At 68.4% G+C, this 57,671-nt stretch carries 37 protein-coding genes and 1 pseudogene (1 of these 38 running past the window's edge); 13 read left to right on the forward strand and 25 right to left on the reverse strand.

All coding sequences use genetic code 11. The annotated features are described in order from the left end of the window. A partial coding sequence (locus G6O54_RS10455; RefSeq protein WP_165224356.1) for an ABC transporter permease occupies nt 1-1,542 on the reverse strand: 1,542 nt, incomplete at its 3' end. A 21-nt stretch (nt 1,543-1,563) separates the two neighbouring features. Then, nucleotides 1,564-2,277, reverse strand: coding sequence for an ABC transporter ATP-binding protein (locus G6O54_RS10460; RefSeq protein WP_250846808.1), 714 nt, complete (start codon nt 2,275-2,277; stop codon nt 1,564-1,566). A 224-nt stretch (nt 2,278-2,501) separates the two neighbouring features. On the opposite strand from G6O54_RS10460, the gene G6O54_RS10465 reads away from it, so the two are divergent. Further along, nucleotides 2,502-3,914 (forward strand): sulfatase family protein, encoded by a 1,413-nt coding sequence (locus G6O54_RS10465; RefSeq protein WP_250846809.1) that lies wholly within the window; start codon nt 2,502-2,504, stop codon nt 3,912-3,914. A gap of 12 nt (nt 3,915-3,926) precedes the next feature. Here the strand turns inward: G6O54_RS10465 and G6O54_RS10470 are convergent, their stop codons facing one another. Further along, the gene (locus tag G6O54_RS10470) at nt 3,927-6,062 is read right to left on the reverse strand and encodes a right-handed parallel beta-helix repeat-containing protein (RefSeq protein WP_165224365.1); all 2,136 of its coding nucleotides are present in this window, start codon (nt 6,060-6,062) and stop codon (nt 3,927-3,929) included. A gap of 403 nt (nt 6,063-6,465) precedes the next feature. Between G6O54_RS10470 and ispE the strand changes: the two genes are divergently transcribed. The 3 genes from ispE to G6O54_RS10485 all read left to right on the forward strand — a co-directional run bounded on the left by ispE (nt 6,466) and on the right by G6O54_RS10485 (nt 9,243). Further along, a complete protein-coding gene (gene ispE, locus G6O54_RS10475; RefSeq protein ID WP_165224368.1) occupies nt 6,466-7,344 on the forward strand; it encodes a 4-(cytidine 5'-diphospho)-2-C-methyl-D-erythritol kinase in 879 nt (292 codons plus the stop codon). Between the two features lie 31 nt (nt 7,345-7,375). Then, a complete protein-coding gene (locus G6O54_RS10480; RefSeq protein ID WP_165224371.1) occupies nt 7,376-8,026 on the forward strand; it encodes a SpoVG family protein in 651 nt (216 codons plus the stop codon). A gap of 224 nt (nt 8,027-8,250) precedes the next feature. Next, the gene (locus G6O54_RS10485; protein ID WP_165224374.1) at nt 8,251-9,243 is read left to right on the forward strand and encodes an alpha/beta hydrolase; all 993 of its coding nucleotides are present in this window, start codon (nt 8,251-8,253) and stop codon (nt 9,241-9,243) included. Nucleotides 9,244-9,388: 145 nt separating this feature from the next. Here the strand turns inward: G6O54_RS10485 and purQ are convergent, their stop codons facing one another. The 6 genes from purQ to G6O54_RS10515 all read right to left on the reverse strand — a co-directional run bounded on the left by purQ (nt 9,389) and on the right by G6O54_RS10515 (nt 18,481). Then, entirely contained in the window at nt 9,389-10,162 is a 774-nt protein-coding gene (gene purQ, locus G6O54_RS10490; protein ID WP_165224377.1) for a phosphoribosylformylglycinamidine synthase I, read from the reverse strand. Between the two features lie 36 nt (nt 10,163-10,198). After that, nucleotides 10,199-11,032 (reverse strand): NYN domain-containing protein, encoded by an 834-nt coding sequence (locus G6O54_RS10495; RefSeq protein WP_165224380.1) that lies wholly within the window; start codon nt 11,030-11,032, stop codon nt 10,199-10,201. Nucleotides 11,033-11,120: 88 nt separating this feature from the next. Next, complete coding sequence (purL, locus tag G6O54_RS10500; RefSeq protein WP_165224605.1) at nt 11,121-13,991, reverse strand: phosphoribosylformylglycinamidine synthase subunit PurL; 2,871 nt, start codon at nt 13,989-13,991, stop codon at nt 11,121-11,123. A gap of 70 nt (nt 13,992-14,061) precedes the next feature. Further along, complete coding sequence (locus G6O54_RS10505) at nt 14,062-14,916, reverse strand: prephenate dehydrogenase (RefSeq protein WP_250846811.1); 855 nt, start codon at nt 14,914-14,916, stop codon at nt 14,062-14,064. 442 nt (nt 14,917-15,358) lie between these two features. Next, nucleotides 15,359-16,714: an FHA domain-containing serine/threonine-protein kinase gene (locus G6O54_RS10510; RefSeq protein WP_165224383.1), complete on the reverse strand. Its 1,356-nt coding sequence runs from the start codon at nt 16,712-16,714 to the stop codon at nt 15,359-15,361. 90 nt (nt 16,715-16,804) lie between these two features. Then, on the reverse strand, nt 16,805-18,481 hold the full coding sequence (locus G6O54_RS10515) for an AMP-binding protein (RefSeq protein ID WP_250846812.1): 1,677 nt from the start codon (nt 18,479-18,481) through the stop codon (nt 16,805-16,807). A gap of 336 nt (nt 18,482-18,817) precedes the next feature. On the opposite strand from G6O54_RS10515, the gene G6O54_RS10520 reads away from it, so the two are divergent. The 3 genes from G6O54_RS10520 to G6O54_RS10530 are packed head-to-tail and all read left to right on the forward strand — an operon-like array spanning nt 18,818 to nt 24,779. Next, nucleotides 18,818-22,009 (forward strand): PSD1 and planctomycete cytochrome C domain-containing protein, encoded by a 3,192-nt coding sequence (locus G6O54_RS10520; protein WP_165224386.1) that lies wholly within the window; start codon nt 18,818-18,820, stop codon nt 22,007-22,009. Nucleotides 22,010-22,034: 25 nt separating this feature from the next. Next, complete coding sequence (locus tag G6O54_RS10525) at nt 22,035-23,507, forward strand: DUF1501 domain-containing protein (protein WP_165224389.1); 1,473 nt, start codon at nt 22,035-22,037, stop codon at nt 23,505-23,507. Nucleotides 23,508-23,561: 54 nt separating this feature from the next. Next, on the forward strand, nt 23,562-24,779 hold the full coding sequence (locus tag G6O54_RS10530; RefSeq protein WP_165224392.1) for a glycosyltransferase WbsX family protein: 1,218 nt from the start codon (nt 23,562-23,564) through the stop codon (nt 24,777-24,779). 15 nt (nt 24,780-24,794) lie between these two features. Here the strand turns inward: G6O54_RS10530 and G6O54_RS10535 are convergent, their stop codons facing one another. Continuing rightward, nucleotides 24,795-26,135: a reverse transcriptase family protein gene (locus tag G6O54_RS10535; RefSeq protein WP_250846813.1), complete on the reverse strand. Its 1,341-nt coding sequence runs from the start codon at nt 26,133-26,135 to the stop codon at nt 24,795-24,797. Between the two features lie 445 nt (nt 26,136-26,580). Between G6O54_RS10535 and G6O54_RS10540 the strand changes: the two genes are divergently transcribed. From G6O54_RS10540 to G6O54_RS38780, 3 genes and pseudogenes are all read left to right on the forward strand, one after another. After that, nucleotides 26,581-26,991 carry a DUF3467 domain-containing protein gene (locus G6O54_RS10540; protein WP_250846814.1) on the forward strand — a complete coding sequence of 137 codons (411 nt, stop codon included), beginning with the start codon at nt 26,581-26,583 and terminating at the stop codon, nt 26,989-26,991. Between the two features lie 859 nt (nt 26,992-27,850). Further along, nucleotides 27,851-28,621 (forward strand): annotated as a pseudogene (locus tag G6O54_RS38775) (PAS domain-containing protein); the annotation flags it as partial. 39 nt (nt 28,622-28,660) lie between these two features. Continuing rightward, nucleotides 28,661-30,679 carry a PAS domain S-box protein gene (locus G6O54_RS38780; protein WP_369432134.1) on the forward strand — a complete coding sequence of 673 codons (2,019 nt, stop codon included), beginning with the start codon at nt 28,661-28,663 and terminating at the stop codon, nt 30,677-30,679. A 307-nt stretch (nt 30,680-30,986) separates the two neighbouring features. On the opposite strand, the gene G6O54_RS10555 is transcribed toward G6O54_RS38780, so the two are convergent. The 14 genes from G6O54_RS10555 to G6O54_RS10620 form a co-directional block, all read right to left on the reverse strand. Beyond that, nucleotides 30,987-31,271: a transposase gene (locus tag G6O54_RS10555; protein ID WP_165224402.1), complete on the reverse strand. Its 285-nt coding sequence runs from the start codon at nt 31,269-31,271 to the stop codon at nt 30,987-30,989. 17 nt (nt 31,272-31,288) lie between these two features. Next, nucleotides 31,289-32,008, reverse strand: a complete 720-nt coding sequence (locus G6O54_RS10560; protein WP_165224405.1) for a transposase — start codon at nt 32,006-32,008, stop codon at nt 31,289-31,291. Between the two features lie 1,326 nt (nt 32,009-33,334). Then, nucleotides 33,335-34,498, reverse strand: coding sequence for a TlpA family protein disulfide reductase (locus G6O54_RS10565; RefSeq protein ID WP_165224408.1), 1,164 nt, complete (start codon nt 34,496-34,498; stop codon nt 33,335-33,337). A gap of 318 nt (nt 34,499-34,816) precedes the next feature. Further along, nucleotides 34,817-35,932 (reverse strand): DUF1559 domain-containing protein, encoded by a 1,116-nt coding sequence (locus tag G6O54_RS10570; protein ID WP_165224615.1) that lies wholly within the window; start codon nt 35,930-35,932, stop codon nt 34,817-34,819. A 108-nt stretch (nt 35,933-36,040) separates the two neighbouring features. Next, the gene (locus G6O54_RS10575) at nt 36,041-36,328 is read right to left on the reverse strand and encodes a hypothetical protein (RefSeq protein WP_165224410.1); all 288 of its coding nucleotides are present in this window, start codon (nt 36,326-36,328) and stop codon (nt 36,041-36,043) included. Nucleotides 36,329-36,655: 327 nt separating this feature from the next. After that, the gene (locus G6O54_RS10580; RefSeq protein WP_165224412.1) at nt 36,656-37,528 is read right to left on the reverse strand and encodes a sigma-70 family RNA polymerase sigma factor; all 873 of its coding nucleotides are present in this window, start codon (nt 37,526-37,528) and stop codon (nt 36,656-36,658) included. A gap of 152 nt (nt 37,529-37,680) precedes the next feature. After that, nucleotides 37,681-40,080: a serine/threonine-protein kinase gene (locus tag G6O54_RS10585; RefSeq protein ID WP_165224414.1), complete on the reverse strand. Its 2,400-nt coding sequence runs from the start codon at nt 40,078-40,080 to the stop codon at nt 37,681-37,683. A gap of 1,114 nt (nt 40,081-41,194) precedes the next feature. After that, nucleotides 41,195-42,469 carry a hypothetical protein gene (locus G6O54_RS10590; RefSeq protein WP_165224617.1) on the reverse strand — a complete coding sequence of 425 codons (1,275 nt, stop codon included), beginning with the start codon at nt 42,467-42,469 and terminating at the stop codon, nt 41,195-41,197. 102 nt (nt 42,470-42,571) lie between these two features. After that, nucleotides 42,572-43,969, reverse strand: a complete 1,398-nt coding sequence (locus G6O54_RS10595; protein WP_250846816.1) for a BaiN/RdsA family NAD(P)/FAD-dependent oxidoreductase — start codon at nt 43,967-43,969, stop codon at nt 42,572-42,574. A 49-nt stretch (nt 43,970-44,018) separates the two neighbouring features. Continuing rightward, a complete protein-coding gene (locus G6O54_RS10600; protein ID WP_250846817.1) occupies nt 44,019-45,344 on the reverse strand; it encodes a DUF8689 domain-containing protein in 1,326 nt (441 codons plus the stop codon). 106 nt (nt 45,345-45,450) lie between these two features. Next, nucleotides 45,451-45,933 carry a tRNA (adenosine(37)-N6)-threonylcarbamoyltransferase complex ATPase subunit type 1 TsaE gene (tsaE, locus tag G6O54_RS10605; RefSeq protein ID WP_165224425.1) on the reverse strand — a complete coding sequence of 161 codons (483 nt, stop codon included), beginning with the start codon at nt 45,931-45,933 and terminating at the stop codon, nt 45,451-45,453. Further along, nucleotides 45,930-46,895: a thiamine-phosphate kinase gene (locus G6O54_RS10610; RefSeq protein ID WP_165224428.1), complete on the reverse strand. Its 966-nt coding sequence runs from the start codon at nt 46,893-46,895 to the stop codon at nt 45,930-45,932. Before G6O54_RS10610 ends, tsaE begins: the two co-directional genes overlap by 4 nt. A 36-nt stretch (nt 46,896-46,931) precedes the next feature. After that, nucleotides 46,932-48,074, reverse strand: coding sequence for a glycerate kinase family protein (locus G6O54_RS10615; protein WP_165224431.1), 1,143 nt, complete (start codon nt 48,072-48,074; stop codon nt 46,932-46,934). A 95-nt stretch (nt 48,075-48,169) separates the two neighbouring features. Next, nucleotides 48,170-48,379: a carbon storage regulator gene (locus G6O54_RS10620; protein ID WP_165224434.1), complete on the reverse strand. Its 210-nt coding sequence runs from the start codon at nt 48,377-48,379 to the stop codon at nt 48,170-48,172. Between the two features lie 366 nt (nt 48,380-48,745). Here G6O54_RS10620 and G6O54_RS10625 point away from each other — a divergent pair, with 366 nt between their 5' ends. The 3 genes from G6O54_RS10625 to G6O54_RS10635 all read left to right on the forward strand — a co-directional run bounded on the left by G6O54_RS10625 (nt 48,746) and on the right by G6O54_RS10635 (nt 55,183). Further along, entirely contained in the window at nt 48,746-51,265 is a 2,520-nt protein-coding gene (locus G6O54_RS10625; RefSeq protein ID WP_165224437.1) for a hypothetical protein, read from the forward strand. After that, on the forward strand, nt 51,262-52,290 hold the full coding sequence (gene argC, locus G6O54_RS10630) for an N-acetyl-gamma-glutamyl-phosphate reductase (RefSeq protein WP_250846818.1): 1,029 nt from the start codon (nt 51,262-51,264) through the stop codon (nt 52,288-52,290). The genes G6O54_RS10625 and argC overlap by 4 nt, the downstream gene beginning before the upstream one ends. A gap of 73 nt (nt 52,291-52,363) precedes the next feature. Then, entirely contained in the window at nt 52,364-55,183 is a 2,820-nt protein-coding gene (locus G6O54_RS10635) for a M16 family metallopeptidase (RefSeq protein WP_165224443.1), read from the forward strand. A 58-nt stretch (nt 55,184-55,241) separates the two neighbouring features. Here G6O54_RS10635 and G6O54_RS10640 read toward each other — a convergent pair whose 3' ends face one another. Next, nucleotides 55,242-57,671: the 3' portion of a beta strand repeat-containing protein gene (locus tag G6O54_RS10640; protein WP_165224446.1), read on the reverse strand. 480 nt of this gene lie beyond the right edge of the window; only the last 2,430 of its 2,910 coding nucleotides appear in the window; its start codon lies beyond the right edge, outside the window; it ends in the stop codon at nt 55,242-55,244.

Below are 57,671 nucleotides of genomic sequence, written 5' to 3' on the forward strand. Positions count from 1 at the left end.
ATCGTGTCGTAGTGCGGTGACGGGGTCGACCTTCGCGGCGTGGCGGGCCGGGTAGAGGGCTGCGACGATGGTCACGCCGACGGTGAAGAGGAGGACCAGCACGCCGATCCGGGGCGGGAAGGCGAAGATCGAGCCCGTCAGGTCGATCTTCATGTCGCGCTGGACCATCGAGCGGACCCAGGCGTCGCCCGGGAACGAGATCGACCAGGCCAGGAGGAGGCCGATCGCGCCGCCGACGAGGCCGATCAGCGCCCCCTCGAGGACGAAGACCGTCTGGAGCTGCCAGTCCGCCGCCCCGACGGCCTTCATGATGCCGATCTCGCGGCGCCGCTCCAGGACGCTCATCAGCATCGTGTTGGCGATCCCGAGGGCCGAGACGAGGAGGGCGACGCCGGCCACGCAGGTCATGCCGCCGAAGATGAGGAGGTAGGTCAGCCGCTCGCGCTCGATGAAATCGACGATCGACCGGCTGCCGAACCCGAGGGCCTCGACCTTGCCGACGACCTCCTTGACGTTCCGCGTGTCGTCGACGAAGAGGACCGCCCGGTCGATCCCCCGCTCGCGGCGGCCGGGATCGCGGAAGGCCAGGTCGATGGCCGTCCGCCGCGGCAGCACGAGGTCCGTGTCGGCCGGGAAGCCGGTCCAGGCCTGCCTCTTCTCGTCGTCGGTCATCTCGCGGAAGATCCCCACGACCCGGAAATCGTCGGCGACCTCCGCCGGCCGGACCTTCGCGGGCCCGGGCCGGAGGGCCTTCCGCAGGGCGGCGACCTCCTCGGCGGTCAGGCTCAGCCGGTCGAGCGCGCCAGGTAGCTGCCAGGCCAGTTGCCGGAGCGCCGACTGTTCGTCTCGGCCTCCCTCGCCGCGCGATCGGCCGGACAGCCCGACATAGATGCTCGGGCCCTCCTCCACCCCTCCCATCGCGATCCGGAGCGGCTTGCCGATCACCTGCTGGAGGTCCGCCTCATCGACGAGTCCGATCCGGTAGGCGAACATCTCGGCGAGGAGGATCGAGCGCTCCTCGTCGGATTCGAACGCCCGGCCGGCGATGATCCGCTTGCGGAACTCGGGGTCCTCCCCGGCGCCCGATGAGACGCTCGCAGGCTGGGGCCGGTTGCCCAGGGTGGCGACGACACCTTCCCCGACGATGGGGATCATCCTCTCGACGTGAGGGATTCGCGCGAGCGTCTCCAGGCGTTCCGGCGTCAGGCTGACCTCTTCCCGGCTCGGGCCGCCCTGGCGGCGACGCTGTGCCAGGACCTTGCGGATCCGCTCGCGACGCTCCGGAGACATCTTGCCGGCGACTTTCACGTCTTCCTCGGCCCCGGGCTCGGCCGGCTTCCAGCCGGGAGAAACCGTGATCTTGCGCGCGACGTCTCCGCGGCTCGCCTCGCGCTCGATCGTCCGCTGGACCCCCTCGTCGATCGACAGGCTCGCGGCCAGCACGAACGCACCGAAGATCACGCCCAGGGTCGTCAGGCAGGTCCGGATCTTCGAATGTCCGAATGAGGCCAGCGGGAATTTCAGCAGGTCGTACCAACGCACCGGGCGAACCTCCGACGACTCCTAGACGGCGACCTCGGGCATGATCCGGCCGTCGAGGAGCCGGACCGTCCGGTCGGTGCAGCGCGCGGCGAGCTCCTCGTCGTGCGTGACGAGGACGAGGGTGGCCCCGTGCCGTCCGACGTAATCGAGGAGCAGGGCCATGATCTGCCGCGCCGTCTGGCTGTCGAGATTGCCCGTGGGCTCGTCGGCCAGGATCACGCGGGGCTGATTCACGAGCGCCCGGGCGACGGCGACCCTCTGGTTCTCGCCGCCGCTCAGTTGACTCGGCCGGTGATCGAGCCGCGCCCCGAGCCCGACCGCTTCCAGGGCCTTCCGAGCCGCGGCCCGTCGGCTCCCCGGCGGCTGGCCGGCGAAGACCATCGGCAGCTCCACGTTCTCGACGGCCGTCCTGGTCGCGATCAGGTTGAAGGACTGGAAGACGACCCCCACGACGCCCGATCGGAACCGTGCCATCTCGCGACCCGACAGCGCGTGCAGGTCGAGCCCGCCGACGCGGAGGCCGCCGGAGGTGGGCCGGTCGAGCCCCGCCATCAGGTTGAGAAGCGTCGACTTGCCCGATCCCGACTTGCCGAGCAGGGCCACCCGCTCCCCCGGCTGCACCTCGATCGAGACCCCGCGCAGGGCCTCGACCCGGCTGTGCTCGATCCCGTAGACCTTCCGCAGGTCGTCCGCCCGGATCGCCGGCCCATCCCGTCCCACGCGATCCGATGCCATCGCGGCCCCGCCCTCGACGCTGTCAGCGACTCCTCGACGGTCGATCATCTTACACATGTCGCTCGCCCGCTGCCAGGTCCGACCAGCCGCGGGTCGCGGACCGCTCGCGAGCACCGATCGGCGGCCGCCGAGCCGATCGAGGGCGGGCCGCCGCCCGGTTGCAACGCCCCGTCATGGCCGTCAAGATGAGCGGACGACCCAGCGTCTATACCGGAGGATTCGCGGTGAAGAGGTTCCTTCTCACTCTGCTGTTGTTGTCAACGTTTGCGGGTCGGCCCGCGTCCGCCGCGGACCGGCCGAACGTCCTCTGGCTGATCGGGGAGGACCTCGGGCCGGAGCTGGGCTGTTACGGGACGTCCCTGGCGCGGACTCCCAACCTCGATCGGCTGGCGGCCGAGGGCGTCCGATTCACGCGGGCCTACTCGACCGCGCCGGTTTGCTCGGCCAGCCGCTCGGCGTTCATGACGGGCATGTACCAGACGACGATCGGGGCCCACAATCACCGGTCGCATCGCGACGACGGCTATCGCCTGCCGAACGGCGTTCGGGTGCTGACGGACTGGCTCCGCGACGCCGGCTACTTCACGGCGAATGTCGTCACGCTGCCGCCGGGCCTCGGCTTCAAGGGGACGGGCAAGACGGACTGGAATTTCACCCACGAGGGGAAGTCGTTCGATTCCGATCGATGGGCCGACCTGAAGACGCACCAGCCGTTCTACGCCCAGGTGAACTTCCAGGAGACGCACCGGCCCTATCATGCCGCGGCCCGGACCGATCCGGCTGCGGTCTCCATTCCGCCCTATTACCCGGACCATCCGGTCACGCGAACGGACATGGCGAAGTACCTCGACGCCGCCGCCGAGCTCGACCGCAAGGTGGGGGCGATCCTGACGCAGCTCGAGGCGGACGGGCTGGCGGAGAGCACGATCGTCGTCTTCCTCGGCGACCACGGCCAGTCACACGTGCGGGGGAAGCAGTTCTGCTACGAGGAAGGGCTGCACATCCCCCTGATCGTCCGCTGGCCGAAAGGGCTGAAGGCCCCCTCCGGATACCGCCCCGGTACGGTCGATGACCGGCTCGTCGAGTCGATTGACCTCGCGCCCACGACCCTGGACATCGCCGGCGCGGGCAAGCCGGCGGCGATGCAGGGGCGGATCCTCTTCGGCGATCACGCCGACTCGCCGCGGACCTACGCCTTCGGCGCCCGGGATCGCTGCGACGAGACGGTCTTCCGCTTCCGGACCGTCCGCGATGGACGTTACCGCTACATCCGCAATTTCACGCCCGACCGCCCGTTCCTCCAGGCGAATGCCTACAAGGAGCGGAGCTACCCGGTCTGGAACCTGCTCAAGGAGCTGGACGCCCAGGGGAAGCTGACGCCCGTACAGAAGGTGCTGACCGCCCCCACGATGCCGGCGGAGGAGCTTTACGACCTGGACGCCGACCCGCACGAGATCCACAACCTGGCCGGATCCGAGGTGTCCGCCCACCGCGAGGCCCTGGCCCGCCTGCGAGGCGTCCTCGAACGCTGGATCGAGGAGACGAACGACCAGGGCCGCACCTTCGAGCCGGCGGACGTCGCCGCGGCCCACGGGGCGACGAGGCCGGCCACGAAGGGACGGGCAAAGGCCCGATAGCGTGGAAGTCGGTCAACGACTCCTTGGTCCGGCCTTCGAAACGTCGAACGGGACGAACCCGGCCAGGGCTTCGCTCGAGCTCGCGGTCAGGCCGAAGGCGTCGTGGCCGGGATCGGTGAGATGCGGGTCGGCGATCTTCGAATCCCGGTCCTGACCGGCTTTCCGCCATTCGTCCCAGGTACGCTGGTCGAACCGGATCGCGGGGTCGGACGTGCGCCAGTAGGTGTTGCCCTCGAAGCTGGCCTGGATCTTCTTCCAGTCGCCGGAGAGGAGCGGGCCCTTGTCCCAGTAGACGATGTTGTGTTCGAACCGGAAGCTCTGATGATCCTCCACCCTCGACCGCTGGATCTGGGCATCGCGGCCGAAGGCGAGGATGTTGTTGCGGAAGGTGTTCTCCTTGCCGTAGTGCTGGTGGAAGCCCCCGTGAGTCGTCCGGTAGACCAGGTTCTTCTCCGCCAGGATGTGGGTGGTCCCCTCGTCGAAGTAGATGCCCCAGCCGCCGTAAACGCGAGCGGCGATGTCGTGGAAGACGTTCTGGCGGATCACGGTCCCCTCATGGTTGCCCAGGGTGTAGATCCCGGCCATGTCGCTGAGGATCGGGGTTTCGGCGTCTGACTTCTTGCCGATGTGGTGGACGTGGTTGAATTCCACCAGGTTCTTGGCGGCGTTGGCCGGGCCGTAGCCCCAGGTCCAGCCGATCGAGATCCCCGTGTAGAGGAAGCCGTGGATGTCGTTGTGGGCGATCACGTTCCCGGGCGACTGGCCGATCCAGACGGCGACGCAGCTCGGAAAGAGGTATCCGCCGTCGCAAATCACGCAATCGGTCACGACGTTGCCGGAGGCCTGACGGGGAGCCTCGGGGCGAATCGAGGTCTCCCCGAGCTTGATGCCACCGGCCCCCAGGTCGGTCAGCGTGCATCGCGAGATCGTGTTCCCCTGGCAGCCCTCGGCGAGCTCGATCCCGTAGGTGCCCGCCTGCGTGATCGTGCAGCCCACGAACGAGCAGGACCGGGCACCCCGGCCGGCGACGAGGCCCGGCACGCCGATGGCCGCCTGGCCGAAGCCTGAGGCCGATGCGTCGGGCTTGAGGTTCCAGCCGATGGCCGCCTCTTCCGCGGTCGGGTGGTTGAGCTGCGCGTGATCGAAGAACCACTCGCCGTGCGCGAAGGTGATCCCGCGGAAGTTCACGTGCTCGACATAGGCCCCCTCGCCGGGGCGGCCGGCCAGGCGGAGGACCTGGGCGAGGCGGGGTATGACGACCGTCGCGACGTTCGGATCGACGCCCGAGGTCGGGATCAGGGTGACGGTCCGATTGTTGGGGTCGTATTGGTATTCGCCCGGCTCCGTGAGGTGCACCGGGACGTTCTCGATCCAGTAGCGGTCCCCCTTTTCCGGGAGGAACACGGTGCGCTTCTCGAAGCGGACGACCCGCTTCGATTCGTCGACGGCCTTGATCGGCAGGTGCGATTCGACCCAGCGGTTGGCCAGGATGGCCTCGCCGGAAGTCAGCCCGGGCCAGCCCTTCAGGTCGCTGCCTTCGAAGGCGAACTCGTTGACGCCGCGGGACCAGTTGTCGTGCTTCTCGCCGTCGCTCAGGCCCGCGACCTGGAGGGTGCCGGACTTGGGCCAGCGAGCCCGGCGCATCCGGACGCCGTTCACCCAGAGCTCACGAACCGCGGCGTAGGGAGCCCCCGGGACGACCTCTCCGGGAAGCCGCACGGTCCATGCATCCCGGCCGTTGATCTTGGTACGGGTCCAGCCGCTAAGGACCGTCCCGCCGCTCAGGACGGGGGATTCACCGCGGTAGGCGGCCCAGGTTATCGGCTTTTCCTGGGTTCCGGAATCCTCGGGAAGGAGGGTGAGGGGATCGCTCAGGAAGTAGGTGCCGCTCCGGATCTCGATCCGGATGCCTTCTCCGGCGAGGCCAGCCTTTCGAAGCTCTCTCGCCAGCTCGAGTGCACGCCGGGGCGAGGCCACGGGGCCGTCCCGGCCGTCGGGCGAGGGGGTGGGACGGCGGCCGGTCCAGGCGTTGTTGCCGTCCGTCGAGACGTAGACGATCGCGGGGGCGCCGCGGGCCGCCGTGGTGATGGGGGCGGAGGCGAGCGAGGCGAGCGACAGGATCAGCACGAGGCCGGGGATTCGGATCATCGGTGTGATACCTCGGTAGGCGGAAATCCCGGCTGGTGGCCCGGGAGGTGGGAGGGACGCCGGTCGGGGGCGGGATGGCCGAACTGCCTGGCATTACAGCACCGCCGCCGCCTGCGGGCAAGCATCTATCCGCTTTCGATCTGGCGTCGGACCGGCCCGAAAAACGGGCGAGTTTCGGCTTGCACGATGGCCATGATCCGTGTCGGAGAAGCCTCCAAATGGGCCATTGAAAGAAATACAAGGTCAAGGCGTCGCGAACCCTTGGGTGATTTCGACTTTAGTAAATTTTCGCTATTGCAGGGATCCGGGGTCCGGGATAGAAACCACCGCGGAATGGCACTGGCACCCGGGTCTGAAGACAGGGTCAACAAGCCTGACGATTGGGATCCGGGGCGAGTGATTCATGATTGTGCGACTCATCGACGGCGGCGTGGAAGTCCTCGCCCCGGCGAAGTTAAACCTGTTCCTCGAGGTCCTGTCGCGCAGGCCCGATGGCTACCACGAGATCGAGTCGTTGATGGTCAGCGTGAATCTGCATGACACCCTGATCGTCCGCGAGGAGGACTCCGACGCGGTCATCCTGGAGTGCGACGACCCGAGGCTGCCGACCGGCGGCGAGAACCTGGTCGTGAAGGCAGCCCAGCGGCTCAAGGCCGCGACCGGTTGTCGTCGCGGCGCCTCAATCACCCTGAAGAAGGTGATCCCCGCGCAGGCGGGCCTTGGCGGCGGCTCGAGCGATGCGGCGGCGACCCTGGTGGCCCTGGACCGGATCTGGGGCCTGGGGACGTCCGAGGCCCGCATGGACGCCATCGCCGGCGAGATCGGCAGCGACGTGCCCTTCTTCCTGCACGCCCCGTCGGCGGTCTGCCGAGGCCGGGGGGAGCGGGTCGAGGCCGTGCCCGTCCGGCATCCGCTTCATTTCGTCCTGGTCGCGCCGGAAGTCGGCGTGAGCACGGCCGAGGTGTACCGGAAGCTCGAGACCGACCACACGCCCCGGCCCATCGGCCCGGTGCTGGAGGCGTTGGACGAGGGGGATCCCGGACCCCTGGGACGGAGCCTCTTCAATCGGCTCCAGCACGTCGCCGAGGATGTCCGGCCCGAGCTGGCTCGGGTGCGGGACGCCCTGGCTGAGATCGTCCCCCCCTTCGAAGGATCGTTGATGAGTGGCAGCGGCTCGGCCTATTTCGGGCTCTGCCGCGACGCCGATGCGGCGGGACGCGCCGCGGATCTTCTCGAACCACTCGGACTAGGATGGGTCCGGGTCGTGACTTGCGGCCCCTGAGCAGAGAAGCCCTCGTAAAGGAGTACTGGCTGTGGAGATCACCGAAGTTCGCATCAAGCTCATGGAAGACAACTCGGGCAGCAACGAACGCCTGCAGGCATTCTGCAGCATCACGTTTGACGACATGTTCGTCATTCGCGATCTCAAGATCATCGAGGGGGCCAAGGGCTTCTTCGTCGCCATGCCGTCACGCAAGCTGACCGATCGCTGCCACAACTGCGGCACCAAGAACCACCTCCGGAGCCGCTTCTGCAACCAGTGCGGATGCCGCCTGGACGAGAACCGCGCCCTCCGGGACGCGGACGGCCGGGCCAAGCTCCACGCCGACATCGCCCACCCGATCAACTCGATGTGCCGGGAGAAGATCCAGGCCGCCGTGCTCGCCTCCTACGCCGAGGAGCTCGAGCGGGCCAAGATGCCGGGCTACATCTCCCGCTACGACGACTACGAGGCGGACGATTACGACTCGCCGTACGAGACCCACGCCGGGACCGGCCACGGCGTCGCCAGCGAGCCGCCGCTCCGTCGCGGCCCGCTCCGCGGCCATACCCAGCACGCCCGGGGCAACCAGTCGGTCCTCCGCGGGCCGCACGTCAGCCCCCGCCGCGAGAACCCCGGCGAGGAGGTCTCCTCCGAGTATCATCGCCGCGGCGAGTCCGCCAACTTCGGCAACGGAATCTGAGCGGATCGATCCCCGATCGAAGTCGACGAACCTCAACTCCTCCTCCCGGCCTCGGATCGAGATCCCCCCGGTCCAGGTCGGGGACATCGCCGCCGGTCTTCACGCCCAGCCGGCCCGCGCCCCGCGGCTCCTCCCGCGAGGCACGGGCCGGCCTTGTGCGCGCCCCCGGGCCCGATAGAATGCCATGATGAGTCTCGATCGAGCCCGAGCCGCGAGTCACTCGCATGCGTTCGCTCACCCAGGTCGATCCCGTTGAGGACACCTCCGGCGCCGAGTCGCCGTCGCCCGCCGCCGCCCGCGACGTCCATCCGGCCGGGCACCGCTCGAGGATACGCCGGCTGGTCATCCGCGGGTTGCGTCTGCTCGGGCTGGTCATCCTGGGGATGTACGCCGTGCTCTTCCAGTTCCAGGAACGATTGATCTTCCCGGGCTCCGACACCCAGGGCAAGCCGGAGGCCCGGGTGGACGCCCGGCCCGGGACGGAGTTGCTGACCCTCAAGAGCAAGAGCGGGGAACGCGTGGTCGCGCTCTTCGGCCCCGCGCTGTTGCCCGGGGGCCGGCCCGATCCGGGCGCCGCGGCCCGGCCGGCACTGGTCTTCTTCTACGGGAATGCCATGTGCCTGGCCTATTCGGACGGCGAGTTCGAGCGATTCCGCCGCCTCGGCCTGAATGTGGTGATCCCGGATTACCTGGGCTTCGGGATGAGCGGCGGCAAGCCGTCGGAGTCCGGCTGCCGCCAGGCGGCCGACGCGGCGCTCGATGCGCTCAACGCCCGGGGATTCCCGGACTCCCGGATCGTGGTGGGCGGCTGGTCGCTGGGCGGGGCCGTCGCGATCGACGCGACGGCGAGGCGGCCCCTGGCCGGGGTCTTCGCCTTCAGCACGTTCACCAGCATGCGCGACATGGCCCGGACCATCATCCCCCGGCCCCTCCCCGTCCCCGGGCTCCTCCTGCGGCACAAGTTCGACAGCCTGAAGAAGATGCCCGGGCTGGAATGCCCGGTCCTGCTGGGGCACGGCCGGCTCGATCCGCTCGCCCCGTTCTGGATGCACGAGGCGCTCGCCAAGGCCGCGGCCAGGCCCGTCGACACGCTCGTGATCGAGGGCGCGGGACACAACGACTTCTTCGAGGGGGGCGGCCCCAGGATCAACGCGGCCGTCTCGAAGTTCCTCGGCGAGGTCTTCCCGGCTCGGGATGAACGGCGAGAATCCCCATAGTGCTCTGTCAACACTCAGATTTGGGTTGCAGGACAGACAGGAATGTCTGTCCCCCGGGTTTCGAGCCAGGTGTGTTTCCGATTACGGAGGACGGGCATTCCTGCCCGTCTTGCCGCTAACCCGAAAATCAGGCTGTGACAAAGCACTACTTCAGGGCCGCCACCGCGCTCCGGAAGATCCGCAGCCCCTGCCCGTCCTCGGGTAGCGGGCCGGCGTGGCGGGTCCAGCGCGGGTGATCGATCGCGCGGACATGCCGCTCGGGATGCGGCATCAGGCCGAAGACCCGTCCCGTGGTGTCGCAGACGGCGGCGGCGGCCAGGGACGATCCGTTGGGATTGGCGGGGTAGTCCTGGGTCGGCGTGCCGCGCTCGTCCGCATACTTCAGGACGATCTGGCCGCGGTCGTCGAGCGCGGCGGCCGACGCCTCGTCGGCCGTCAGGAACTTGCCCTCGCCGTGGGCGACCGGGAGCTCGATCGGATCGTCGAAATCGACGAACGGGGAGAGGCCCGGCCGCGGGACCAGGCGGATCCAGCGGGCTTCGAAGCGGCCCGAGTCGTTGTTCGTCAGCGTCGCCCGGCCGCCGTCCGCGCCGGGCAGCAGCCCGCATCGCACCAGGACCTGGAAGCCGTTGCAGATGCCCGCGATCAGCCCGCCCCGGTCGCGGAATCCCTGGAGCGCGTCCCCGAGCGCGTGATTCAGACGCGTCGCCAGGATCCGGCCGGCTCCCAGGTCGTCGCCGTAGGAGAAGCCCCCGGGGATCGTCAGGGCCTGGAACCGTCCCAGGCCCCGGGGCTCCTCGAAGAGGCGGTTGACGTGCCAGGTCTCGACCTCGGCGCCGGCGAGTTGCCAGGCGGCGATGGTCTCTTCGTCACAGTTCGTCCCGGGGGCCCTCAGGACGATCACGCGGGGAGTGCTCATGCGAGTTCCGATCCCGTTACGATCCGGTGGACATTCTCAGTAATTGGACTCGCCGCCGCCGTAGCCCTGGCCGTGGAAGTCGGGCTCGGCGCGGTAGGCGAGGTTGCGGCGGAGCAGCTCGGCCTCGTAGACCTGGACCACGAAGTCGGCCGCGATCTTGAGCCGCGACGAGGCCCCCTTGGCCGGGAAGTCGGCCGCCGACCCGCGGCGGAACTCGGCGACGCCGACGTGCTTGGCCCGGCTCTTGACGTAGTTGATGCCGGGGATGCCGTCGGCATCGCCGGAGATCAAGAGCGCGATGTCGTAGGTGTCCTGCAGGGCCACCATGTCGACGGCCAGGCTCGTGTCGAGCCCCTTCTCATTGACGGTGTGATGGAGCAGGTCCACCTTCCAGTGCCCCTCCTGGCGGATCTCCACGAAGTCGGTCGCCGACTGGACGCCGTGGTAGAACCGCTTCTTCCGCTCGAGGGCGCGCTTCTTGTTGTCGTACCATTCGCGGGTCTCGGCGAAGCAGGCCGACCAGGCCTCCTCGATCCGCCGTTCCGAGGGCAGCTCCGGCGCCCGCCGGCTGACGTCCTCGATGTAAGCGTCGCGGAGCCTCGGGTTCATCTCGAACCGGGCCCGCAGCCGGGCCTCGGCCTTGGGGTCGGAGAGGTCCCATTCGTCCATCTTGCCGACGACGTACCAGTAGATCCGCGAGTGCTGGGCCGTCGGCCACCGCGCCCCGTCGGCGAACGTCCGGCCCCAGTACTGCACGCTCTGCTCGAAGACGTGCCGATAGAAGGCTCCGTAGTCGTCCACCCGCAGGTTCAGGTGCTTCAGCACCCCATCCAGGTTGGAGCCGTCCACGAACGTGACAAATCTTGACATTGATTTACCTTTATATGTATTTAGGATGTCGTTTTGAATTCGATCCTCCGGCGTCGGGGCGGGACCGCGGGCTCGGCGAGAGGAGCCGTCACCACCTCAGGGTCCGCTGCCAGGCGTCCTTGAGGTCCGGGACGGCGGCGGCGACGACGGGGCGGTGGTCGAGCCCCGAGATCGTCAGCGTGGGGACCCCGCCCGCCGCGGCCTCGCGGACCTCGCCGATCTTCCCCATCGGCAGGGCGCCGATCACGTCCGCGAGCGTGGCGTAGTGCCGCGGCTGGACCTCGAGCAAGAACCGGCCGGGGGACTCGGAGAACAGGAGGATTGGGTCGATCGCCGCGGCATCGTCGCAGGGGACGTCGCGGAGCGAGGCCTCGACCCCGAGGCCGCTCGCGATGGCCATCTCCGCCAGGGCGACCGCCAGCCCCCCCTCGCTGAGGTCGTGGCAGCTCCGGACGAGGCCACGGCTGATGGCGATGTGGACCGCCCGGAAGAGGGCGGATCCGAGCTCCGCGTCCACCCGGGGGGCGGAGCCCCCCTCGATGCCGCGGACGTGGCCCCAGAGCGAGCCCCCCATCTCGTCGCGGGTCGTCCCGACGATCACCAGCAGGTTCCCCGGTTCCTTCAGGTCCATCGTCACGCACCGCCGGACGTCCGGCACCTGGCCGATCGCGCTGATCAGGAGCGTGGGGGGGATGGCCAGGCTCTTCCCCTCGTGGGAATACTCGTTGTTCAGGCTGTCCTTCCCCGAGATGAACGGGGTCTTGTAGGCCAGGGCCAGGTCGTGGCAAGCCTGCGCGGCCAGGACGAGCGAGCCGAGCGTCTCGGGGCGATCGGTGCTCCCCCAGCAGAAGTTGTCGAGGAGGGCGATCCGCCGCGGATCGGCGCCCACGGCCACGCAGTTGCGGATGGCCTCGTCGATGACGCAGGCGGCCATGGCGTAGGGATCCAGGCGGCCGTAGCGGGGATTGATCCCGCAAGAGATCGCGAGCCCCCGGTATGAATCCCGGACCGGCAGGACGACCGACGCGTCGCCCGGCCCGTCGTCGAGCACCCCGACCAGCGGCTTGATGACCGTCCGGCCCTGGACCTCGTGGTCGTACTGGCGGACGATCCACTCCTTGCTGCAGACGTCCCAGTGTCCCAGCAGGGCCAGCAGGTCCGCGCCGTAATCGATCCGCTCGGGCCATTCCACGGGGCGGGGCGGCGGCGCGGTGAATCTCGCGGAGCGGACGACGGCGGGGCGGCCGTCGTGGAGGAACTCCATCGACAGGTCGGCGACGACCTCGCCGTGGTAGCGGAGCGTCAGCCGCCCCGTCGGCGCGAACTCGCCGAGGTCGGTCGCCTCGACGTGCTCCGACCGGCAGAGAGCCTCGAGCTCCGGCCATCGGTCTGGCGGCACGGCCAGGACCATCCGCTCCTGGGCCTCGGAGATCCAGATCTCGGTATAGGAGAGGCCCTGGTACTTCAGGGGGGCCCGATCCAGGTCGACGACGGCCCCGAGCTTCTCGCCCATCTCGCCCACGGCCGAGCTGAAGCCGCCGGCGCCGCAGTCGGTGATGGCGTGGAAGAGGCCGCGGTCGCGCGCCTGCAGGATCACGTCCTGGACCATCTTCTCCGTGATCGCGTTGCCGATCTGGACCGCGCCGCCGGAGATCGACTCGCTCTCGCTGGTCAGCTCGAGCGAGCTGAAGGTGGCGCCGTGGATCCCGTCCCGGCCCGTCTTGCCGCCGATCGCGACGATCCGGTCGCCGGGCTCCACCGACTTGAACGCCATGCCGCGGGGGATGACGCCGACGGTCCCGCAGAAGACCAGGGGGTTGGCGAGATAGCCGGGGTCCACCGCCAGGGCCCCGTTGACCGTGGGGATGCCCATCCGGTTGCCGTAGTCGCGGACCCCCGCGACAACGCCCTTGAGCACGCGGCGCGGGTGCAGGACGCCCGCCGGCAGGCGCTCCGCGGGCATGTCCGGAGGGGCCACGCAGAAGACGTCCGTGTTGCAGATCGGCCGGGAGCCGAGCCCGGTGCCGAGCGCGTCGCGGATCACCCCCCCGATCCCGGTGTTCGATCCGCCGTAGGGGTCGATGGCCGAGGGATGGTTGTGGGTCTCCACCTTGAAGCAGACGTCGACCTCGTCGTCGAACCGGACGACCCCCGCGTTGTCGGAGAAGACGCTCACCAACCAGTCGAGGTTCAGCTCCTGGGTGGCGGCGAAGATCGTCTGCTTGAGCAGGTTGTCGATCGTCCGGCCCTCGAACTCGATCCGGCCCTTGAGCGTCTTGTGAGAGCAGTGCTCGCTCCAGGTCTGCGCCAGGGTCTCGAGCTCGCAATCGGTGGGGTCGCGGCCGAGGCCGGCGAAGTGGGCCTGGATCGACTTCATCTCGGCGAGGCTCAGCGAGAGCTGGCCCGCGCGGCTCGCCTCCACCAGGCCGCGGTCGTCCATGGCGCGGATCGGGACGATGATGCGGCGGAGCTCGTACGAGTGCCCCTGTCCCAGCCGGTCGAACGGCAGGGGGCCGATCACGACCTGCTCGACGGCCTCATTGGCGAGGAGGCGATCGACGAGGCGGCCCCGGAGGTCCTCCGGCCCGTCGATGAGGTACGAGCGGATCGTCCGGATCTCGGATGCGGCGTAGCCCAGGTCGCGGAGCAGCTCGAGGGCACTCTCCGCCTCCGGGTCGGTGACGCCCGGCCTCGGCAGGACGTGGACGATCTTCTCCGAGGTCGGGCTGCCGTCGCCGTCGGGGTGGATCCGGAACGACTCGACGACCGGGTCCACCAGGACCTCGCGCGCGGCCCGTTCCACGTCCTCGCGGCCGAGGGGGCCTTCGATCAGGAAGCCGCGGCTGACGGCGATGTCCCATAATCCCGGGATGCCCGAGTCGGCGGCTTCGTGGGCCAGTCTTCGTCCGGCGAGGTCGTCGCGGCCGGGGGAGGGGCGGATTTCTAGGTGCCAGAGCATGGATCGCCAGGTAGTTCGAGGGAACAAGGGAATGAATTCGTCGTGGGCCGGTCGTGAAGTCGGGCTGCGGTCATTCGTCGCGTTCGCGGGGCGCCTGCCGGTCGTCGTAGAGGTCGCGAAGCTGCCTCGCTTCGTCCCACCATTTCCGGATCGCCTCGGCGTCATCCGTCATGACCGCATACTTGAGCGCCGCGACGCGATCCTGGAAGGACGAGAGCGCTTTCAACAACGGGCCTCGGTTGTCGCGGAAGATCGCCGTCCAGAGCCCCGTGTCGGCCGCGGCGACGCGCGTCCCGTCGCGAAAGGCCCCGGCCGCGAGCAGTTGCCATGCGGGCGGGACCGAGAGGGAGAGGGCCGCGGCCAGCGCGTGGGGGAGGTGGCTCGTGTAGGCGAGGACCTCGTCGTGCTCCGCGGGGCTCATCTCGACCACGTTGGCACCCAGCTTCGACCAGAAGTCGCGGGCTCGTTCCAGGGGCTCCGGGCGCGTCCGAGGGGTGGGAGTGAGCACGCAGGCGCGGCCCCGAAACAGCGTCGGGCGGGCGAAGGCCGCACCGGATCGCTCCGACCCGGCGATGGGGTGGGCTCCGACGAACGGGCCGCAGCCGACGGGATCGGCCTCGACCGATTCCACGATCTTCCGCTTGGTGCTGCCGGCATCCATGATCAGGGCCCCGCCGGGCGCGATCGCGGCGGCCCGGCAAACGTCCCGCGGGATCCGGTCAACGGGCGTGCAGACGACGACAACCTCGGCGTCGCGGACCCCCTCGTCCAGGTCGGTCGTCGCCTGGTCGATCGCTCCTCGCTCCTGGGCCTGACGGAGCGTCTGCAGGCTCCGTCCCACCCCGACGACGCGGGCGGCCAGCCGCTCGGAGCGTAGCGCCATGCCGATCGAACCGCCGATCAGCCCGACGCCGAGGATCGCCACCGTCCCGAATTGCTCCAACGGATCTGCCCTCAAATCCGGTTTCGCACGAGGTTTGACGTGCCGGCGGATGCTCGCGCCCGACGACTCGACCGATCCTATATTAACACGTTCTTCGACCTGCCGACGAGCCCCGTTGGCCGATTGGCCGACGGGATTGTCGCAATACGCAATGGCGGACGTTGACAGCCTTTGCTCCGACGCAGACCCTCCGGGTGGCCGTGGTGGAACACCACGGGACCGCCTCGGCCTTGGTGAAGAGCCAGTCCACCCACTCGGCCTGCCCCCCGTGGTGTTCCACCACGGCCACCCAGTGCCATCTGACAATCTCTCCGCGTCCTAAACCCCTGCCGTTTGCGACAATCCCTGGCCGACGGAGCCCCCGCTCGCAACGGCGCCGGCACTTGCGGGGGAGTGCTTCGGGCGGGCTCCGTGCGATCGAGCCTCAGGGTCGCGGCGTCGACCGCGGCCTGAGGGCCCGCCACATGTCCAGGGCGGAGCCCCAGCGGTCGCGAGGGCGCTTCTCCAGCGCCTTCAGGATCACCGACTCGAGCCACTTCGGGGCGTCGGGACGGAAGGCCCGGAGCGGCACGGCGGGGTGCTCCAGGATCATCTCGTAGGAATCCGAGCGATCCGGATTGAACCCGAGGTAGGGGTACTGGAGCGTCAGCAGGTAGAAGAGCGTGGCCCCGACCCCGTACAGGTCCGCCGGCTCGCGGACCTCTCCGAACTGGCGGATGTGCTCCGGCGACAGGAATCCGATCGTGCCGCCGATCTCCCCCTGCCTGGTCAGGTTTACCAGGACATTGCTGTCGATCAGGCTCTTGGCCAGGCCGAAGTCGGTCAGCTTGAGGCGAGGACGCCGCGCGGGGCCCATGATCAGCAGGTTGGACGGCTTGATGTCGCGGTGGACGTACCCCCTCGAATGGGCGTAGTGGAGCGCGGAGAGGAGCAGCTCGCCGATCCGGATCCCGCTCTCGATCGGCAGGGGCTCGCCCAGGCTCCTGACCCAGGCCGCGGCGTTCTTCCCGTCCACGTACTCCATCACGAGCTGGAGCTGGCCCTCGACCTGGAAGAGCTCGTAGAACTCCACGATGCACGGATGATTCGTGCCGCCCGGCGTGAGCATGTCGTGGAGGGCCTGGATCTCGCGGCGGAAGTACTCCATGGCCTTCTCGCCGCCGGGGCCGCCGGCGGAAGCGCTCATGGTCTTGATCGCCACCCGTCGGTTGCGAGAGACGTGCCTGGCCCGATAGACCTGCCCCATGCCGCCCTCGCCGATCAGCTCCTCGATCAGGTAGTCCGGGCTGGTCTCCGGGAACTGCCGGCGGCGCAATTCGCAACGGTCGCAGATCCAGACGTTCGGGGAGATCTGGACGACCTCGGGGATCGATTCCGAGCTCAGGCTCCCGTGGCGGATGATCTCCCCGTCGGCGGGCGGCAGGATCCGCGCCCCGCAGCCGGCGCAGCGGTGGTGGAAGCCGGAGCCGGCCTCGTCCTCGGACTCCTCGAAGTGGACCCGGAAGTGGCTGTCGCCGGCCGAGATCGTGTCCCCCTCGCGGAGCAGCAGCCGCTCCACGCGGAGGCCGTTCACCTTGGTCCCGTTGGTGCTCCCCATGTCCGCGATGTGGCAGCTCGGCGGGACGTTCTCGATCGCGAAATGCTCGCGCGAGAGGGCCAGGTCCTTGATCATCGGCAGCGCGGCGCGGGACGACCTGCCGACGACGAACCGCCCGGCCTCGTCGATGCGGAAGTCGTGCCCCTTGTGCGGGCCGGAGATGACCTGAAGGACGATGTCCATCCTGCGCTTCCCTCCGGCTACCGTTCCCCCCCGCCGGCCGTGTGAGGGCGATGGCCGGCCCCGGGCGCCGGCGGGGCAGGCCCCAGGACCTCAATGTTGATAGCAGCTCTCCATCGCCAGCTCCTTGAGCCGGCGAAGGTCCACCTTGCCGGTCCCGGTGATCGGCAGCTCGCTCACCTGGATGAAGTCCCGTACCGAGGGGATCCAGAGGCGCGGCATGTGGCTGGCGGTCAGGGCCTTGTGGATCTCGTCGGGGGTCTTCTCGAGCGGGGTGTGGATGACGCAGAGCCGCTCGCCATGCTTCGGATCCGGCACCGAGGTCACCGCGACGTGAGACTCGTCGACCCCGGCGACGTCGAGGATGGCGCCTTCCACCAGCAGGTGGGGGACCATCTCCCCGGCGATCTTGGCGAAGCGGCTGAGCCGATCGGTGATCCTGAGGAACCCGTCGGGATCGAGGAAGCCGATGTCGCCGGTGACGTACCATCCGTCCTTGATCACCCGTGCCGTCTCGTCGGGCCGACCGAGATAACCCGCCATGACCTGCGGCCCCTTCACCGCGATGACCCCTTCCGCGCCGGCGGGGAGGTCCTCTCCGGAGTCCGGATCGATGGTCTTGATCTGCGTGCCGGGCACGGGGAGGCCGACCGTCCCCGGGCGGTTCCCGTGGACCTTCCTGCCATCCGCCAGGACCACTTCGTCCGGCACGTTGACCGCCACCACCGGAGACAGCTCGGTCGTGCCGTATCCTTCCATGGGCTCGATGTCCAGCCAGCCGCTGAGGTCCCGGTAGAGCTCCGGCTTGAGCTTCTCCGCACCCAGGATCAGGTGGGTCAGCGTCCTGAACTGCTCGGCACGGCAGCTCTTCTGGAAGAGCCGGGTGAACGAGGGGGTGCCGGCCAGGAGCGTTACCTTGTGTTGCTCGCAGAGCGAGCCGATCGTCTTCGCGTCCAGCGGATTGCTGTGGTAGACGACCTTCTTCCCGAGGCAGAGCGCGATCCAGATCGTCACCGTGAAGCCGAAGGAATGGAAGAACGGCAGGATCCCCAGCAGGACCTCATCCGGGGCCAGCCGCACCTGCTGATCCACCTGCATCACGTTGCTCAGGACGTTGCGATGGGTGAGCAGCACCCCCTTGGGGTCGCCCGTCGACCCGGACGTGAAGATGACCGTGGCCGTCGCGTCCAGGTCGGGGCGAGACAGTCCCGGCAGGAGGCGCGGCGGGACGACGCGGCGGAGCAGGTGGGCGGTGGCCGCGCCGGCGATCTTGTCGGTCCTCGAGATCCGCCGCGGGATCTCCTCGAGTGCCAGGAGCTCCGCCTTCGGCTGGACGTGGAACCGGTCCAGCACCTTGGGAGAGGTGATGACGTGGCGGATGCCGCACTGGCGGATCGACGCATCGATCATCGACTGGCCGGCCGTGAAGTTCAGGTTGACCGGGATCTTGCCTTGCAGGACCAGCGCGAGATTGACGACCGCCGCCGGGACCATGGGAGGGAGCAAGATCCCGACATAGGGCTCGGGCCCGAGGGTCCGCGAGAGATGACGCCCGAGGACGCACGACCGGACGAGCGTCTCGCCGAACGAGAGGCTGGCCCCGGTGCCGTCGCAGAGGGCCGGCGAGGACCAGTGTCGCCGCACGGCGGCCACGAATGCATGCCCCAAGGACCGCCATTCATCGGGGAGCGGCGTGAGGGGGCGAAATCCGGGGGACTCCGGGCCGGGCCGCGTGCCGAGCGCGCCCGCGCCGTTTGCGGTCATGCTCATCCCAGGCTGGGCTCCGCTCGCAGGGACGGTACGAAGAGGTATGAGACTTTACGCTTCAAAACATCCGAAGCGTGGCCGGTTCGCTCGCGCCAGGTCGAAGCCCCAAAACGGGTTCGGACAGGATTGGCGATCCGGCATTAGGATACGAAGGAATGACGATCGACACAACGCGGTCTCCCCGGGTTCCCGAAAAGAGCGCGCGGTCCGGCCTCGCATTGGCTCGGCCTGCCGTGGATAATGAACTATGCCGAGCCTCGCCCCCTGCCTGTTTCCGGGTCCCGTCACCGGAACTCGAATCATCCACCCCGACCCTGAACCCCGGAGTGGCTCGAACTGATGCTCGTCGAGCGAACCCCTCTCAGCGTGCCTCGCGGTCGGACGATCTCGTGGCGGGCACTGCACGCCGCGGCCCTGGCCGCGACCCTTCCACTCGGCCTGGTTGCCGGCCGATGCCGGGCCGGCGAGCCCGCCCCCGGGCCCGCACGGCCTCAAGCCGTCCGGTTCAACCGCGACATCCGGCCGATCCTCTCGGACCGCTGCTTCCAGTGTCATGGCCCGGACGCCTCGCAACGGAAAGGCGATCTCCGGCTCGACATCCCCCAGGCGGCGACTTCCCCCGGGGCGACCGGCGCCGCGGCGATCGTCCCGGGAAAGCCGGACGAAAGCGAGCTGCTTCGGCGGGTCGTCTCGCATGACCTCGAGGAGGTGATGCCCCCGGCCAAGCTCAAGAAGGGCCTGAGCCCGGACCAGGTCCGCACGCTCCGGACCTGGATCGAAGACGGCGCCCGCTACGAGGGCCACTGGGCGTTCCTCCCGCCGGAACGCCCCCCGGTCCCGCCCGTCCGGAACGCCTCCTGGGTGCGGAACCCGATCGACGCGTTCGTCCTCGCGAGGCTGGAGAAGGAAGGGCTCTCCCCCTCACCCGAGGCGGACCGGATCACCCTGGCCCGCCGGCTCTCGCTCGATCTCCTCGGCCTGCCGCCGGGCGTCCCCGAGGTCGAGGCGTTCGCGGCCGACCGGGATCGGGACGCCTATTCGCGGCTCGTGGAGAAGGACCTGGCCTCTCCCCATTTCGGCGAGCGCTGGGCGCGGCTCTGGCTGGACGCCGCGCGGTATGCGGACTCGGACGGATACGAGAAGGACAAGCCCCGGACCGTGCACTTCTACCGGGACTGGGTCATCGACGCCTTCAACCGCGACCTCCCCTATGATCGCTTCATCATCGACCAGGTCGCGGGCGACCTCCTCCCCAACCGCACCCAGGACGAGCTCGTCGCCACCGGCTTCCTCCGGAACTCGATGATCAATGAGGAAGGGGGGATCGACCCCGAGCAATTCCGGATGGAGGCGATGTTCGACCGGATGGACGCACTGGGGAAGGGGGTCCTCGGGCTGACGATCGCGTGCGCCCAGTGCCACAGCCACAAGTACGACCCGCTGACCCAGGAGGACTATTACCGCCTCTTCGCCTTCCTCAACAGCACCAACGAGTCGAACGTCGCCGTGTATACCCCGGCCGAGCAGATGAAACGGGCCGAGGTCCACCGCCGGATCGGCGAGATCGAGGCGCGGCTCCGCCACGAGAATCCCGACTGGCCCGAGCGGATGCGCGCGTGGGAAGCCGCCGCGAAGCCGGAGCCGATCCCCTGGAAGGTCGTCCGCACCGAGGTCGACCAGAACAACGGCAGCGGCCAGAAGCACTACCTCCTGGAAGACGGCTCGATCCTCGCCCAGGGCTATGCCCCGACGATCCACGTCGCGCGGTTCACGGCACTCGAGCCGGTGCAGACCGTCGCCGCCGTCCAGCTCGAGCTCCTCAACGACCCGGCCCTGCCGCTGAACGGCCCCGGACGGTCGACGACCGGCGGCCTCGCCCTGACCGAGTTCCAGCTCGAGGCCGCGGCGGCGGACCATCACGACCGGCCCGTCGCGGTGAAGGTCGCCTCGGCCACCGCCGACGTGAATCCGCCCGAAACCGTGCTGGCCCCGATCTTCGACGACCGGAGCAAGCGACGGCGTGTCACCGGCCCGATCGGCTTCGCGATCGACGGCAAGGAAGAGACCGCCTGGAGCATCGACGCCGGCCCCGGCCGCCGGAACGTCCCGCGGAAGGCGGTCTTCGTCCTCGAGAAGCCGATCTCGTACCCCAAGGGAGCGATCCTGACCTTCAAGCTGGTCCAGAAGCACGGCGGCTGGAACAGCGACGACAACCAGAACAACAACCTCGGCCGCTTCCGGCTCTCCGTGACCGACCGACCCGGTGCCGTTGCCGATCCGCTGCCGCGGCCGGTCCGCGAGATCCTCGCGATCCCCGAATCGCGACGGACCCCGGCGCAGGTGGACACCGTCTTCCGCCACTGGCGGACGACGGTCCCGGCGTGGAAGGCCGCGAACGATCAAATCGAGGCCGCCTGGCGCGATCATCCCGAGGGGTCATCCCAGCTCGTCCTCGAGACGCGAGCGAAGCCCCGCGAGACCCATGTCCTCCAGCGCGGCGATTTCCTCAAGCCCGCGAAGGCGGTCGGGGCGGGCGTGCCCGCGTTCCTCAACCCCATGCCCGCCGGCCAGCCGGCGGACCGCCTGGGCCTGGCCCGCTGGCTCGTGGATCGACGGGCACCGACGACGGCCCGCGCCATCGTCAACCGGATCTGGCAGGCCTATTTCGGCACCGGGATCGTGGCGACCAGCGAGGACCTGGGCTCACAGTGCGAGGCGCCCTCGCATCCCGACCTGCTGGACTGGCTGGCCGTCGAGCTGATGGACTCCGGCTGGAGCCTCCGGCACATCCACCGCCTGATCGTGAGCTCCTCCACCTACCGCCAGTCGTCGCGGGTCACGCCCGAATTGCTGGCGAAGGACTCGTACAATCGGCTCCTCGCCCGCGGCGCGAGGTTCCGCGTGGAGGCCGAGCTGGTCCGCGACGTCACGCTGGCCGCGAGCGGCCTGCTCGATCCTCGGATCGGGGGCGAGAGCGTCTTCCCCACCGCGCCGGCATTCCTCTTCTCACCCCCCGCGAGCTACGGGCCCAAGTCCTGGCCGGAGGCGACCGGGCCGGACCGGTTTCGCCGCGCCCTCTACACGTTCCGCTATCGGAGCGTCCCGTACCCGATGCTCCAGAACTTCGACGCCCCCAACGGCGATTTCTCGTGCGTCCGGCGGACCCGATCGAACACGCCCCTCCAGGCCCTGACGCTCCTGAATGAGCCGATCTCGCTCGAAGCCGCCCGGGCCCTCGCCGCCAGGACCCTCGCGGAGGGCGGGGCCTGCGATGCCGACCGGCTCGACTTCGCGTTCCGCCGCTGCCTGTCCCGGCCCCCGGCCGCGGACGAGGCCCGGGCGCTCCTGTCCCTGCTGAAGCGCCAGGGGGACCGATTCGCCCGCGGCGAGGGGAACGCCTCGGACGTCGCCGGCGTCTCGGGTGCCTCGACCGCGAAGTCGGCGACGGGCTCGAAGCCGACGGAGCTGGCGAGCTGGACCGTCGTCGCCCGCGTGCTCCTCAACCTCGACGAGACGATCACCAGGGAATAATCAGCCGCCCCGGAGGCCTCCGCCGATGAATTGCCAGGATCATCTCTACCGAGCGGCCGGCGACCCCCGGGCGATCTCTCGCCGCTGGTTCCTCGGCCAGTGCGGGATCGGGCTCGGCTCGATGGCCCTCGCCCAGCTCCTGGGCCAGGATGGTTACGCCAGCGGCGGGACCGAGACCGAGGCCGTGCCCGCCACGCCCTCGCTCGGGACGAACCCGCTGGCCCCGCGAGCCCCGCACTTCGCCCCCAAGGCGAAACGCGTGATCTTCCTCTTCATGGCGGGAGGGCCCAGCCACCTGGAGCTCTTCGACAACAAGCCGCAACTCGCGAAGTTCGACGGCAAGCTCCCGCCCGCCGACCTCCTGAAGGGCTATCGCGCCGCGTTCATCAACCCCGACGCCCGGCTGCTCGGCCCGAAATTCCCGTTCGCCCGCCACGGCCAGAGCGGGACCGAGCTCTCGAGCCTGCTCCCCCACCTGGCCACGGTCGTGGACGACATCGCCGTGATCAAGGGGATGTCGACCGACGCGTTCAACCACGCCCCCGGCCAGATCATGATGAGCACCGGCTCGATGATCTTCGGCCGACCGAGCTTCGGCGCCTGGACCTGCTACGGGCTCGGCAGCGAGTCCAATGACCTCCCCGGCTTCGTCGTCTTCAGCACCGGCAAGAAGGGCCCTAGCGGCGGCAACTCCAACTGGGGGAGCGGGTTCCTGCCCACGGTTTACCAGGGGGTCCAGTTCCGCAACGGCGGCGAGCCGGTCCTCTACCTGACGAACCCGAAGGGGATCGACGAGGACATCCAGCGCGACTCGCTGGACGTCGTCCGCCAGCTCAACGAGTCCCGCCTGAAGCAGATCGGCGACCCCGAAATCGCCACCCGGATCCACTCGTACGAGACGGCCTTCCGCATGCAGATCTCGGCGCCGGAGGTGGTGGACATCGGCCGCGAACCGGCGCATATCCTCGAGATGTACGGCGCGAAGCCGGGGAAGCCCTCGTTCGCCGGGACCTGCCTCCTCGCCCGGCGGCTGCTCGAGCGGGGCGTCCGGTTCGTCGAGATCTTCCACGAAGCCTGGGACCAGCACGGGGCCCTCGTCAGCGACCTGAAGCACAACTGCGAGGATACCGACCAGGCCTGCGCCGCGCTCGTCAAGGACCTGAAGCAGCGGGGAATGCTCGAGGATACCCTCGTCGTCTGGGGGGGCGAGTTCGGCCGCACGCCGATGGTGCAGGGGGGTGCCGACGGTCGCGACCATCATCCGAACGCGTTCACCATGTGGTGTGCCGGCGGCGGCATCAAGCCGGGCATCTCCTACGGGGAGAGCGACGACCTGGGCTTCTCCGTGGCGAAGGATAAGGTCCACGTCCACGACCTGCACGCGACGCTGCTCCACCTCCTCGGCTTCGATCACACCCGGCTGACCTACCGCTTCCAGGGGCGGGATTTCCGCCTGACGGACGTGCACGGGAACGTGGTGAAGGGGCTGATCGCCTGAACGATCCGCTGATCGGAGATTCCCGCGTCGACGCGGACCGGGGGGAGGAATTCCATGAACCGCTGCAACGTGGCCTTTCTGGTGATACTCGCCTGCTGGTTCGGTCGGGGCGTCGCCGCCCGGGGTGAGGATCCCAGGCCGCGGCCGGTCACGGTGGCCAGCTACTACTTCGGGAATTACCATCCGGGCGATCCGCGAAACGTCCGGGAGAAGGGCGAGACGTGGTCGGAGTGGGATCTGGTCAAGGCCGCAAGGCCTCGCTTCCCGGGCCATCACCAGCCGAACGTCCCCCTCTGGGGCTACGAGGATGAGTCCGACCCGAAGGTGATGGCCCGTAAGATCGACGCCGCCGCCGACCACGGCATCGACGCGTTCCTCTTCGACTGGTACCACTACGACGACGGCCCGTTTCTGGACCGGCCGATCGACCGCGGGTTCCTCAAGGCTCCCAATGTCGGCCGCCTCAAGTTCGCCCTCATGTGGGCGAACCACGACTGGCTCGACATCTTCCCGTACAGGCTGAACAGCCCTCAGAGGCTCGTCTACCCGGGCAAGGTGACTCCCGCGACGTTCGACCGGATCGCGGATCACGTGATCCGGGACTATTTCCTCCATCCCTCCTACTGGCGGATCGAGGGGAAGCCGTACTTCTCGTTCTATGAGCTGACCAAGCTGCTGGAGAGCTTCGGGTCGGTCGAGGCGACGCGATCCGCGCTCGACCGGTTCCGGGCGAAGGCCGTGGCCGCGGGGTTGCCGGGGCTCCATCTCAACGCCGTGGTCTGGGGCCAGCCGATCCTGCCGGCCGAGAAGACCCCGGCCGACCCGGCGAAGCTCGTCCGCGACCTCGGCTTCGACTCGGTCACGTCCTACGTCTGGATCCACCACGTCCCGCTGAACGAGCAGCAGACCGACTACAACAAGGTCCGTGACGGCTACCTCTCCTACTGGGATCGCGCCCGCTCGACGTTCGGCGTCCCGTACTTCCCCAACGTCTCCATGGGCTGGGATTCCAGCCCGCGGGCCCGCCAGGAAGATCCCTTCGGCAACACCGGTTACCCGTTCACGAACACGATCGCCGGCAACACGCCCGGGCGCTTCCGCGAGGCCCTCGCGGAGACGAAGCGGCGGCTCCTCGCCCAGGAGAAGGGACCGCGCGTCGTGACCATCAATTGCTGGAACGAATGGACCGAGGGATCCTACCTGGAGCCGGATACCGTCCATGGCATGGCCTATCTCGACGCCGTTCGCGACGTCTTCGGGTCGCGACCGTGACGGCGATCAACGAGCTCACCACGCGATGCGATCGAACGTTCGTTTCAGCCTCGCGCCTCGTTGCGGATGAATCCCGGAGACGTATGCAATCCGTCCCAGCAGGTGGGCCCGAAAGTCGCTGACCCCGGCACGATTCTGGCCCTCCGGCCCGTGGCGGGCACAGTTATGGAGGATGGCCTTGAGGGCGTCGTAGTCCTCGCGCGGGATGTTGGGACGCACGTTGAGCATGATTCCCGCGGCCCGCTGGCGGACGCCCCGGCGCATGATCCGCGTCTTGCGATGGCGGACGGCAAAGCCCTCCTCCAGGGTGATCGCGGCGACATGGATCGAGAACCGGCGGACCGACCGCGCGAAGGCGTCATCGCCCGAGAAGACCAGGTCGTCGGCATAGCGCGTGTAGCGGGCCCCCGCCGCCCTCGCCAGGGCATCGAGCCTGACGTCCAGGTGATGGGCCGCCAGGTTGGCCAGCGCGGGAGAGCTCGGAGCACCCTGGGGCAGGTGAGGCTCGGCGAGGAGCCTCCTCGAATGCCAACCCGTGGCCCGGTCTGCCCCGTCCCCGTCTTCCAGGTGGCGGGGCACGACGTTCGTGCAGAGACCGGCGAGGAGTCGTGCCACGTCCTCCGGGTAGCCGGCCGTCATGAAGATCGCCTCGACACGCGCGGACGTGATCGACGGGAAGAAGTCCGCGAGGTCCATCCTGAGGACGATGTGTCGCCCGGCGTGTCCGGCGACGAAGCTCGACACCGACCGGCCGGGCCGGAAGCCGTGAGCGGCATCATGTGGCGGGATCCTGGCGACGATCTCGTCGAGCAGTCGTCGCTGGATGGCCTTCAGCCTCGGCTTCGGCGACTCGACGAGCCGCGAGCCTCCGGACGGCTTGGCGACGACCCGATAGCGATAGTTCCTGAGCGGCTCGCGGCGTGCCTTCTTCTCGCGGCCCTGGCAGTCCGCGAGCCCTTCGAGTTGGGTGATCGTGACGCCGCAGAACGCGGCCAGCTCCGCCGGGGTCGTGATCGCCGGGACGAGCCATGAAGCGGGCTCGCCGGGAGCCGGACGCATCACCGGGCTGAGCTCCGCGCGGAGCGGCACCCGGGCCTTGCCGATGGCCTTGAGGAATTGAGGGTCGGCGAGCAGATGATCGGCGATCCACCGCGCTCGCAAGGCCGCCGGCGAGGGGAAGGCGACGAGCAGCCGCCGCGCCACGGCGTCCAGCCACCTTCCCTTGCGGCCGATGGCCGTCCGGCCTCGGCCGACGAGCTCCGGGTGTTCCCATGGCCCGGCCAGGAAGGCACGGGCCAGGACCAGGGCGAATCGGCGGTGGGGATGCCTGGAAGACGACAGCGGCGGACGCTCCAACCAGTCTCGTCCGGCGTGAGGTGCTCTACGACGGAGGCGTAGCTGGCCTCACGCGCCGAAATGCCCAACTCACCAACGTCTCGCGGGGTAACCCCGGAGCGACGAAGAGACCGCCTCGCGACGATCCATCCGCCCGCTTGGACACGTCCGCCGCCGCGTGGACGCACGTTCAATTCACGTTAGCCGAGCCACGGCGCGTGGTCAACCCCGAGGTGAGCGTGCCGTGGGAGCAACCCAACGCCCGGGGCCACCACCCTCCTTCGCGGGTCCGGGACCGATCCCTGGGCGATGCCGTCCCGGATCTCCACCCTTGTTCCAGGACCATGCGCGAGGTCTGATACGGCGCGAATGAGGTAGGTCCGATCGGCGCGGAATCTCCGCGGGCAAGACCTCTCCGCGGATGAGCGTCCATCCCTTGAACGGGCTCAGGATTGAGGATTCCTCGATGAAGTCCATCTTGAATTACGCTTGCGCCACCGCGACAGGAGCGGTGCTGGCCGCGCTTGCTCTTCACCCGATGTCGGGATCGAAGCCCACCGTCGCCCAGCCGACGCCCGCCCCGCCGGTCGCGGCGACTTCGGGGATCGTCAAGGTCGACGATGCGAATGTCGACGCGATCTATGCCAACTTCGCGAGGGTCACCGCGACCCCGGAGGAGGTCATGCTCGACTTTGCCATGAATCCCCAGCCCTTCGCCGAGGGGGAGCAGTCCGTGAAGGCCTCGCGGCGCCTGGCCATGAATCTCTATACGGCCAAGCGACTGGTTACCGCACTCCAGATCACGGTGGACAAGCACGAGAAAATCTTCGGGCCGATCGAGCTCGACGTTCGCAAGCGCGCCCGCGAGAGTCGATGAGCCGATCAGGGACGAAATGACCGCGATTCCGTTCACTGGACGCCTGACGCCCGACGCGGCGGTGTGGGGTCGCTTCCCTGATGGACAAAGATGTTTCCATGTGACCCATAGAGAATGACAGGTGTGGCCCGCCCGGTCCGGCCGCTACCCGGCCACATGTGTCCTCCCCGATCGCGGCACCCGCGAGCTGCGTTCGCCGTCCGGCTCGTGAGCTCGTCCCGAAAGCTGCATGGCGGTCTTGACCCATGGTCGACGCACACTAACATATTAATGCGGTAATGACTTTCATGAGCAACTTCTCGTTCCAACCGTAGCCCCTGCGCTTCATAATGCACCCGCTTTGGGTGTCTGGCCTTTGATGCCTCTTGCCTCGTAGCGGGGGAAGCTGCCGAAGTCGACCTTGGGTGCCTCGCCTTCTTCGCGGTGGCCTTCATCGATGTGCTTGGGAGGCCGTGCGAGCGACCCCGCTACAAATCTACGCGAGCATGATCGGTCAGCGCCCAAGCCGCTTCGGCGGTGGCCCTCGGAACCGGCGATGCGGCCGGGTCGATGATACCAATCAGCGTGAGGATGTCTCCCTCAACCCCCACACGTATCGCGTGAAGCGCATTGGTAAATCTCAGCCTCGCCGCACCGCGGACCGGTCCGGGGAGGCTTTCCTCGTGATCCTCTCCGAGCCAGGGGGACGGAACGAGTTCACTGTCCCGGACATACGCATGAAGAAAAATCCTTAATGGAAGACTTTGACAAGGCAGGCCGGGCAGCACGAGTTATGATGAGATGAGCGGAAGAGAGCCCCCATTTCAGGACGTCATGTCCCTGGGACACACCCAGCCAAAATATGTTGGTATGCCTCGTGATGGATGACCTGCGCGCAGTCTACGCCGAGAATCTTGCCCTGCGAGCCCGTTGCACGACGTTAAGGGCCGTCGTCGACGCCATCCCCGATGCGGTGTTCGTCAAGGACCTTCATGGCGGCTACACGATGATCAACGCGGCCGGCGCCCGCCTGCTCGGCAGGTCGGTCGACGAGGTCGTCGGCGTGGAGGACGCGCGCCTGTTCGCGCCCGAAAGCGCGCGGCAGATCGCCGAGATCGACCGGCGGGTCATCGCGGCAAGAGAGGCCCTGACCTACGAGGAAACCGTCGAGGTCCAATTGGACTCGCGGTCCTATCTCACGACCAAGGCTCCTTTTTTCGACGAACAAGGCCGCGTGGCGGGGGTGATCGGCATCGCCCGCGACGTCACGGCGGAGAAGAAGCTCCAGGCCGATCGACACCGGCTGCTGGACCGGCTTCGGCTCCACATCGACCGGCTCCCGCTGGCCTACCTGGTGTTCGACGCCGACCGTCGCGTGCTGGAATGGAACCCCGCCGCCGAGAGGATCTTCGGCTACTCCAGGGACGAGGTGCTGGGGCGCGACGGCTTCGAGCTGATCGCGCCGCTGCCCCTGAACGACGCCCTGCAGTAGACCTTCCAGCGACTCTGGGCCGGCGACATGGACGCGCACAGCGTGAACGAGAACCTGACGAAGAGCCGGAAGACAATCGTCTGTGAATGGACGAATACGCCCCTGACGGACGCCGAGGGGCGGTTCGCGGGGCTGATCGCGCTGGCGCAGGATATCACCGAGCGGAAGCGAGCCGAGGAAGTGCTCGCCCAGGACGCCATGGTACTGGCCAACGTCCGGGATTCCGTCCAGGTGACCAGCATGGAGGGGGTCGTCACGTACTGGAACGATGGCTCCACTCGCCTCTTCGGCTGGCGTGCCGACGAGATGCTGGGGCGGCACATCACCGACCGGGTGCCGGAGGAGGGACGACCCGCGATGCGCGCGGTGATCCGGGCGATCGCCGAGGGGGGGGTATTCTCCGGCGAGTGGGAGGACTATCGCAAGGACGGGTCGCGCGTGTGGATCGACGCGCGAGTGACCCGCTTCACCAATGCGGGCGGCGTCCCGGGCGGTCTCATCGGCCTCGCCCACGACATCAGCGACCGCAAGCGTGCCGAGGAAGCGCTCCGGCAAAGCGACGAGCGATTCCGGCGCTACTTCGAGCTGGGCCTGGTCGGCATGGCCATCACCTCGCCGACCAGGAGGATGCTCGAGGTCAACGACGAGATCTGCCGGATCCTCGGTTACACGCGCGAGGAACTGCTCCGGAAGACCTGGGCCGAGCTGACCCACCCAGACGACCTGGCTGCCGATGCCGGGCTGTTTTCGACGGTCCTCTCCGGCGCCAGGGATGGTTACACGCTGGACAAGCGATTCGTCCGCAAGGACGGGCAGGTGATCGACACGACCATCTCGGTGAAATGCCAGCGCGACCGGGACGGGTCGGTTCAACACTTCGTGGCCCTCTTGCAGGATGTCACGGATCGCAAGCGGGCGGAGGCGGAGATCCGCAAGCTGAACGCCGACCTCGAGCGGAGGGTCGCGGAACGAACGACCGAGCTTGAGAACATGGCGGCGACGCTGCAGGAGCAGTCCGACAACCTCGCCCGGGCGAACGCCGAACTCACTCGCGGCGCGCGGCTCAAGGACGAATTCCTGGCCAACATGAGCCACGAGCTGAGGACCCCGCTCACGGGCATCCTGGGCCTGAGCGAGGGGCTGACCGAGGGCGTCTACGGACCGCTCAACGAGCTACAGATTCAGTCCCTGCTCGATATCCAGGAGAGCGGCCATCACCTGCTGTCGCTGATCAACGACATCCTCGACGTGGCCAAGGTCGAGGCCGGGATGGTCAGGCTGGAGCCCGGGCTGGTGGACCTCCAGGCACTCTGCCGCGGCGCCATCAGCCTGATCAAGGAGGCTGCTCACAAGAAGTCGATCGCCGTTCGCGTCCATGTCGACGACTCGGTCCGCAGCCTGATTGCCGACGAACGCCGGCTCAAGCAGGTCCTGGTGAACCTGCTCTCGAACGCCGTCAAGTTCACGGACCCGGGGGGGGAGGTGGGGCTGGACGTCAAGGGCGACCGGGCCGGCCGCAAGGTGGGCTTCACGGTCTGGGACACCGGCATCGGAATCAGCGCCGAGGATCTGAAGAGCCTGTTCAAACCCTTCGTCCAGATCGACGCGGGGCTCTCCCGGCACCAGGGCGGGACCGGGCTGGGGTTGGTCCTGGTCGAGAGCCTGATCGAGCTCCACGGCGGAAGCCTGCACACCGACAGCGAAGTGGGTCAGGGGACCCGATTCACGGCGTTCCTCCCGTGGGATCCCCTCGACGTCGAGCAGATCTCGGCCGCCCCCTCGACGCCCGGCGACGCTCCCGAAGCCGCGCCGGTCGCCTCCCCGACCCGGCGGCCTCAGATCCTGATCGTCGACGATGAACGGCTCGGCCCCGGAGCGATCAAGGACTTCCTCGAGTTCAAGGGCTATGCCGTGGAGCTCGCGTTCGATGCCGCCAGCGGCATCGCCCGCGCGCAGGCGCTTTCGCCCGTCCTGATCCTGATGGACATCCAGATGCCCGCGATGGACGGCCTGGAGGCCATCCGGCGGATCCGGCATATGACCGGCCTGAAGACGGTCCCGATCCTGGCCACGACGGCGCTGGCGATGCCCGGCGATCGCGAGCGGGTGCTCGCGGCCGGGGCCACCGACTACGTCAGCAAACCGGTGAATTTGGTCGACCTCCTGCGGCGGATCCAGGAGATCCTGGCCCGAGCACCCGGCCACCGTCGTCCTTGACCACTCGGCGAACGACGGGAACCCCTGACCCGGCCCGATGTCTTCCCTCCCTGCAACTGCGGGCTCGCTGTATTCCTGTTTCCGGTGGCCCCGGGACGCCGCGTCCCCGGTCGCAGAACACGTGTGATCGCGGTCTCCGACCGACAACATCCTCACCAGGCCTCCTGAGCCCGGGGACGGGCATTCCTGCCTGCCCGGTCTGAACCGGGTCAGGCCGGAAGGCGTGCAAGGCCCCCGGAGTCGGATCAGGTCCCTTGGGCCTGGAACCACTCCATCGGGCTCGATCAGGAGGCGCCGCGCCACCGCCTCAGCCGTCGAGTTTCTTCTTCACCCAGGCCAGCTCCATCTGGAGCCGGCCGATCTGCTCGTAGAGCTCGGCCTGGAGCTTGTCGGGGTCCGGTCGGTCGGACGCCGACACGGGCTCGAAGAGCCCTTCCAGGCCGTCCAGGAGCTGCTTCTTCCACAGTCTGATCTGCACCGGGTGGACCTGATGCTCCTTCGCCAGGTCGCTGACCGTCTTCTGCTGCTTGGCCGCCTCCAGGGCCACCTTGCTCTTGAACGCCGCCGAGTACCGCTTGCGGACCTGTCCCATGTCGTGCCCTCGATGAGTCACCCTCCAGGAGAACCTACCGAGTGGGCAGGCAAAAAGCCATTTTCGGATTGCTTCGGCGGACGTCCACGAGGTCGGAAGGTCGATTCCAGGCCGAGACGGGCCGCCACCTGGGTCTGCCATGAATCTGATCCAAACGGCCGGCCCCGACGGATGCTGCGGAGGATCGCCTCCTCTTCCTTGGTGCCGAGTGGCCGGTTGACCCTGGCCTTCCAATCGCGAGGCCGATCGATGGGCCAGGCCGTCAGCGAGGGTCGTTCGTCGTCTCCCTTGGCGCGCACCGCCGCCAGACTGCCCCACTTCCACTCCTCGGCACGCTCGACCAGGCCGGCCCGCAGGGCGTTCCGCTCGACGTAGCGGCAGACGGTGAGGAAATGCCCGTCGGACTGGACCGGGAAGGACTTGAAGCGCCCCTGATACAGGTGACCGGTGCCGACGGTGCGGTGGTGAGCGTGCCAGCGTTGGGTGTGAGTCATCGTCAGCCACCGCATGAAGTCGGATAGATCGCCTGCTTCGCGGGGCCAGACCAGGAGGTGGAAGTGGTCGGGCATCAGGCAGTACGCCAGGAGCCGCATCTGATATCGTGCGAGGGCCTGTACGAGGACTCGCTCGAACGCGGCATAATCGTCGTCGCATTCAAAGATGCCCAACCGCGCGTTGGCGCGATTCAGCGCGTGGTAGATCAGCCCGCCTTCAGCCGCTCGAGGTGGTCTTGGCATGGCTTCATGGTAGGACGACGCGAGACGGATGTCAATAAGGCTCCTGACCCCTTATCGCCATCTCCTTGGCATGGCTTCATGGTAGGACGACGCGAGACGGATGTCAATAAGGCTCCTGACCCCTTATCGCCATCTCATGGTAGGACGACGCGAGACGGATGTCAATAAGGCTCCTGACCCCTTATCGCCCTCAATAAGGCTCCTGACCCCTTATCGCCCTTCGCCCTCAATAAGGCTCCTGACCCCTTATCGCCCTCTGACCCCTTATCGCCCTTCTGACCCCTTATCGCCCTTGACCGCTTATCGCCCTTCTGTCGCCCTCAATAAGGCTCCTGACCCCTTATCGCCCTCTGACCCCTTATCGCCCTCAATAAGGCTCCTGACCCCTTATTGCCCTTCTGCAATAAGGCTCCTGACCCCTTATCGCCCTTCTAAGGCTCCTGACCCCTTATCGCCCTTCTCTGACCCCTTATCGCCCTTCTGACCCCTTATCGCCCTTCTGACCCCTTATCGCCCTTGTGACCCCTTATCGCCCTTGACCCCTCATCGCCCTCTGACCCCTTATCGCCCTCCTGACCCCTTATCGCCCTCCCGGATTGGACGATGTCGCAGCCATGTCATCCTCCCTTTCCGAGACTTCTCGCTCAACCCGACAGGAGGAGGTGACGCTCATCCCCTCCCGGGTGGCTGTGGCGTATGCGAAGCGACGCCACGGGATCGCAATGGCTCGCGCACGAGGCACCAGCTCGAGATCCGGCCCGCGCGATCCCGTGGCGTCGCTTTCAGCTCCGCCACAGCCACCCATGCCACTCGACCATCCCTGTCGGGTTCGGCGAGAAGTCTCCCCTTTCCTGGGGAGCCGATGCCGGCGAGGCCACCAGCCGGCTGAGGGGGGGCGGGCGTCACGGCGACGGGGCTCGTCAGCCGGTCGAGCCCCTCATCGGCGACACCGGCGGAGGGAGCCGGGTTCTCGGGGAGATCAAGGGGAGATCAGAGGGAAGATCAGCAGATGAGTGGCCACGAGGAGATCAATGGCCACGGAGGTGGCCTTCGATGACTTCCCTTTTGGCCTTCGAGATGCTCCTCTCTCCGGTGTGAGTTAGCCAGACTACCCACTGTGGGTATCTGGCCTTCGATGCATCCCCAGGCATGGGCGAGGTTTCCCGGCCGGTTCTGAATGAGGACCGACAGGACGTACCGGCTCAATTCCGCCCCATTCCCGAGAGCGGAGGTGCCATCGATGTCGCGATGACGTCGGAGATCATGCCCGCTGCCACAAATCGAGGGGGGGCATCGACCACTCGTCCGTCTCGTCTGAGTCTCACGTTAACGCGCGGCGGACCTGCTCGGCTCGGCTTCCTTCAGGAGTTCGTTGACGGCCTTCTCCAGTTCCTCGCCGCGTTTATCGATGTCCCGGATGACTCCCTTGGCATCGAGCACGTAGATCGTCGGGAATCTGGTGATATTCCAGTCCTCGAAAAACTTCGCGGCCGGGCCGCCGGGGAACCAGTGTGCCCAGGGCATCGGCTCCTTGGCGAGGAAGTCGGTGAGGGTCTTCAGCTCGTCGTCGGCGCTGATGCTGACCAGTTGGAACGGCTTCCCCTTGAGCCGCCCGACCATCTCGCGCTCGTGGGGGATCATGGCTTTGCAGGGGCCGCACCAGGTCGCCCAGATGTCGAGGACGACCACCTTCCCCTTCAGGTCGCCGAGCTTGACCGTCTTCCCCTCCACGTTCTTCGTGACCAGCTCGGGCGCGGCTGCGCCCACGGAAATCTCGGTGTAGTATTCGGAATACTGGTCGCGGAGGGTCTTCTTCAGGGCCGGGATCTCGCTCGCCAGCTCGACGAACCAGTCGGTCTGCTTCTTGAAGCTCGGCGAGCTCTTGTAGAGTTTCTCGAAAGCCTCCTTGGCTTCCGGCCGATGATTCATCTCGATCCATTTGACCGCCATCTCCCGCTGACCCAGCATCTGCTTGAGGGTCGAAGCCTGGATCGAGCGGTCGGGGTTGCGGTGGACGACGTCGTCGAGCAGCTTGCGGGCTTCGTCGTCGTTGAGGCCGACCACCAGTTTCACCAGCTTCTTGATCTCAGGCCTCGTGGCATAGTGCTCGCGGAGGATCTTCACGGCCTTGAGAGTCGACGGCAACAGCTCTCTCAAACCGAAGCCGCTCTGGATCGCCATCTCGATCGCCCCGAGGGCATCGGGACCTTCGGGAGCCTTCTCCGCGATCTCGACGAATTTCGGCGAGAACTCGATGCCCGGCCATGGCTTGTCGAACTTAAATGCCTCGAGCGCGGCATCGCCTTTCTCCTTGGCCGCCTGATAACTGGCATCCCTTTCCTTGTAGAAAGCCTGCACGGCGTCGTTGTAAGCCTTGTTGAGTGCGGCGAGCGAGGTGTCGCCCGGGGAGGTCGTCGGTCTGGCCTCATCGGCGCGCGCGGGGGTGGCTACCACGGCCAGGACGGCCAGGATCATCAGCGGTCGTGTCATGGCGGTTGGACCTCAGGAGTGGCGGAACACAGGCTTCGTAGTGGACCATCGCAGTTGAAAAGGAGGCCCCGGGTGCCAGGGGTTGTATTCAGCCCGTGGCACCCGGAGACGTCGGAAGACTCGGATTGCAGCCGCACTCGTCTCGTAGGCTGGGGCGTGGCCCAGCTCTCCCGCGCGATTCGCCGGGCCACGACCCTTCTTCTCTCCGGATCACGGGGAGTCGGTGGCTGGGCCGGGTGAGGGGCCTTGTGGCAGCCGAGAGAGCCGAATTCAGGATCCTCCCTCCACCCCTTACCGCGTACCTTGAATCGAAGACCCTCAATACCGATCGGCGCTGATCACCTCGCCGCCGGCCCGGGTCGAGAGGGCCTGCCAGACCCCCACCTGGGCGGCGGCGGTCAGGCCGACCGTGCGGCCGCTGGAGGCCGTCGCGCCGTTCACGATGTTGTAGAAGGCGGGGTTGCAGCCGCCGGCAGTCCAATCGTCCGAGACCTTCCATGAGCTGACCGAGTTCTTGATGAACCTGACCGATCCGTCGCAGAAGGACACGTTCACGCCGCCCGGGTGCATGCTCGAGGCGATCATGGTGTTGGTGGCGTTAGTCCCCATCGGATTCAGTTGAGCTCCGACGGCATTGGGAGGAAACATGGCATCGAAATTCAGAGTCATATCGCCGATGGCCCAGGGCGCGATGCTGCTGAGAAGGAGTGAATAACTCGGGTTCGACGTCGGGATCTTCGCCCCCGTGTATTCGCTCATCAGCATCGTGTTGCTGGTGCCGTCGGTGATGCTCGCCAGGGTGATGTTCTGGGCCACTTCGGTCACGGCGCCATACGCGTTGTTGGGTGAAAATCGAGCGAACATCCCCCCCGAGCCGCGGTAGCTCGTGCCGCGAAATTCCGGGAACCCCGGCAACTGGGTGAACCCCCACCAGTCGGCGTAGGGAAAACCCGGATAGAGCTCATAGGCGAGCACGATGGGAGCCTGGGCGGTGGGGTCGGACGGGCAGATCAAGGCATTGACCGCCACCGTGAAAACGGTGACGTTGGCCGGATCGGTGGTTGTTGCCCGTTGCAGACTGAAAGAGTCCCAGGCCCCCGCACTGAAATTGATCGTGTCGTAGAGCGCCGTCTGTTCGTAGAAGGGGAGTGTCTTGGCGAAGACACCGAAGTCATAGTAATTGAGAAACGACTTCGCGGTGGTCAAAGGGAGCATCTGCGCAGGCAGCACCGAGTGGGCACTCTCGTAGTTCATGCAGCCCAAGGCGAGTTGCTTGAGGTTGTTGGTGCATTGGATGCGGCGGGCGGCTTCGCGGGCCGACTGCACGGCGGGGAGGAGCAGGGCGATCAGGACGGCGATGATTGCGATGACGACGAGCAGTTCGATCAGCGTGAAGCCGCGAGCCCGGTTGCGGTCTGATGGCGTTGGGGACATGGTTCGATCCTCGGTTCTAGGGATGAGATGATGCGATCAGACGGAAGGACAACGGGAGAGGGCTTCGGGGGCCTCGGGACCCGGATCCGGAGGTCGTGCCGGCGGGGCTCAGGGCTTGATGTTGGTGGACCTTGGGCGCCTGGCCTTGGACGTCTTCGTGGCAGGGACGTCCAGTCCCAGGCGTTTCGCGTTGACCATGGCCCGCAGCTCGGCGGGGTTCCTGGCCGATTTCTTGAGCTCGAGGAGGTCGGATTCGCTCAGGGGCGGTGGTCCGGGCGGGAAGCTGGCCGCCGAGTTGTCGCCGCAGCCGGTGCACGCCGCGGCCGCAAACGACCCGATCGTCAGGAGCGTGGGTGTCGCGAGGATCCGCAATGATCGACGTGATGCCTGGAACATGGGGGCCTCCGGCGTCGGATGATCGGGGTTCGTTTCGTCGTCGGGTCGGCCCGCCCGGGAGAGGAAGCCGGCTCGGGGCGTCGGCGGGCGGTGGGATGCGGATGAGTCAGGTACGAGGCAAGGGGCGACGAAGTCGCTCGGTTTCAACGCAATCGGGCCGCGTCGCCGACCCGGGACACCCCTTCCTCGGGTCGATGGGGGATTGGGTCACGAGTGGTTGGACTCGTGAGCGATCCACACCGTCCCGTTCCCATGGCCTCGGTCGCCTCGGGCTCCGGATTGAGTGGGGCTTCGATCCGACGGGGCCGAGCCGATGAGGTTCATAGATCATGGCGGAGCGACACCGGGTCGTTGGGGGGGGGTGGCCGTCCTCGCATCCTTGCCTCCGGCGGCCGTGGCCGAGGAAGACGAGGTCGCGGGTGGGGGGGACGATTCGGAGGAGAGCCTCGGCGAGTTCCGGCCCTCGGGCGATGGACTCCTCGACCATGACTCGCTCGCCGGCGTGGAGGCGGCCGGAGATCTCCTCGGTGAGCTCGCCGAGCCTGCGCCCGGCCGAGGGGTCGAGTCCGTCGGTCGGCCGTTCGATCGTGGCTCGGCCTCCAGCCGCGCCCGCATCCGCGCGAGGGCGCGGATCAGCCGGGTCTTCACGCCGGCCTCGGTGAGCCCGAGCGCCCCGGCGATCTCGGCGACCGACTGCTGCTCCAGGTGCCGCATCACGAGCACCTCGCGGTCCCGATCCGGCAGGGCGTCGAGGGCCTCGAGCACCCGCTCGGCCCGCTCCTGGCGCATCAGGCGGTCGCTCGGGCTGGTGTCCCGGGCGACGAGGCTCATCCCGAGGGCGATCGCCGAATCCTCGGCGAGCAGGGCCGACGGCGCCTCGCGGGCGACGCTCCGGCGCTGGGCGTGGAGGTGCCTGCGGTGGGCGTCGATGATCCTCTCCGTCGCGATCTGGCGGAGCCAGCCGGGGAACGGCAGGGGGCGATCGAGGAGGTAGGCGTCGAGCCGATCGGCCGCCTCGGCGAGGGTCTCCTGGACGACGTCGGACGCGTCGACCCGCGGGCCCAGCCGGCGGTCGAGCCGGACCGCGACCATCCGCCTGAGGCTTTCGCGGAAGTGCTCCAGCAATTCCCTCCGCGCGGCCTCGTCGCCGAGGCTGGCGAGGTTCAGGAGCCGGTCGGTGGCGGGGGCCTGGTCGGTCATGGCGACGAATCCTCTCTACGGCTTACCCCGCAGGACGGACAGACGCGGTTTCACCCGGGCCGCAAGATTTTCGAGGCCGCCCGCGCGGGTCGGGATACAGGCCGGGTCACGAGCCGGCCCCGGCCGGCTCGGGGACGCTCCTGGTCGGTCGATCACCTCGCCATCACCCTGGTTGCGCCGAGGGCGTCAAGACGACCCGCGGTTTCTCGGGTCTGGACATGTTGATCGCCCAACTTCAGGCGCTGGGCCTCGAGGGTCGGCCGGAGGAGGCGTTCCGCCTCGTCGAGCCGGCCCCGGGCCGTGAGGATCTCCCCGAGCTTGCTGGACCAGTAGAGGGTCCAGAGGTTGTCCCCCCCGAGCGACGCCCGCCCGCGTTCGACGCTCCCGCGGATCAGGCGCTCGGCCTCCTCGAGGCGGCCAAGCCCGGCGGCCACGAAGCCGAGATTGCAGCGAGTCGTGAGGAGCGTGAGGTGGTCGTCCGGCAGCGTATCGCGTTCGATTCGCTCGGTCTCGCGGAAGAGCGGCTCGGCCTCTCGGAGCTTGCCGCGGCGGACAAGGGTGACCCCCAGGTTGTTCATCGCCGTGAGGATCTTCTTCTGATCGGGCTTCGCCGCCCGGCTTCGCCTCGCGAGGAGCTCCCGCTCGAGCGACTCGGCCTCTTCCAGCTTTCCGAGTGCCCCGCAGACGGCGCCAAGGTATTCCAGGGTGTTGAGAGTCACCTCCTCGTCGGGCTCGAACCGCTCTCGGCACGACGCCAGGGCCGCCCGCAGGATGGTCTCGGCCTCGGCATTGCGGTCGAGGTGGCCAAGGAGGTGGCTGCGCTCGATCCTCGCCTCGATCGCCTCTCGCGTGTTCGTCTCGTTCCCGAGGAGGGCGACCGCGGCGCGATAATGCTCCTCGCTCCGGGCGTACTCGACCAGGCCGTGGTAGGCCTTGCCGATGGCCATGCGGATGTGAGCCTCGGTCTCGGGCTGGCCGTAGAGCGAGTCGCCGACCTCCGCCGAGGCGCGATCGAGGACCTCGAGGAGCGTGACTTTCTTGACGTCCGGATTCGTCTCGGGCTCGGCCTGGCTGAGGAGCTTGTCGACGAGGAAGCGATTGATGGCCTCGGCCCGCGCGGCCTGGCGGCGGCTCTCCTGCCGCTGGACCATGGCCTCGCGCCAGTTCCAGGCGATCCCGACGAGCCCGGCGATCGCGGTGATCGCCAGCGACGCGGCGAGCCCGGCCAGCGCCGGCTTCCGCCTGCTCCACCGCCAGAGCCGCACCGGCGGCCCCACCGGCCGCGCAGCGATCGGCCGGCCGTCGAGGAGCCGGACCAGGTCGTCGGCCAGGTGGCGGGCCGTCTCGTAGCGGGCGGACGGGTCCTTCGACAGGCACTTGGCCACGATCGTCGCCAGGTCGACGGGCACCGCCGGGTTGAGCCGGCGCACCGGGGCGGGCTCCTCCTCCGCAATCCGATGGAGGATCTCCTGCTTGTCCTCGCCGGCCACGGCCGGTCGGAGCGTCAGCAGCTCGTGGAGGGTGGCACCGAGCGCGTAGATGTCCGTACGGCGATCCACGAGCGACCGCTTGCCGAGCGCCTGCTCGGGGCTCATGTATCGGAGGGTCCCGGGGAGATCCCCGGTGAGGGTGAGCCCGGCGTCCCCCTGGACGTCGGCCATGCCGAAGTCGGCGACCCAGAGGTGCCCGTCGTCGTCGAGGAGGAGGTTGGCCGGCTTGACGTCGCGGTGGACGACCCCTTGCTCGTGTGCGTAGGCGAGGGCCCCGGCGGCCTCCGCCGCGAGCCGGGCCGCCGTGCGGATGTAGGCCGGGCTGCGGATCGCGGCGAGCCCCGGGAGGGCCGGCGACGGCTCCCGGGCCGGCTCCCGACCCGCTTGGGGGAAGCTCCCCGCGAGCAGCCCGGAGGCGAGCGGGCCCGGGGTCTTCGGGGGCCCCGAACCGTCCGCCCGCACCGGGCCCCCCGGCAGGTCGCGGATCTCGGAGAGCAGCTCGGCGAGGCTCCGGCCCTCGATGAATTGCATCGCGTAATAGGGGATACCGCCGACCGTGCCGACCGCGTAGACCGGCACGATCCCCGGGTGCCGGAGCAGGCCGGCGACCTGGGCCTCGAGCTGGAACCGCTTCAGCGCCTGCGGGTCGAGCGCCGCCGCCGGGGTGAGGACCTTGAGCGCGACCCGGCGCCCGATCGGCGACTGCCGGGCCTCGTAGACGACCCCCATGCCCCCCCTGCCGACCTCGCGGTCGATCGTGAATTCCCCGAACCGCCGGGTGCCGTCGGGCCCGGGCTGCCCGGGCAGGAACGCGTCATTGATGGCCCGGCCGGTCATCGCCACGCTGAGCAGCGACGGGAGGAGCTGCCGGATCGGACCGGCCAGCTCCGGGTGCTCGGCGGCGACCGCCTCGGGGTCGACCGATTCGCCGGCCTGGATCCGCTCCGTCAGCTCTTCGAACAGGTCGCCGAGCGCCGGGTCGAGGTCGGCCTGACCGGCCGATGCGCCGGCTCCATCCGCCACATCCCCCGCCGGGCTCGCTGCCGTGTGGTCGTCCCTCATGGATGTGGCCTTGGTCGCAGACTGGGCCCCCGGCTGGCCCGTCGATGAGGGGCCCGGCCCGGGTCGGCCGCCAGCTCGTCACTGATATCCATTCTCCCCTCCCACCCGACATGATTGCAACACTCGAACACGGCCCCCTCGGATCGATATACTCGAAGCCGGCCTCTTGGACGGGCCACGCTCGAAAGGTCGCGCCCTCTCGGCCAGGCTGACGGACAACCCGGCGGGTATGTCGTCCCCGGGCCGGCGCAGTCGGCGTTGATGCTCCGTGGCCAGCTCTGAGCGACTTTTGCTGATTGGCCGCCTCCAGGGCCACTTTGGTCTTGAACGCCGCCGAGCGCCTCGGCGCGATAGTCCGAGCGTGCCGAGGGCCTGCTCCAGGGACGTCTCCTCCTCATCATCGAGCACCCCGGCCGTGAACGCCCGGCATTCGGACCCGCGGCCGGAGAGCAACTCCAGCAACTCCCGCGTGGCGATCGCCGCTCGGCTGGAGGGGTCGAGGAGGCCATGGATCGACGCGAAGCGGAGTTGCATCGGGGAGATGCCCGTCCGGGCTTGCCGACGGCCGCCGCGCGATTGTAGGGGCACGCGCGCCGATTTTCTCCATTTTTGTGAAACTCGGATCGGGCTCGCCGGGACTGTATTGAGTAGGGAGGGATTCTTGCGCGCCCTGCGTGTGGGAACCCTACGAGAGGTCTTTGGAAATTCGGTGGCAGTTGCGGAAGGCACAGGCGCCGGCCCGCGCGGAGGACGCGGGCCGGCCGGGGCGAAGAAGCAACCGGGGTGCCGGTCGGAGCATGCCGAGTTCATGACCCGACCACCAGGAGCCTGGATCAGGGACGTGGACGGTCCGTCAGATCCGGGCAGCCTCTCGTGTGCCGGGTTCCTCGAAGTCGGGCTCGAAGGAAGTCACGAAAGGCCTCGGAAATGAGGCGAAATCGGCCAGCAAAGCCAATCTTGAAAACGAATCTAAGTAGCCTAGTGCCATTGACTTGCGTTGTTCCCGAGAGGAAGGTTGTGCGACGAACAAAGCCAATTTGCGATGGGCAGGATGAGGTCGGTTCTGTGCGTCGGACGAGCAGGGGCTCGGGACCGCGGTGGGCTTGCACGGGCCTCAATGGTCGGGTCGGGGCGACTTCTCGACGAGGCCGAGGGACTGCTCGATGAGGATCTCGCCGGTCATCTCGCCGAGCGAGGTTCGGGAGACGTACTCGTAGCGGGGGAAGCTGCCGAAGTCGACCTTGGTGAGGATGTAGCCGAAGGCGTCGTTCGTGAGGCCGAAGAGGAGATTGTGCGTCCCCTTCATCTTCCGTTTCAGGTAGAAGCCGATGTTGGGGAGGGCCTCGCCGGGGATGGTCAGGATCTGGGCGTCGCCCAGGTTCACGAGGTTGATCCGCGTGGTGACCGTGTGGTCCTCGCCGTGAGGGTACTTGAGCGGCGAAAGGGTCACGACGGCCCACATACCGGCCGACTCCACGGGGAACCTGACGTCGAGCGCCCCGCAGTAGAGAGTCGGGTCCTTCTGCACCGGGGCATCGGTCAGGAGCCGGAGGGCCTCACTCCCCATCAGGTGGCCGATCCGGATGCATTCCTCCCAGGCGCGGGCGTCGTTCCAGTAGCCACGAGTCGCGTCGCTGGGGCGATCGAGCTGGCGGTTGTCGGCGGTCACCATGCCCCCCTGGGCGCCATTCATGAACACGGTCAGGCCGCCGGCCTTTTCGTCCAGGTACTCGTAGAGCGGGCCGATCAGGTCGGGGCTACAGACGCCGATGTCGTTGCCGAGGACTTCCGGGTGGATGGCGTAGTTCACCAGGGTGGCGATCGTCTTTCCCTGGGGACTGACGGCCTGGATCACGCTCATCCGCCGGTCGTACAGATCCGGGGCATAGTAGTTGTAGGCGATCCGGCCCTTCGCCTCGCCGGTCGCGACCTTGATCGAGGCCGGCTCCAGGCGGCCGATGGCCTCGTTGATGGCCTCGGCCGCCCTGGCGGCGACGAGGTCCATGTAGGCGAGGTCACCCGTGTGGCCCCCCTTGCCGTCGGGGAAGGCGTAGCAGTCCGGGGCGCTGTGGGTGTGGGTGGAACCGATCAGGATGTTCGCGGCCGGGATCCGCGCGACCTTCGCCCGGACCCGATCGCCCAGGACCGAGGGGAAGCCGAGGAGGTCCAGCGAGACCACGGCCACCGAGACGTCCCCCTTGCGGAAGACGATCGCACGGGCCTGAAGCTCGCCGCGCTTCTCTTTCGCGGGGTTCGGTATGCCCATCCCTCCCGAGACGGGCAGCAACGGATCGGGCGTGATCCGGCGTGCCGCGGCCCCGACCTCGAGGCCCGCGCGGGCGCTGTTCGAAGTGAGACCGACCGCGAGCAGTCCGGAGAGGGTGATCATCAAGAATCGACGTCGAGGGATCATTGTCGCGACCTCGCGGGAGAGGGACCGGTCAGGGCCTGATAGGATGGCGCGAGCCAGGATAAGGGATCGTCCGATGGTTCACAAACGGAGACCTTGTGAATTGGCTGCCGACTCGCCGGCGAGCCACCCCGTGCTCCAGGCGGCCTGGAAGTTGTAGCCTCCGATGAGGCCGTCGAGATCGAGGACCTCGCCCGCGAAGTAGAGGCCCGGCACGAGGCGACTCTGAAGCGTCCGGGGGTCCACCTCGTCGAGCCGGACCCCGCCGGTGGTGACCTCGGCCTTCTCGAAGCCGAGCGTGCCGGCCACCCGCAGGGGATGCCCCTTCAGGGCCTGGACGAGCCGCGAGCGCTCGGCCCGCGAGAGCTCGGGGCCGGTCCGGGTCCTCGGGATCTCGGCCGCCTCGACGAGGCACTCCGCCAGCCGCTGGGGAAGCATGGCGGAGATGAGTGAGGTGACGGACGCCTTGCCCTGTCGGCATGCGGCCTGGAGCCTCGCGTCGAGTACTTCGCGTGGTTGATCCGGGAAGAGGTCCAGGCGCAGGTCGAGGGGTTCCACGCCCTCGTGATGGGCCACGGCCCGGCTGATGTCGAGGATCGCCGGGCCGCTCAGGCCGAAGTGGGCGAACAGGATCGCCTCGCGCCGCTCCTGAAGGAGCTTGCCGCCCGGAAGGTGGATCGACGCCACGACGTCCTGGAGGCTGAGGCCCCGCAGCGACGCGACCCACTCCGGCTCGACGCGGATCGGCACGAGGGCGGGCCGGAGCGCGACCAGGCCGTGGCCGAGCGACGCGGCCAGGCGGTATCCGTCGCCTCGCGTGCCGCAGCCGGGGTAGGATTGCCCGCCCATCGCCACGATCACCCGCCGGGCCGCGATCGTGGCGTCGGTCAGATCGATCCGAAATCCGCCGGCCTCGCCATCGATCGGTCGAATCGACTCGACCGACGCGTGGCCGCGGAGGGCGGCTCCGCTGCGTTCCAGGCGCCTCGAGAGGGCATCGAGGACATCGGTGGCGCGGTCGCTCGCCGGGAAGATCTTGCCGTTCCCCTCCACCTTGGTGGAGACCCCCTCGGATTCGAAGAGGCGGACGGTCTGATCGACGTCGAAGCGTCGCAGGGCCGGGCCGAGGAACGGCCCGCCGGGCCCGAACGCGTCCTGGATTGCGCGTGTCCCGCGGCACTGGGCCGGGTCGTAGCCGGGATCCACGGGGCCCGAGACGACGTCCATGCGGCGGAGGCCGCGGGCGTTGGTGATGTTGCAGCGGGTGCCGCCGGACATGAGGATCTTCACGCCGGCGCGGCGGTTCCGCTCCAGGACGATCACCCTGGAGCCGACCTCCGCCGCGCGGATCGCCGCCATCAGCCCGGCGGCACCGCCCCCGAGCACCGCGACGTCGGCATCGAATTCCCCCTCGCCGGCTTCCAACGGTCCCGAGCCCTCCACCACGCCCCATTTCGCGGCCACGCGGACGTCCATCATAGCGGAAGTCGCGGCGGGCGGCATGGTCGCGGACGGGCGGCGGCGGTCCTCACATCACCGTGAAGTAGTTCTTCACGGCGAAGTCGAAGTACTCCGGCTTCATCACGAGGGGCAGGTCGTTGTAAATACAGTAATTCCGGACCTGGAGCAGCAGGTCCCGCGGCTGGCAGCAGCGGAACGGGCGCTTGGTCCGTTTGTAGTGATAGTTGATCAGATGATCGACCGATTCCGGGATGACCTCGTCGAAGCCGAGCTTGACGGCGAAGATGTCGATCATCTGGCGGAATTCCTGCTCGGTCGGGTCGGTGGCGTGGATCTTGTACGGGATCCGCCGGAGGAAGGCCTCGTCCACGAGCTGCCGCGGCTCGAGGTTGGTCGAGAAGATGATGAGCTGGTCGAACGGGACGCGGACCTTCTTGCCGTTGGCCAGGCTGAGGAAGTCGTACCGCTTTTCCAGGGGGACGATCCAGCGGTTGAGGAGCTCGACCGGCTGCATCCGCTGGCGGCCGAAGTCGTCGATGAGGAAGCTGCCGAGGTTGCTCTTGAGCTGGAGCGGGGCCTCGCTCACCTTCGAGACCGGGTCGAAGCGGATCTCGAGGTCCTCCATCCGGAGCTCGCCGCCGGCCACGATGGTGGGCCGCTTGATGTGGATCCAGCGGCGGTCGTAGTCGGTGGCGTCGAGCAGGCCGCCGAAGGTCTGGCGGGGCATCTCCTCGTGGTTGGCCGGGTCGAAGAGCTTGACGAGCTGGCCCTCGATGCAGAGGACCCGCGGGATCCAGACGCTGGTGCCGAAGCAGAGGGTGATCCGCTCCGCGATGCTCGTCTTGCCGTTGCCCGGGAAGCCGTAGAGGAACAGGCCGCGGCCCGAGTTGATCGCCGGGCCGAGCATCCCGAACGTCTGCTCCGAGATGAGCAGATCCTCGAACGCCCGGCGGAGGTCGTCCTCCTTCGGGTGCTCGTTGGCGATCGTCTGGGCGGCCACCGAGTCCAGGTAGTCGTCGAAGGGCACCGGCGCGGTGCCGACGTACGAGCATTCTTCCAGGTAGCTCCGGGCCCTGGCCCTGCCCAGGTCGGTCAGGGAGTAGATGAAATCCCCGGCCGTGACGCTGTTGGTGTAGGTGAGGATCTGGGCGTTCTTGAGCTGCCGCAGGTATTCCGGGAACGGCCCGAAGGGGAGCCCGAGCTCGGTCGCGACCCGACGGCCGGAGGACTGGCCCGTGTTGAAGAGGAACTTGAGGACCAGCGACTCGAGGAGCGCGGGCTCGAGCCGGGCCTCCTCGAAGGTCGAGATGCCCCGGGGGTAGTACGCCTCGGCCCCGTCGTGTGCCTGGCGATCCGAGATTGGCGAGAGCACCGAAGGGGTTGCCAGGCGCACGTCGCGGCTCCTTTGTCCAGTCGTGCCGTGGGCTCCCGCGCCCGGGCGGCCTCCGCGTCCGGAAGGCGGGGAGTCGCTGCAAACCTAGGTCGCGATCGGGCCGCGGTCAAGGACCCCCGAAGGCGTCGAGCCGCCCCGAATCGCCGGGCGGGACCTCGAGCACGAGATGTCGCCGGTCCCCTTCGCGGGGCTCAATGCGAATCGTCCACGACCGGTCCGGGAGGAGCCCGGGGAAACGATCGGCCCACTCGACCAGGCAGACGCCCCCGGCATCCCAGTAGTCGGCCGGGCCCAGGTCCTCGAACGCCTCTCGGGAGTTCAGCCGGTAGACGTCGAAATGGTAGACCGGAATTCGCCCCTCGTATTCATGGATCAGGACGAAGGTCGGGCTGGCGATCGCGGCCGGATCCGCGCCGAGCTCCTCGGCCACGGCCCGGGCCAGCTGCGTCTTGCCGGCCCCGAGAGGGCCGATCAGGCCGATGACGGTCCCGGGCTCGACGATCCCGGCCAGGGCCTCGCCGAAAGCCCGCGTGTCCTGCTCGGAGGCCAGCTCGACTTCTAGGCCTGAAACCGTCCGATTTACCTTCATGTTTCGGAGACCCTAAGATGATCGAATCCCGACGGCTTGATGGGAACGACGGTCCCGTCGGGATTCCGCGCTCGCAGGCCGGGCTCCGCGGTGACCTCGCCCACGACGTGCAGGGCGGGGATTCCCGGCCGCCCGATTTGCCGCATGGCCTCCTCGCGGTCGACCACCAGGCAGAGCTCGAAGTCCTCGCCGTCGCTCAGGGCGTGGAGGATCGCGCTCGTGCCGTCGCTAGCGGCGAGGTCGCGGGCATCCTCGTGGATCGGTATCCGATCGAGATCGAGGACGGCGCCGAGGCCGCCGCTCTCCTCCAGGATGTGGCCCAGGTCGGAAGAGAGGCCGTCCGAAAGATCGATCATCGCGCGGATGTTGAAATTAGCGTGCAGCTCCAGGGCCTCCCGGACCCTGGGCTCGGGCCGCAGGTGGCGGCCGCGGTAGAGGCTGCCGCCGAGCGGCCCGGTGACCGCGACGAGATCGCCCGGGCGGGCTCCCGACCTGCGGACGGCCCCCCGCGCGGTCGTCTCCCCGAGCAAGGCCACGTTGATGACGAGGGGCCCGTCCCAGGCGTTGGTGTCGCCCCCGATCAGCTCCACGTCGAACCGGTCCGCCATCCGGCGAAGGCCGGCGTGGAGGCGCTGGGCCAGCGCTACGGCGCCGGCCCTGGGCAGGGCCACGGAGACGACCGCGGCCCGGGGGATCCCCGCCATGGCCGCGATGTCGGAGACGTTCACCCCCATGGCCTTGTAGCCGACGGCCTCCGGGTCGTCGGCCTCGAGGCGGAAATGGCGGCCGTCCATGAGCATGTCGGTCGTGACCAGGAGCTGGGCCCCGGGCGTCGGCTCGAGGATCGCGCAGTCGTCGCCGATGCCGAGGATCGCGCCGCGAGCCCCGCGCAAGGGCTGCCGGTGATCGCGGATCCAGCGGATCAGTTCGAACTCGCCGGCGGGCGTTGGGTCGGGCGGCATGGAGGGGGTTCTCTCGGAAGCGATCCTCGGTGTCCTCTACGGTCGGTCCCGCCCCGCCCTGAAGATGCGGATGGCCTGCTCCGTCGCCCGTTCGAGGAGCTCCCCGCCGCGGCGGACGGCCTCGTCGAGCGAGATCGGGCCCGGGCAGATGCTGAGATAGGCGGAGATCCCCTCGTCGAGGACGGCCTCGGCCCCCTCGCCGATGGTCCCCGCCAGGGCGATCGCGGGGATGCCCATCTCGCGGGCCAGGCTCGAGACCCCCACCGCGGTCTTGCCGAAGGCGCTCTGAGCGTCCAGGGCCCCCTCGCCCGTGAGGCAGAGGTCCGCGCCCTGGAGCCGGTCGCGGAGCCGGACGGCCTCGATCACGAGGTCCACCCCGCGCTGCAGCCGGCCGCCGGCGAAGGCGACGAGGCCGCCGCCGAGTCCCCCCGCGGCCCCCGCGCCCGGGATCTCGCGGATGTCCACGTTCAGGTCGCGGGCGACGACGTCGGCGAGACGCGAGAGGTTGCGATCGAGCCGCTCCACCATCTCCGGCGTCGCCCCCTTCTGGGGGCCGTAGACGGCGGAGGCGCCGCGCGGGCCGCAAAGGGGGTTCGTCACGTCGCAGGCCACGAGGATCTCCACGCCGTCGGCGATCGGAGACGCATCAGGAGCCTCGATGCGGTCGAGTCGGCCGAGGTCGCCGCCGCCGGGCGCGAGTTCCTCGCCATCGGAATCCAGGAGGCGGAAGCCCAACGCCTGGCCGAGGCCGGCCCCCCCGTCGTTCGTCGCGCTGCCGCCGATCCCCAGGATGATGCGAGTCGCCCCCTGGCTGATGGCGTGCCGGATCAGCTCGCCCGTGCCGCGGGTGGACGACCTCGTCGGATCGCGGCGAGCCATCGGGACGAGGGACAGCCCGGACGCCGCGGCCATCTCGAGCACGGCGGTGCGTCCGTGGCCGAGGATTCCATAGACAGCCCTGACCGGCTCGCCGAGCGGGCCGGCGACGGTGGCCTGGCGAGTCCGGCCGGCGGTCGCCGCGACCAGGGCCGTGACGGTCCCCTCGCCGCCGTCGGCCATCGGCACTCGATCGATCGTCGCGTCCGGATTGACGGCGGCGACGCCCCGCGCCATGGCCTCCGCCGCCTCGGGCGCGGAGAGGCTCCCCTTGAACTTGTCGGGCGCGATGACGAGCCGCATCGGACGGACCTCGGCCTGGCTGGGGCGTGGGAAGGCGTGGAGGAGGATCGAGCCACACCGTTGCCAGCATACCGAAGGGTCGGAAGGGTGCTCAATCAGGCAAGGGAGTCGGAGGGCGTTTCCTCGGCGGAGCCGGCGGCGAAGGACTCGGGGACCTCGAAGGCGATCTCCAGCCGCTTCACGGGGACTTCATCCGGGGCCTCGATGCCGATGCGCACGTTGTTGCCGTCGATCTTGACGACCGTGATCCGGACTTCCTCACCGAGGTTCAGGGCCTGCCCCAGCTTCCTGCTGAGTACGAGCATGACTCACTCCCTAGTCGAGGCCAGGTCGAGGCGTGATGGAACTTGCGACCGACGATCGCATCGAACGACTGAAGGGTCAGCTCCTGAAGCAGATTTCATGCCGAGTCCGGGCGGGGAATACGGCTCCCAATGCCACGGGAACCAGCAACTCCGGACTCGAGGGTGAATCCTCGAAATCGGCGCGATCGGGCGAAACGACCGGCGCGATGCGATCGAGTCGACGAATCGTGTAAGATCTGTCGGAAGAATTGTAAAGTTTGCTCCCGCTTCGACCGAACCGCCCGCGATGACGAGGGGAGCGGTTCGGGACGATCCTTGCCTCCGTGGAAGTCGCCGACCTTGACCGACTCCGAGATTCCTTCCGGAATGGGCCGCCCGCCGATCTCCCCACGCTGGCGATGGGTCGTCCTGTTGACCGCGGCGTTGCTGGCCTGGCTCTGGCCGATCGGCATCGGCGGCAAGATGCCGGTCGGCGGGGACGTGACGCGGTTCTTCATGGGGCTGATGGACGTCCTCTCCCGATCGCTGAGGGCGGGGCGGCTGCCGATCTGGAATGACCTCTGGGGCGATGGCTTTCCCGGCGTCGGCGAGAGCCAGATGGGCGTGTTCTATCCGCCCCACCTGATCCTCTACGGACTGCTGACGACCGAGGGTGCGTACGTCACGAGCCTGGTCCTGCACACGATCTGGGGCGGCCTTGGCGCCTGGTGGGCGGCGAGGAAGTTCGGCGTATCGGCCTCCGGCGCGGTGCTGGCCGCGATCGCGTTCTCCGCCTCGGGTTTCTTCGTGATCCACATGACCCACCAGTGGGGCTACACCGTCGGGTCCTGGATGCCCTGGGCCTGGGGAATCGCCTGGGTTGTCCTCGATCCGTCGGAGCGGAGACCTGGACGATTGGCGTTGTTGCTGGCCGCGGTGCTGGCGCTCCAGACGCTGCCGGGACACTTCCAGCTCGCCTTCATCACGCAGGTCGGCGTCGCGATCCTGGCGGTTTGCGGGGCGGTGGAATGGAGGGGGCAGGGGCTGCGGCGGGGGTTCTTGCTCATGCTCGCCCTGGCCTTGGCCGTGCCCCTGGCGGCGGTCCAGCTCTGGCCCACGGCGAGGCTGGCGAGCCTGGCGGCCACCCAGCGCAACTTCGACTACCTCTCGGCGTTCGCCGCGACGCCTTTTCATCTCGTGAACTTCGTCGCGCCGGGGCTGTTCCACCATTCGGCCTTCTGGAGGCCGCTGGTCTGGGATCCGCTGCATACGTCCCCGGAGGAGATGCTCGCGTACGTCGGGCTGGTTCCGGCTTTCCTGGCGGTGCTTGCGGTCGTCCGCGAGGCGAGGCGGGATGCGGCCGTCCGGGCGCTCGCGGTGCTGGCCGCGGTCACGCTGATCCTGAGTATGGGAGCTTGCGTGCCGGGATTTCGGCTGCTGATCGAGGTGCCCGGGTTCTCCTTCTTCCGAGCCCCCGCGCGCTGGACGCTGGCGACGTCCCTGGCGATGGCGATCCTGGCCGGCATGGGGCTGGACCGTTGCCGCGAGTGGGCCCACCTGCCGCGAGCGCTCGCGGTCCTCGCGGCGATCAGCGTGCTCTGGATCGTCGCGGTCCTCGGGCTGATCGAGCTCGCCCTGCTCGCCGGCCGCGCCGGGAAGGACACCTGGCTCTCGTCCTCATTCGAGCGAGCCTTCCGGGCCCGTCCATGGACCGACGACCCGGATTTCCAGACGGTGATCGGCCTCGCCCGATGGGTGGGCGGCGATCGGCCGAGCCCGGGGCAGGGGGGATCCGGGCTCGTGCCGAGGTGCTTCGAGGAGGCTCGTGGTGACATCTACGTCCGCGAGCTCGCGGGGCCGACGGTCTTGCTCCTTGCCATCCTGCTGGTCGCCCGCCTCGGCGCGACACCGCCACTCCGCGACCGCCGCGGCTTCCTTCCCGTCGCGCTCGGATTCCTCGCCTTCGCGGACCTGATGATCCTGGGGATCAGCATGAAGGTGCCGGTCGGTCCGCTCCGACCGGCGGCCGAGCTGAGCCCCGTCATGAAGGAGCTTGGTGCAATGCCAAGGGGCTCGCGGATCGTCGACACGGCGGGCAATTTCTCGATGCGAGCGGGTCTCTCTCCTGTCACGGCCTATCGGACGCTCGACATCCCCACGCTGCCGGCCCTTGCGCAGCTCGCGAGCGGCCCGCTCCAGGCTGGACCCCTCGGCGACGCCGTGAGGCGGGCCGGCCGAGCGGAGGGGGTCGACGTCCGACTGATCTCACCGATGGAAATGGAGACGGAGCGTCGAACGTCCCAGGCGGCCGGTACGGCTGGAAATCCCAGGATACGCCCGATCGCGGATCCGGCGCTCGCCGCCTGGCTCTACGGGCCGCCCCCGCCGGGATCTCGCGGCGATGCCGCCGTGAGCTTCGGCATCCTGCCGGCGGCGGGCGAGTCCGCGAGGGCCTGGTTCCTCCCCTTGACCGCGGCCCCCAGCCCGGCGATCCTGGACCACTGGTCGGGGGAGCTCGGGCCGCTCCTCGGTCTCCTCGATCGAGCCCAACCCCTGCGGCGGCGATCCCCGGCGCCGGAACGGTCGGAGGTCGAGGTCGAGGTGAAGGAGGACGGATGGATCGTCCTCTCGGTCCTGGCCGATCCGCAGTGGAAGGCGACCTGGGTCGACGGTTCCGGGAGGAGGCGGCCGGCGGAGATCCTGCCGACGTTTCGATGGCTCCCTGCCGTCGGCGGCTGGCAGAGGGTCCGAGCCCCCGAACCCGGCCGCTGGACGCTTCATCTAGAATACGAGTCGAGGGACGTCTGGATCGGTGCCGCGGTCTCGGCCGTCGCCTGGCTGGCATGGGGAGCACTGTGGCTCCGCGACGCGGCCCGCACGCGGCGCGAGACGAGGAGGAGCGAGTGAGCAGTCGAATCGGCGTGGCCATCGTCGGGGCCTCCGGATATGCGGCCCGCGAGCTGATCCGGATCCTCCTGAATCACCCGGACGTGGCGATCACCGCGGCGACCTCGCGGCAGGACGAGGCGCCTCGGCTGGACGCGCTCCACCCCAGCCTGACGCGGCGGATCGACCTTGCCTGCGAGCCGTTCGACGCGGCCAGGATCGCGGACAAGGCCGAGTTCGCGTTCCTGGCGCTCCCCCACACCGCGAGCATGGCGGCCGTCCCGGGCCTGCGCCAGCGAGGGGTCAAGGTGATCGACCTGAGCGCGGATTACCGGCTCACCGATCCCCAGGTGTACGCCGACTGGTACGGTCACGAACACGTCGATGCCCGGGGGCTGGACGAGGCGGTCTACGGCCTGCCCGAGCTCTTCCGCAGGCGGATCCCGGGCGCCTCTCTGATCGCCAACCCGGGCTGCTACTCGTCGACCAGCATCCTCGGGCTGGCCCCCCTGATCGCCGGGGACCTGATCGAGCGCTCCGGCATCATCATCGACGCCAAGAGCGGGGTCAGCGGAGGGGGCCGGGCCCCGAAGCCGAACTTCCACTTCCCGGAATGTAACGAGAACTTCTCCGCCTACGGCGTCGGCCGGCATCGGCACACGCCCGAGATCGACCAGGTGCTGACGACGGTGGCGGCCGGCAAGGGGGATCCCGTCGAGGTCATCTTCACGCCCCACCTGGTCCCCATGGATCGAGGGATCCTCGCCACGATCTACGCCCAGCCGCGGAAGCCGGTCGCCGAGCACGACCTGCTGGACCTCTATCGCGCGTTCTACGCCGAGAGCCCGTTCGTCCGGGTCGTCACCCACCTGCCGGCGACCAAGGACTCCTCTTTCACCAACTTCTGCGACATCACCGTACGCGTGGTCCGGGGTCGGATCCTTGCCCTCGCCTGCCTGGACAACCTGATCAAGGGGGCCGCGGGGGTCGCGGTGCAGAACCTGAACCTGATCCTCGGATGCCCGGAAACGACCGCACTCCACTGATCGCGCAACCCGGCGGGATGGATCTGTCCGACGTGACCTCGACACGCGACTGCCTCGTAGTCAGGAAGCCAAGATGAGAATCGCCGTCCCCGTCCTCGCGCTCGCGCATGTGATCGCCCTCGTGGGCTCGCCCGCCGGCGCCGCGGAGACCGAACGCATGGGCCCGAAGCTCCCGCTGGAAGCCTACGAACTGCCCAACGGCCTCAAGGTCGTCCTCCATCGCGACGCAAGCGTCCCGCGCGTCGTCGTCACGGTCGCCTATCACGTCGGGGCCCGGAACGAGCGGGCGGGGAGGACCGGCTTCGCCCACTTCTTCGAGCACATGATGTTCCGGGGGACGAAGAACGTCCCCAACTATGACATCCCGCTCCAGGAGACCGGGGCGCAGTCCAATGCGTTCACGACCGAGGACTTCACGGTCTATCACGAGACCGTCTCCTCCGAGTTCCTCGAGCGGGCCCTCTACCTCGAGGCGGAACGGCTGGCCTTCCTCCCCGCCGCCCTCGACCAGGCGAAGTTCGACACCGAGCGCGAGGTCGTCAAGAACGAGCGCAGGCAGAGCGTGGACAACGTCCCCTATGGCCAGGTCGAGGAGGCCATCCTCAAGAATGTGTTCCCCAAGGGGCACCCCTACTCGTGGTCGGTGATCGGGTCGATGAAGGACCTGGACAGGGCCTCGCTCGACGACCTCCGCGCCTTCTTCGCGGAGTTCTACCATCCCGCCAATGCCACGATCTGCCTGGCCGGGGACTTCGACCCGGAGCAGGCGAAGGCCCTGATCAAGACCTATTTCAGCCCCCTGGCGTCGGGCCCTCGGCCCGCGGTCGCGAAGCCGAGGCCGGCACCGCCGGCCTCCGCGTCGATCGAGATGGCCGACAAGGTTGAACTGCCGAGGATCTACTGGTCCTGGCCGACCGTGGATGAGGACCACCCCGATTCCGCCCCGCTCAGTCTCCTTGCCGCCGTCCTGGCCTCGGGCGAGACGTCTCGCCTTTACAAGTCGCTGGTGAGGGACACGAGGCTGGCCACGGACGTGGATGCGACCGACTCCTCCAAGGAAGTCGGCGGCTATTTCACCCTGGAGGCGACCGCGGCGGAGGGCAAGTCCATCGAGGAGATCGAGGCGGTCTTCCGTCGCGAGCTTGCCCGATTGAAAACGGAGGCCCCATCGCCCCGGGAGCTGGAACGCATCAAGGCGGGCGCGGAGACGGCGACCTATGCCGGGCTGACCACGACCCGCGGGCGGGCCGTCGCGCTGGCGCTGGGCTATGCCGGCAAGGGGGACCCGCAGCGTTATCGCGTGGAGCTCGCCCGGATCTTTCGAGTCACGCCGGAGGACGTCCGGAGGGTCGCGGAGCGGTATCTCCCCGACGAGAAGGTCCGGATCCTCGTCCGCTCGGTCCGGGAGGGGGAGGCGAAGACGTCCGTCGAGCCGGCCGGCCCCGATCCCGAGACGCTCGAAGCCCGTGGCGGCACCGCCGCCACGAGTCGCCCGGCGGCGTCCGGGCCCGACTGGTCGAAGCTCCCGGGGCCGTCGCAGCCGCTCCCGTTTCAGCCGCCGAAGGCCGTCCGGGCCACGCTCAGCAACGGAGTGAAGGTCTACATCGCACCGTGGAAGACGCTCCCGCTCGTCCGGCTCTCGCTCGTGGTCCCGGCCGGGAGCGGCGACGACCCGGTCGAGAAATCGGGGGTAGCCAACCTCATGGCGCGGCTGCTCGACCAGGGGACGGCCCGCCTCACGGCGACCGAGCTGGCCGAGAGCTACGAGCAGCTCGGCGCCTCGCTCCGCGTCGGCGGGGGTGCGGACGAGACCTCCGTCAGCGTTTCCGTGCTGGCCCGCAACTTCCAGCCCACGCTCGACCTCGTGGCCGAGATGCTCATGAAGCCGCGATTCGACCCCAAGGACTTCGATCGCGAGCGGACGCAGCAGCTCGCCGACCTGCTCCAGGGCCCGACCGAGATCGAGTGGATGGCCCGCCGGGCGATGCCCGCGCTCATGTTCGGCCATGGCCATCCCTACGGCAAGCCGGCGGGTGGGTTCCCGAAGACGGTGAAGGCGCTGAGCCTGGAGGACGTCCGGTCCTTCCATGCCGGGAACTTCGGCCCGAAGGACGCCTACCTCGTCATCGCGGGGGACGTGGAGCCGGAGGCCATGGTGAAGAGCCTGGAGCGGTCGCTCGGCGGCTGGCGGGCGGACAACCCCGGGATGAGGTCGAGGCCGGCGGAGGCCCGCGCGGCCGAGCCCGGCGTCGTCTACCTGGTCGACAAGCCGGACGCCGTGCAGAGCATCATCCGGGTCGGCTGCCACTGGGGCGATCGACTCGACCCGCGGTATCCGGCCACGCTCGTCGGCAATCACCTGACCGGCGGGGATTTCCTCAGCCGCCTGAACCGGAATCTCCGCGAGGACCACGGCTATACCTACGGCGCCGGGTCGGCCTTCGACTTCCGCCGCGGGCGGAGCGTCTGGTCCGCCGTCACGTCGGTCCGCGCCGACGTCACGGCCGCGGCGCTCGGAGAGGTCGTCAAGGAGCTCGACGCGCTGGTCGGCCCGCGACCGATCGCGGAGGACGAATTCGCGACCGCCCGCTGGTCTGAAGCCCGCAGCTACCCCGAGTCGTTCGAGTCCCCGTCCGGGATCGTCTCCGAGCTCGCCGAGATCGCGCGATTCGACCTCCCCGCGGACGAGTTCGAGACCTTCCTCCCCCGCCTCGAACGCCTCTCACTCGCTCAGGTTCAGAAGGCCATGGCCGACATCCTCGCCCCGACCGGCCGCTTCGTCCTCGTCGTCGGCGACCGCAAGACCGTCGAGCCCCAGCTCCGCAAGGCCGGGTTCACCAACATCCGCCACGTCACTTACGACGGAGAAGCGGTTACGGATGCACGCAGATGATCGCCGGCGGCCCGCCCGCGACTTAGTTGCGGGCGGGCCTTCGCGACGAGTCTGGGGCTCAGGGGCCCTGGATCGTGCCGCTCACGATGACGACGCTCATACTGTAATTCCCGGCATCCGAGCCGTTGAGCGCAAGGCCGTTGATGAACACGTTCCAGGTACCGACGTTTGCCGAGGTGGAGACGCCGAATATACCGGAGGTATTCAGGGTCACCGTGTCGCTGCCGATGATGCCGTTGAGAGCCGCCCCGGAGGTGTTGATCGAGACGAAATACTGATTCCCGTCGTAGTTCTTGGTGAGATTCGGGATTCCCGTGACGGCGAGGGTTGCCTTGGAGATGTTGACGGTGGTCGTCGCCACGATCGCGTAGTTGCCGGCGTCGGCCCCGTCGATGACCAGACCGGAGACCGTCACGGTCTTGAGGATGCCCGCCGTCTTGTCGGCCAGCGTGCCCACGGCGCTGGCGAGGGATGAGGAGTCGAACGAGACGTCGTCTCCGCTCACGAGATCGCCCGCGGTGAAGCTGATCGCCGTGGCATCCACGGTGACGCCGGTCGTGCCGTCGTAGGTCCGATCGGTGGCGTCCAAGCCTTCGATGTGCAGGACCCTCGTGGCGATGTCGCCGGTGATCGGATCGACGGCAAGCGTGTAGTTGCCCGCGTCGCCTCCGCTCAGGGTGAACCCGGTGGCGGTCACGGCCTTGCCCGTGCCGACGTTCTTGTCCGCGAACGAGCCGGTCGCCGTCGAGGCGTCCAGCGATACGGAGTCCGCGCCGATGATGCCGTCGAGCGAGGCCCCGGTCATGTCGAGCGGGGCGTCGGTCGTGCCGTCGTAGGTCTTGCTCACCGAGATGCCAGAGAGCGTGATGGTCGCCTTTGCAATGTCGGCCGTGCCGGTCGCCGAGGCGATCGTGTAGTTGCCGCTATCAGCCCCGCTCAACTGCACGCCGATGACCGTCACGGCCTTGTCCGTGCCCGCGTTCCTGTCGGCAAACGCCGCGCTACCGCCGATCGCGGTTGCGGTTTCGTCGATCGAGACATCGTCACCGGAGATCAGGCCGGAGATCTGGCCGCCGAGGGATGGTCCGAACGAGGCGGAATTCGTGCCGTCGTAGGTCCTGTCGTTGATCAGCAGGTCCGTGATCGTCAGGGCCTTGGGCGAGATGTTGGCCGTGACCGGCGTGGCGAATTCGAAGGTGTAGTTGCCGGCATCCGCCCCGGACTTGATCAGGCCGGTGACCGTGACCGTCTTGCCGGTGCCGACGTCCTTGCTGGCGAAGCTGCCCACGGCCGAGGAGGCATCGAACGACACGTCGTCCCCGCCGAGGACTCCGCTGAACGATATCCCGCTCGCGTTCAGCGTGGCGGCCGTCGTACCGTCGTAGACCTTGTCGGCAGTGATCCCCGTGACCGAGATCAGGGCCGGTGTGACGTCGATGAGATAGGTCGGGTCGAGTGTGTAGTTGCCCGCATTGGTGCCGGTCAGCGCCAGGCCGTGCTCGGTGGCGACCTTGTTGCTGCCGACGTTCTTGTCGGCGAGGTTGGCACCCGTGATTCCGGACGTGTCGAGCGTCACGCTGTCGCCGCCGATGACGCCTCCGAGCGCCGGGAGGATGGCGAGCGGGGCAGACGTGGTGCCGTCATAGGTCTTGCTTGACGTGCTTTGGGGGATGAGGGTGAGGGTCTTCGGAGTGATTGACGCCTTGGCGATTGTCGAAGACGCCGACAGGACGTAGTTGCTCGCGTCGGGACCGACCAGGACCAGGCCCGCGACCGAGACGCCCCAGTTCGTGCCGACATCGACGCTCGAGAAGCTCGCCGAGGCGTGCGAGCCGTCGAGCGCGACGGAGTCGCCCGCGACCACGCCTGTCAGTGCGGAACCCGTGGTATCCACCGTCGCGGAGGTCGTCCCGTCGTAGATCTTGCTCGAGACGTTGAGGCCGGAAATGCCGACCACGGCCGGTGCCACGACGAGAGATCCGACGGCGCTTCCGGTGTAATTCGGGTCGGCGATCCTGGCCGTGACGGTGTAGGTACCCACCTTGACCGGCTGGGCGACCGCGTGGCCGCTCGAGTCGGTATAGGAGACATCGACATGCAGCCCGGTCGGCTGAGTCGTGACCGTCGGCTGATCCGTCGCCCCGTAGGTCTGCGACAGGCCGCCGAGCGTGATCGAGGTGGCGGCCCTGGCGATGGTCAACGAACCGCTTACGGTCGCCTTGTAGAAGTCGGTATCGCCGTCGAAGCTGGCCTTGATGCCATATATCCCGGCCTTCAGCCCCGCAAGGCTGACGCCGGAGAGTGTCGCCACGCCCTGGGCATTCGTCACGGCGACGCCGACTGTCCGGCCCGCGAGAACGAATCCGACCGGCTTGCCGGCCGCCGCGGAGCCCTGCGAGCTGAGGATCGCGGTGAACGTCGCCGTGCCCCCGTAGATGCCGGACGCCGTCAGGCCGGCCAGGGTGGAGGTCGTCCGGCTAATCGTGAG

Source organism: Aquisphaera insulae (assembly GCF_011064615.1).
Taxonomy (GTDB): domain Bacteria; phylum Planctomycetota; class Planctomycetia; order Isosphaerales; family Isosphaeraceae; genus Aquisphaera; species Aquisphaera insulae.

What these genes read in the sequence shown, in the direction of transcription:
- G6O54_RS10485 (WP_165224374.1), top strand. Translation starts at nt 8,251, where the DNA reads ATGCGTTCGCTCACCCAGGTCGATCCCGTTGAGGACACCTCCGGCGCC.
- G6O54_RS10585 (WP_165224414.1), bottom strand. Translation starts at nt 40,080, where the DNA reads ATGAGGGACGACCACACGGCAGCGAGCCCGGCGGGGGATGTGGCGGAT.
- G6O54_RS10590 (WP_165224617.1), bottom strand. Translation starts at nt 42,469, where the DNA reads ATGATCACCCTCTCCGGACTGCTCGCGGTCGGTCTCACTTCGAACAGC.
- G6O54_RS10610 (WP_165224428.1), bottom strand. Translation starts at nt 46,895, where the DNA reads ATGCCGCCCGACCCAACGCCCGCCGGCGAGTTCGAACTGATCCGCTGG.
- purL (WP_165224605.1), bottom strand. Translation starts at nt 13,991, where the DNA reads ATGCTCTGGCACCTAGAAATCCGCCCCTCCCCCGGCCGCGACGACCTC.
- G6O54_RS10540 (WP_250846814.1), top strand. Translation starts at nt 26,581, where the DNA reads ATGAAGTCCATCTTGAATTACGCTTGCGCCACCGCGACAGGAGCGGTG.
- G6O54_RS10520 (WP_165224386.1), top strand. Translation starts at nt 18,818, where the DNA reads ATGCTCGTCGAGCGAACCCCTCTCAGCGTGCCTCGCGGTCGGACGATC.
- G6O54_RS10570 (WP_165224615.1), bottom strand. Translation starts at nt 35,932, where the DNA reads ATGTCCCCAACGCCATCAGACCGCAACCGGGCTCGCGGCTTCACGCTG.
- G6O54_RS10460 (WP_250846808.1), bottom strand. Translation starts at nt 2,277, where the DNA reads ATGGCATCGGATCGCGTGGGACGGGATGGGCCGGCGATCCGGGCGGAC.
- G6O54_RS10635 (WP_165224443.1), top strand. Translation starts at nt 52,364, where the DNA reads ATGAGAATCGCCGTCCCCGTCCTCGCGCTCGCGCATGTGATCGCCCTC.
- G6O54_RS38780 (WP_369432134.1), top strand. Translation starts at nt 28,661, where the DNA reads ATGGTACTGGCCAACGTCCGGGATTCCGTCCAGGTGACCAGCATGGAG.
- G6O54_RS10620 (WP_165224434.1), bottom strand. Translation starts at nt 48,379, where the DNA reads ATGCTCGTACTCAGCAGGAAGCTGGGGCAGGCCCTGAACCTCGGTGAG.
- G6O54_RS10615 (WP_165224431.1), bottom strand. Translation starts at nt 48,074, where the DNA reads ATGCGGCTCGTCATCGCGCCCGACAAGTTCAAGGGGAGCCTCTCCGCG.
- G6O54_RS10495 (WP_165224380.1), bottom strand. Translation starts at nt 11,032, where the DNA reads ATGTCAAGATTTGTCACGTTCGTGGACGGCTCCAACCTGGATGGGGTG.
- tsaE (WP_165224425.1), bottom strand. Translation starts at nt 45,933, where the DNA reads ATGAAGGTAAATCGGACGGTTTCAGGCCTAGAAGTCGAGCTGGCCTCC.
- G6O54_RS10575 (WP_165224410.1), bottom strand. Translation starts at nt 36,328, where the DNA reads ATGTTCCAGGCATCACGTCGATCATTGCGGATCCTCGCGACACCCACG.
- G6O54_RS10470 (WP_165224365.1), bottom strand. Translation starts at nt 6,062, where the DNA reads ATGATCCGAATCCCCGGCCTCGTGCTGATCCTGTCGCTCGCCTCGCTC.
- G6O54_RS10525 (WP_165224389.1), top strand. Translation starts at nt 22,035, where the DNA reads ATGAATTGCCAGGATCATCTCTACCGAGCGGCCGGCGACCCCCGGGCG.
- G6O54_RS10565 (WP_165224408.1), bottom strand. Translation starts at nt 34,498, where the DNA reads ATGACACGACCGCTGATGATCCTGGCCGTCCTGGCCGTGGTAGCCACC.
- G6O54_RS10530 (WP_165224392.1), top strand. Translation starts at nt 23,562, where the DNA reads ATGAACCGCTGCAACGTGGCCTTTCTGGTGATACTCGCCTGCTGGTTC.
- G6O54_RS10595 (WP_250846816.1), bottom strand. Translation starts at nt 43,969, where the DNA reads ATGATGGACGTCCGCGTGGCCGCGAAATGGGGCGTGGTGGAGGGCTCG.
- G6O54_RS10560 (WP_165224405.1), bottom strand. Translation starts at nt 32,008, where the DNA reads ATGCCAAGACCACCTCGAGCGGCTGAAGGCGGGCTGATCTACCACGCG.
- G6O54_RS10555 (WP_165224402.1), bottom strand. Translation starts at nt 31,271, where the DNA reads ATGGGACAGGTCCGCAAGCGGTACTCGGCGGCGTTCAAGAGCAAGGTG.
- G6O54_RS10510 (WP_165224383.1), bottom strand. Translation starts at nt 16,714, where the DNA reads ATGGACATCGTCCTTCAGGTCATCTCCGGCCCGCACAAGGGGCACGAC.
- G6O54_RS10580 (WP_165224412.1), bottom strand. Translation starts at nt 37,528, where the DNA reads ATGACCGACCAGGCCCCCGCCACCGACCGGCTCCTGAACCTCGCCAGC.
- G6O54_RS10625 (WP_165224437.1), top strand. Translation starts at nt 48,746, where the DNA reads ATGGGCCGCCCGCCGATCTCCCCACGCTGGCGATGGGTCGTCCTGTTG.
- ispE (WP_165224368.1), top strand. Translation starts at nt 6,466, where the DNA reads ATGATTGTGCGACTCATCGACGGCGGCGTGGAAGTCCTCGCCCCGGCG.
- G6O54_RS10515 (WP_250846812.1), bottom strand. Translation starts at nt 18,481, where the DNA reads ATGAGCATGACCGCAAACGGCGCGGGCGCGCTCGGCACGCGGCCCGGC.
- purQ (WP_165224377.1), bottom strand. Translation starts at nt 10,162, where the DNA reads ATGAGCACTCCCCGCGTGATCGTCCTGAGGGCCCCCGGGACGAACTGT.